This window comes from Sphingobacterium griseoflavum, from assembly GCF_014653155.1.
GTDB classification, from domain to species: Bacteria; Bacteroidota; Bacteroidia; order Sphingobacteriales; family Sphingobacteriaceae; genus Sphingobacterium; species Sphingobacterium griseoflavum.
The window spans coordinates 1-57,671 of the sequence record NZ_BNAF01000014.1 but is presented as its reverse complement, the minus strand read 5'-3'; the positions used below and the strand labels follow the sequence as shown (position 1 = coordinate 57,671).

Annotated in this window: 52 protein-coding genes (1 of these 52 running past the window's edge); 28 read left to right on the top strand and 24 right to left on the bottom strand. The window is 44.3% G+C overall.

Annotated elements, in window-relative coordinates; all coding sequences use genetic code 11:
* From IE165_RS16465 to IE165_RS16445, 5 genes are all read right to left on the bottom strand, one after another.
* Window positions 1-681, bottom strand: partial view of a glycoside hydrolase family 3 protein gene (locus tag IE165_RS16465; RefSeq protein ID WP_189627747.1) — the 5' portion only. Its footprint begins 1,023 nt before the window's first position; the window shows 681 of its 1,704 coding nt (coding positions 1-681); it begins with the start codon at window positions 679-681; its stop codon lies off the left edge, out of view.
* A gap of 89 nt (window positions 682-770) precedes the next feature.
* Complete coding sequence (locus IE165_RS16460; RefSeq protein ID WP_189627746.1) at window positions 771-1,313, bottom strand: TetR/AcrR family transcriptional regulator; 543 nt, start codon at window positions 1,311-1,313, stop codon at window positions 771-773.
* 230 nt (window positions 1,314-1,543) lie between these two features.
* Window positions 1,544-2,137, bottom strand: coding sequence for a bifunctional nicotinamidase/pyrazinamidase (gene pncA / locus IE165_RS16455; protein WP_189627745.1), 594 nt, complete (start codon window positions 2,135-2,137; stop codon window positions 1,544-1,546).
* A gap of 9 nt (window positions 2,138-2,146) precedes the next feature.
* A complete protein-coding gene (locus IE165_RS16450; RefSeq protein ID WP_189627744.1) occupies window positions 2,147-2,821 on the bottom strand; it encodes a response regulator transcription factor in 675 nt (224 codons plus the stop codon).
* 4 nt (window positions 2,822-2,825) lie between these two features.
* On the bottom strand, window positions 2,826-4,250 hold the full coding sequence (locus IE165_RS16445; protein WP_189627743.1) for a sensor histidine kinase: 1,425 nt from the start codon (window positions 4,248-4,250) through the stop codon (window positions 2,826-2,828).
* A gap of 223 nt (window positions 4,251-4,473) precedes the next feature.
* Here IE165_RS16445 and IE165_RS16440 point away from each other — a divergent pair, with 223 nt between their 5' ends.
* Together IE165_RS16440 and IE165_RS16435 are read left to right on the top strand one after the other, a co-directional pair.
* On the top strand, window positions 4,474-5,865 hold the full coding sequence (locus IE165_RS16440) for a DUF4270 family protein (RefSeq protein WP_189627742.1): 1,392 nt from the start codon (window positions 4,474-4,476) through the stop codon (window positions 5,863-5,865).
* 3 nt (window positions 5,866-5,868) lie between these two features.
* Window positions 5,869-6,870, top strand: a complete 1,002-nt coding sequence (locus tag IE165_RS16435) for a Kelch repeat-containing protein (RefSeq protein WP_189627741.1) — start codon at window positions 5,869-5,871, stop codon at window positions 6,868-6,870.
* A 303-nt stretch (window positions 6,871-7,173) separates the two neighbouring features.
* Here the strand turns inward: IE165_RS16435 and IE165_RS16430 are convergent, their stop codons facing one another.
* Window positions 7,174-8,163: an aspartate-semialdehyde dehydrogenase gene (locus tag IE165_RS16430; RefSeq protein ID WP_189627740.1), complete on the bottom strand. Its 990-nt coding sequence runs from the start codon at window positions 8,161-8,163 to the stop codon at window positions 7,174-7,176.
* Window positions 8,164-8,375: 212 nt separating this feature from the next.
* Here IE165_RS16430 and IE165_RS16425 point away from each other — a divergent pair, with 212 nt between their 5' ends.
* The 5 genes from IE165_RS16425 to IE165_RS16405 all read left to right on the top strand — a co-directional run bounded on the left by IE165_RS16425 (window position 8,376) and on the right by IE165_RS16405 (window position 13,569).
* Complete coding sequence (locus IE165_RS16425; protein WP_189627739.1) at window positions 8,376-9,977, top strand: lamin tail domain-containing protein; 1,602 nt, start codon at window positions 8,376-8,378, stop codon at window positions 9,975-9,977.
* 39 nt (window positions 9,978-10,016) lie between these two features.
* Window positions 10,017-10,964 carry an NAD-dependent epimerase/dehydratase family protein gene (locus tag IE165_RS16420; RefSeq protein ID WP_189627738.1) on the top strand — a complete coding sequence of 316 codons (948 nt, stop codon included), beginning with the start codon at window positions 10,017-10,019 and terminating at the stop codon, window positions 10,962-10,964.
* Between the two features lie 3 nt (window positions 10,965-10,967).
* On the top strand, window positions 10,968-11,693 hold the full coding sequence (locus IE165_RS16415; RefSeq protein ID WP_189627737.1) for a YebC/PmpR family DNA-binding transcriptional regulator: 726 nt from the start codon (window positions 10,968-10,970) through the stop codon (window positions 11,691-11,693).
* Window positions 11,694-11,925: 232 nt separating this feature from the next.
* Window positions 11,926-12,789: a hypothetical protein gene (locus IE165_RS16410; RefSeq protein WP_189627736.1), complete on the top strand. Its 864-nt coding sequence runs from the start codon at window positions 11,926-11,928 to the stop codon at window positions 12,787-12,789.
* Window positions 12,790-12,825: 36 nt separating this feature from the next.
* Window positions 12,826-13,569 (top strand): DeoR/GlpR family DNA-binding transcription regulator, encoded by a 744-nt coding sequence (locus tag IE165_RS16405; RefSeq protein ID WP_189627735.1) that lies wholly within the window; start codon window positions 12,826-12,828, stop codon window positions 13,567-13,569.
* Here IE165_RS16405 and IE165_RS16400 read toward each other — a convergent pair whose 3' ends face one another.
* The 3 genes from IE165_RS16400 to IE165_RS16390 are packed head-to-tail and all read right to left on the bottom strand — an operon-like array spanning window position 13,570 to window position 17,474.
* On the bottom strand, window positions 13,570-14,670 hold the full coding sequence (locus IE165_RS16400; protein ID WP_189627734.1) for a CapA family protein: 1,101 nt from the start codon (window positions 14,668-14,670) through the stop codon (window positions 13,570-13,572).
* Window positions 14,660-16,021 (bottom strand): hypothetical protein, encoded by a 1,362-nt coding sequence (locus IE165_RS16395; RefSeq protein ID WP_189627733.1) that lies wholly within the window; start codon window positions 16,019-16,021, stop codon window positions 14,660-14,662. Before IE165_RS16395 ends, IE165_RS16400 begins: the two co-directional genes overlap by 11 nt.
* Window position 16,022: 1 nt before the next feature.
* The gene (locus tag IE165_RS16390) at window positions 16,023-17,474 is read right to left on the bottom strand and encodes a lipopolysaccharide biosynthesis protein (RefSeq protein WP_189627732.1); all 1,452 of its coding nucleotides are present in this window, start codon (window positions 17,472-17,474) and stop codon (window positions 16,023-16,025) included.
* Between the two features lie 121 nt (window positions 17,475-17,595).
* Between IE165_RS16390 and IE165_RS16385 the strand changes: the two genes are divergently transcribed.
* Window positions 17,596-18,510 (top strand): glycosyltransferase family protein, encoded by a 915-nt coding sequence (locus IE165_RS16385; RefSeq protein ID WP_189627731.1) that lies wholly within the window; start codon window positions 17,596-17,598, stop codon window positions 18,508-18,510.
* On the opposite strand, the gene IE165_RS16380 is transcribed toward IE165_RS16385, so the two are convergent.
* A complete protein-coding gene (locus tag IE165_RS16380; RefSeq protein WP_229826603.1) occupies window positions 18,507-19,202 on the bottom strand; it encodes an FkbM family methyltransferase in 696 nt (231 codons plus the stop codon). The two genes, IE165_RS16385 and IE165_RS16380, sit on opposite strands and share 4 nt — an antisense overlap.
* 160 nt (window positions 19,203-19,362) lie before the next feature.
* Here IE165_RS16380 and IE165_RS16375 point away from each other — a divergent pair, with 160 nt between their 5' ends.
* The 3 genes from IE165_RS16375 (at window position 19,363) to trhO (ending at window position 21,411) form a co-directional block, all read left to right on the top strand.
* Window positions 19,363-20,121, top strand: coding sequence for a glycosyltransferase family 2 protein (locus IE165_RS16375; protein WP_189627730.1), 759 nt, complete (start codon window positions 19,363-19,365; stop codon window positions 20,119-20,121).
* Window positions 20,102-20,338: a DUF3820 family protein gene (locus tag IE165_RS16370; protein WP_229826602.1), complete on the top strand. Its 237-nt coding sequence runs from the start codon at window positions 20,102-20,104 to the stop codon at window positions 20,336-20,338. The genes IE165_RS16375 and IE165_RS16370 overlap by 20 nt, the downstream gene beginning before the upstream one ends.
* A 92-nt stretch (window positions 20,339-20,430) precedes the next feature.
* The gene (trhO, locus tag IE165_RS16365) at window positions 20,431-21,411 is read left to right on the top strand and encodes an oxygen-dependent tRNA uridine(34) hydroxylase TrhO (protein WP_189627729.1); all 981 of its coding nucleotides are present in this window, start codon (window positions 20,431-20,433) and stop codon (window positions 21,409-21,411) included.
* A 52-nt stretch (window positions 21,412-21,463) separates the two neighbouring features.
* Here the strand turns inward: trhO and IE165_RS16360 are convergent, their stop codons facing one another.
* The 5 genes from IE165_RS16360 to IE165_RS16340 form a co-directional block, all read right to left on the bottom strand.
* On the bottom strand, window positions 21,464-22,885 hold the full coding sequence (locus tag IE165_RS16360; RefSeq protein ID WP_189627728.1) for a M20/M25/M40 family metallo-hydrolase: 1,422 nt from the start codon (window positions 22,883-22,885) through the stop codon (window positions 21,464-21,466).
* 50 nt (window positions 22,886-22,935) lie between these two features.
* Window positions 22,936-23,823: an ACP S-malonyltransferase gene (fabD, locus tag IE165_RS16355; protein ID WP_189627727.1), complete on the bottom strand. Its 888-nt coding sequence runs from the start codon at window positions 23,821-23,823 to the stop codon at window positions 22,936-22,938.
* Between the two features lie 90 nt (window positions 23,824-23,913).
* Complete coding sequence (locus IE165_RS16350) at window positions 23,914-25,152, bottom strand: M16 family metallopeptidase (protein ID WP_189627726.1); 1,239 nt, start codon at window positions 25,150-25,152, stop codon at window positions 23,914-23,916.
* Window positions 25,153-25,329: 177 nt separating this feature from the next.
* Window positions 25,330-28,122, bottom strand: coding sequence for an outer membrane beta-barrel protein (locus IE165_RS16345; protein ID WP_189627725.1), 2,793 nt, complete (start codon window positions 28,120-28,122; stop codon window positions 25,330-25,332).
* A gap of 21 nt (window positions 28,123-28,143) precedes the next feature.
* Window positions 28,144-28,860 carry a hypothetical protein gene (locus IE165_RS16340; RefSeq protein WP_189627724.1) on the bottom strand — a complete coding sequence of 239 codons (717 nt, stop codon included), beginning with the start codon at window positions 28,858-28,860 and terminating at the stop codon, window positions 28,144-28,146.
* A gap of 211 nt (window positions 28,861-29,071) precedes the next feature.
* Between IE165_RS16340 and rnhB the strand changes: the two genes are divergently transcribed.
* Complete coding sequence (gene rnhB / locus IE165_RS16335; RefSeq protein ID WP_189627723.1) at window positions 29,072-29,668, top strand: ribonuclease HII; 597 nt, start codon at window positions 29,072-29,074, stop codon at window positions 29,666-29,668.
* Between the two features lie 103 nt (window positions 29,669-29,771).
* On the opposite strand, the gene IE165_RS16330 is transcribed toward rnhB, so the two are convergent.
* The 5 genes from IE165_RS16330 to rsgA form a co-directional block, all read right to left on the bottom strand.
* Window positions 29,772-32,237: a YfhO family protein gene (locus IE165_RS16330; RefSeq protein ID WP_189627722.1), complete on the bottom strand. Its 2,466-nt coding sequence runs from the start codon at window positions 32,235-32,237 to the stop codon at window positions 29,772-29,774.
* 191 nt (window positions 32,238-32,428) lie between these two features.
* Entirely contained in the window at window positions 32,429-33,115 is a 687-nt protein-coding gene (locus IE165_RS16325) for a potassium channel family protein (protein ID WP_189627721.1), read from the bottom strand.
* A gap of 2 nt (window positions 33,116-33,117) precedes the next feature.
* Window positions 33,118-34,896: a TrkH family potassium uptake protein gene (locus IE165_RS16320; protein ID WP_189627720.1), complete on the bottom strand. Its 1,779-nt coding sequence runs from the start codon at window positions 34,894-34,896 to the stop codon at window positions 33,118-33,120.
* 50 nt (window positions 34,897-34,946) lie between these two features.
* Window positions 34,947-36,734, bottom strand: a complete 1,788-nt coding sequence (locus IE165_RS16315) for an AsmA family protein (protein ID WP_189627719.1) — start codon at window positions 36,732-36,734, stop codon at window positions 34,947-34,949.
* 168 nt (window positions 36,735-36,902) lie between these two features.
* Window positions 36,903-37,823: a ribosome small subunit-dependent GTPase A gene (gene rsgA / locus IE165_RS16310; protein ID WP_189627718.1), complete on the bottom strand. Its 921-nt coding sequence runs from the start codon at window positions 37,821-37,823 to the stop codon at window positions 36,903-36,905.
* 184 nt (window positions 37,824-38,007) lie between these two features.
* Here rsgA and polA point away from each other — a divergent pair, with 184 nt between their 5' ends.
* From polA to IE165_RS16250, 12 genes are all read left to right on the top strand, one after another.
* Window positions 38,008-40,803 (top strand): DNA polymerase I, encoded by a 2,796-nt coding sequence (gene polA, locus IE165_RS16305; protein ID WP_189627717.1) that lies wholly within the window; start codon window positions 38,008-38,010, stop codon window positions 40,801-40,803.
* Between the two features lie 6 nt (window positions 40,804-40,809).
* Window positions 40,810-41,925 carry a toxin-antitoxin system YwqK family antitoxin gene (locus tag IE165_RS16300; RefSeq protein ID WP_189627716.1) on the top strand — a complete coding sequence of 372 codons (1,116 nt, stop codon included), beginning with the start codon at window positions 40,810-40,812 and terminating at the stop codon, window positions 41,923-41,925.
* 42 nt (window positions 41,926-41,967) lie between these two features.
* Window positions 41,968-42,621, top strand: a complete 654-nt coding sequence (locus IE165_RS16295) for a phosphatidylserine decarboxylase family protein (RefSeq protein WP_189627715.1) — start codon at window positions 41,968-41,970, stop codon at window positions 42,619-42,621.
* Window positions 42,622-42,676: 55 nt separating this feature from the next.
* Window positions 42,677-43,711: a sensor histidine kinase gene (locus IE165_RS16290; protein WP_189627714.1), complete on the top strand. Its 1,035-nt coding sequence runs from the start codon at window positions 42,677-42,679 to the stop codon at window positions 43,709-43,711.
* Window positions 43,712-43,793: 82 nt separating this feature from the next.
* Entirely contained in the window at window positions 43,794-44,441 is a 648-nt protein-coding gene (locus IE165_RS16285; RefSeq protein ID WP_189627713.1) for a DUF47 domain-containing protein, read from the top strand.
* 27 nt (window positions 44,442-44,468) lie between these two features.
* Window positions 44,469-45,479: an inorganic phosphate transporter gene (locus tag IE165_RS16280; protein ID WP_189627712.1), complete on the top strand. Its 1,011-nt coding sequence runs from the start codon at window positions 44,469-44,471 to the stop codon at window positions 45,477-45,479.
* 244 nt (window positions 45,480-45,723) lie between these two features.
* Window positions 45,724-47,118 (top strand): OmpA family protein, encoded by a 1,395-nt coding sequence (locus IE165_RS16275; protein WP_189627774.1) that lies wholly within the window; start codon window positions 45,724-45,726, stop codon window positions 47,116-47,118.
* Between the two features lie 202 nt (window positions 47,119-47,320).
* On the top strand, window positions 47,321-48,730 hold the full coding sequence (locus IE165_RS16270) for a tetratricopeptide repeat protein (protein WP_189627711.1): 1,410 nt from the start codon (window positions 47,321-47,323) through the stop codon (window positions 48,728-48,730).
* Window positions 48,727-49,473 carry a shikimate dehydrogenase family protein gene (locus IE165_RS16265; RefSeq protein ID WP_189627710.1) on the top strand — a complete coding sequence of 249 codons (747 nt, stop codon included), beginning with the start codon at window positions 48,727-48,729 and terminating at the stop codon, window positions 49,471-49,473. The genes IE165_RS16270 and IE165_RS16265 overlap by 4 nt, the downstream gene beginning before the upstream one ends.
* Entirely contained in the window at window positions 49,463-50,038 is a 576-nt protein-coding gene (gene gldD, locus IE165_RS16260; RefSeq protein ID WP_189627709.1) for a gliding motility lipoprotein GldD, read from the top strand. The genes IE165_RS16265 and gldD overlap by 11 nt, the downstream gene beginning before the upstream one ends.
* A gap of 16 nt (window positions 50,039-50,054) precedes the next feature.
* Window positions 50,055-50,696 carry an MBL fold metallo-hydrolase gene (locus IE165_RS16255; protein WP_189627708.1) on the top strand — a complete coding sequence of 214 codons (642 nt, stop codon included), beginning with the start codon at window positions 50,055-50,057 and terminating at the stop codon, window positions 50,694-50,696.
* 2 nt (window positions 50,697-50,698) lie between these two features.
* Window positions 50,699-51,937, top strand: coding sequence for an FtsX-like permease family protein (locus IE165_RS16250; RefSeq protein WP_189627707.1), 1,239 nt, complete (start codon window positions 50,699-50,701; stop codon window positions 51,935-51,937).
* A gap of 4 nt (window positions 51,938-51,941) precedes the next feature.
* Here IE165_RS16250 and IE165_RS16245 read toward each other — a convergent pair whose 3' ends face one another.
* Entirely contained in the window at window positions 51,942-52,589 is a 648-nt protein-coding gene (locus IE165_RS16245; protein WP_189627706.1) for a hypothetical protein, read from the bottom strand.
* Between the two features lie 58 nt (window positions 52,590-52,647).
* On the bottom strand, window positions 52,648-52,917 hold the full coding sequence (locus tag IE165_RS16240; protein WP_189627705.1) for a NifU family protein: 270 nt from the start codon (window positions 52,915-52,917) through the stop codon (window positions 52,648-52,650).
* Between the two features lie 209 nt (window positions 52,918-53,126).
* Between IE165_RS16240 and IE165_RS16235 the strand changes: the two genes are divergently transcribed.
* From IE165_RS16235 to coaBC, 3 genes are read left to right on the top strand one after another with little or no spacing between them, the layout of a single operon-like run.
* Window positions 53,127-54,074 (top strand): outer membrane protein assembly factor BamD, encoded by a 948-nt coding sequence (locus IE165_RS16235; protein WP_308434310.1) that lies wholly within the window; start codon window positions 53,127-53,129, stop codon window positions 54,072-54,074.
* A 26-nt stretch (window positions 54,075-54,100) separates the two neighbouring features.
* On the top strand, window positions 54,101-54,430 hold the full coding sequence (locus IE165_RS16230) for a DNA-directed RNA polymerase subunit omega (protein ID WP_189627703.1): 330 nt from the start codon (window positions 54,101-54,103) through the stop codon (window positions 54,428-54,430).
* A 5-nt stretch (window positions 54,431-54,435) separates the two neighbouring features.
* Entirely contained in the window at window positions 54,436-55,677 is a 1,242-nt protein-coding gene (gene coaBC / locus IE165_RS16225; RefSeq protein WP_189627702.1) for a bifunctional phosphopantothenoylcysteine decarboxylase/phosphopantothenate--cysteine ligase CoaBC, read from the top strand.
* On the opposite strand, the gene IE165_RS16220 is transcribed toward coaBC, so the two are convergent.
* Window positions 55,634-57,001, bottom strand: coding sequence for a methyltransferase RsmF C-terminal domain-like protein (locus IE165_RS16220; RefSeq protein WP_189627701.1), 1,368 nt, complete (start codon window positions 56,999-57,001; stop codon window positions 55,634-55,636). The two genes, coaBC and IE165_RS16220, sit on opposite strands and share 44 nt — an antisense overlap.
* A gap of 64 nt (window positions 57,002-57,065) precedes the next feature.
* Here IE165_RS16220 and IE165_RS16215 point away from each other — a divergent pair, with 64 nt between their 5' ends.
* Window positions 57,066-57,449 carry an SRPBCC domain-containing protein gene (locus IE165_RS16215; RefSeq protein WP_189627700.1) on the top strand — a complete coding sequence of 128 codons (384 nt, stop codon included), beginning with the start codon at window positions 57,066-57,068 and terminating at the stop codon, window positions 57,447-57,449.
* A gap of 34 nt (window positions 57,450-57,483) precedes the next feature.
* On the opposite strand, the gene IE165_RS18540 is transcribed toward IE165_RS16215, so the two are convergent.
* The coding region (locus IE165_RS18540; RefSeq protein WP_229826601.1) for a hypothetical protein at window positions 57,484-57,671 on the bottom strand (188 nt) is incomplete at its 5' end.

The window sequence follows — 57,671 nt, the reverse complement described above, 5'->3', positions numbered from 1 at the left end:
AAGGTCGTGGTGCGAATCGACATCGGTATCTCCATGCCCTGGAAAGTGTTTCAACGAAGCAATAATTCCTCCGTCGACCATGCCATCCATATATGCCTTTGCCTTCCGTGTAACGTTATGTTTGTTATCGCCAAACGAACGAAAATTGATAACCGGATTTTTGGGATTATTGTTAATATCCACGACGGGCGCAAAATTAAAATGCATGCCAAGACGCTGGAAATCACGCGCTACTTGGCGTCCCATTTCATAGATTAGGTGTTCATTCTGTATCGCACCAAGAGTCATTTGGTAGGGATAAGACAACGTAGAGTCCGGCATGCGCATGCCAAGTCCCCACTCTCCATCATACGTAATTAATAATGGAACCTTGCTTAATTTTTGATATTGATTAAACATTTGCGCATGACGCACCGGACCGCCCTGAAAGACAACTAAGCCGCCCAACTGTTCTTTCCGGATAACTTGTGCCACAGAGTCGATATACTTCTTGCCCAAATTCGTATGTGCGCGTACAAGAAATAATTGCGCAATACGCTCTTTTGCGCTCAACTTACTGAACACAGAATCTACCCAAGCATTTTTGCTGTTTATTGCCTGCACGAAATCAGGCCTCTTCTGCGCTTGTGCAGTAACAACAAGGAAAGCACCCACCAAAAAAAGCAAAAGTTTTTTAATCATAGCTAGTCTTTTATCGCTTCGAATATACGCCAAATAATAAAGAAGTCAAATTTTTGCATGTTTAAAATGAAATCGCGCAAAAATACGCACTACAGAAGTTCGTATTTTTTCTCTAGGAGTTGGGACAAAACGACACCGTTGTTAATATCTCCGCTAGCCTCCCGCTTCCATAACATATCGATCAGCAGCAACAGCAACTGTGTTTCCAACTCGGGGTCTCGATACCCAAGTTCCGTAAAAGCTTTAACCAAAACAGGTTGCACAGGCTTCATAAACTGTTCATGCTGTTGTTTTGAAAACGTATTGTGCGAAAGCCGCTCCTGAAGCTTCCAAAAAAGAGGTTCCTCCGCCACCAATTTACTAGGCAGGAAAATCATATTCTGCAGGAACTCCTTCGGGTTCCTGTAAGTCATCATACCCCGATGATGGGAAAGCACGCGACGATAACCTGCTTTAATAATATGGGCAAGGAGTGAATCTTTATTGCCAAAATGTTTGAAGATCAGCGCCTCAGAAACGCCGGCTTCTACAGAGATTTCTTTCGTTGACGTATCCACGTAGCCTTTCGTAGCAAAAAGCGAAAGCGCCACTTTCATTATTTTCTCCTTACGGCTTAACGTCGTATCTTTCATGCATTATATTTTTACAAAGATATTAATTTTACTATGCGCTAGATGCTTTTTAGCAAGCCCCTAGATACCGTACATCGCCCGAAACATTTCTTTAAAGCTGCTATCCTAACACGAAGCGGCGACTATCATTTGCTCCGTTCTTTCGGGCAGGATGAGATTCCTATTCCGTAAGTAAAGCATTCGACCTGCGAAAATCATCAAACAATGAGGTTGGGTAAGACAAAAGAGCGTTATCCACAAACTGTACCTCCTTCGGCGCGAAATAGATCCAGTTTGGTCGCGAACAGGTGAGGATCAATCGCGCGGGTAGCCTCCAGGACAATAGCAGTCTTAAACCCTTTTCTTAAACTATCCATCGCCGTAAAAAACACACAATAATCGGCAGCAACGCCACAAACATGCACTTCATCAACTCCCTTCGCCTGCAAATAACCCGCCAGGCCCGTATCCTTCCGATATCCATTATCAAAAAACCCAGAATAACTATCTATTTCCCGATCCATGCCCTTCCGGAAAATAGCCGCTACGAGGTACGTATCCAGATCGGCTGCGATCCCCGCACCAACCGATCCTTGTACGCAATGGTCCGGCCAAATCACTTGTTCGAGACCTTGCACAGTAATTTTATCGTAAAGGTTGGATTCCGGATGCTGAGAAACAAAACTTTGGTGGTCGGGGGGATGCCAGTCTTGGGTGGCAACGACCACATCATAATTCCCCTGGATTCGATTGATTGGCGCAATGACTTGATCGCCTTCAGGAACTGGTAAGCGGCCATTCGGCAAAAAATCATACTGAACATCGACTATGATGAGTGCTTTCATCCGTCCAATTTAATCAATCGTCAACATATATCCAATGCTGCGAATATTGGTAATCTTAATGCGTTGGTCTTTTGACAGGTATTTGCGTATCCGACTGATGAAAACATCCAGACTACGTCCCGTAAAATAAGTATCGTCATTCCAGTATGCACGGATAATCTCCTCTCGCGGTACCACTTCATCCTTATGCTCATAAAGCCGACGCAACAGCTCCACCTCTCGGAAGGATAGCTTCTCTTGTGTATCGCCCATCGCCAGCGTAGATTTGACGGTGTCCAAGGTAAAGTAACCGATATGGTATTGCCTTTGTGCCTGTCCTATAATTACCTTTTTTGTGAGGGCTTCGATCCTTACAATGAGCTCTTCGATTTTGAAAGGCTTACGTACATAATCGTTTGCCCCGAGGTGAAACCCTTTGACCACATCTTCGGTTTGTGTCATGGCCGTCAAGAATAAAATAGGCGTATGCATGTCTATTTTGCGAATTTCCTGCGCAACAGAAAATCCGTCCATCATAGGCATCATGATATCCAACACCACAATATCCGGCTTTTTATGTTTAAATGCAATAACGGCATCACGACCGTTCTGCTTGTGGACTATGCGAAAACCGTGGGCTTCCAAACTGTCCGCCACAATCAATGCCAAGCTTGTTTCGTCTTCTACATACAATACCTCAACCATTTTTTTACGTTTTGGGGATGCTGATTGTAAATATACTACCTTTTCCCATTTCACTATTGACACGGATGCGACCGCCATGCTGCTCGACAACATGTTTCACGTATGCAAGGCCCAATCCAAATCCTTTCACCTCGTGCACAGTGCCTTCCGGCACTCGGAAAAACACGTCAAAAATTCGGGGAATATGTTCTGCAGGAATTCCTTTCCCTTTATCCGCGATGCGCAAAACGATGTAACCAGCCTGCTCTTTCACATCGACGCTTATCTGAACAGGATCACCCGAATATTTCACCGCATTGTCCAGCAAATTGCCCAGTACATTTTTTAGATGGGCTTCGTCGGCAGACATAACCAAATGCTCCACTGCGGGGTCGAACAAGATCTGCACATTTTTCTGCGTAGCGATCCGCGTTACCTCGAGGCAACTTCGCACAAAAGGGATCATATCGAATGTACTTTTTACCAATCTTATGCGGTGTGTCTCATCCACGTCGAGCTCTAGTACGCGCTCGATCATGTCGTTCAAATGCTCTAGCTCGGTTTTAGAGATCTCCAAATAGTTGTGCATACGCTCTTTGTCATCTTTCGCCACGAAGCGCTGCAGCGCCTCTACAGCGGCCATCACCGTAGACACAGGAGTCTTCAACTCATGTGTCATATTATTTACGAAGGCCTTGCGCAGTACGGCTGCCTGATTTTGCTTTTTTATGGTCTTCAAAAGGTATATAAATGTGCCAATCAATGCGGTAAGCAAAAGCAACGAGAAAAAGAATTGTGCGCCTAGCTGCATACCTAAGTAGGGCCATGGGTTCTCAAATTTGGCAAGTAGGAACTGCTCGTTTTCTGGATTGATCAGAATAGGTCGAGTAAATAAGAAAGCTTGCTTCTTTCGATCTTGAATATAACTATCGAAATGCTCGCGAGGAATAACAGCGGTGGAAAGCTGGAACTTGACTTGAATACCGTTTCTAGCCAATGTATTCGCCAATCGCGCTTCTAAGGTATCCAGCAACTGTTCGTTAAAATCCATTTTCTCCAACAGATACAACGGCAACAACTCATTAGGGGCCTCTTTGCTACGCTCGCCTTCGTTCCCACGCCGGCCTCTGCCACGACGGAAGTCTGCTGTATCGAGAAATGTCCGCATCGGCGCCAAATCCAAATCCGGGTAGACCGAACCCAGCAAATTCAGTAGGCCTTTGTGCCTGCGCTGGCTTTCCAGACTATCAGTTCGCGCACGTTTGGGGGATTCGGCAAACTCGTTTTGATAATATTTTTGCAGCACATTGAACAGGGAACGTTCCGCGCTACCGAGAAATAATTCGCGCTCGCTCTTATAGCTACCAAAAAGCCAAAAAAGCAACACGAACGCTATGCCAGTAGCCGTTAAAACGATCAACGTCAGCAGGATTTTATACTTTTTTAACATTATTAATGCAAATTTAAATTAGTAGATTTGCAACGCACAAGTAATCGGGCAGTTTTAACAAAATATAACACTGATTAACAATTCGCTGGAACAACAGCGGGGATATTATGTTTAAAAAGCGTTGAAACGAGGTTTTGTCCGCCGTGGAAGCTACGGCATTTTAACAAAATATAACACTCGTTAACTATTCTATTTGATTACTTTTGCTAGTCAAACAATAAGTATGAATCAATTTTTAAAGAGAAGTATTACCTTTTTTGCACTGCCAGTTTTTATACTAATCATTGCGGGGGCATGCGATAAAGATATGAGTGTGATGTTGGATAATAGCGCCACGAATAATGTGGGCGTTTCTTTTATCGACTCATTTAGCATCCAAACTTCTACGGTTCAACTGAACAACATGCCCTCGGCAGGGAGGGGCAGTATACTCGTTGGTAAAGCTGCAGACAGCCGTTTTGGCGAAGTGAAAGCAACCTCCTATTTCCGGATTGGTTTTTCGAGTATTGCAAACGACATACCTGATGCCGCGGTATTTGACTCGTTAAATCTGGTATTGAGACCCAACACAAACCGTTACTATTTCGGGGACACCACGAAAACACAACGCTTAAGTGTTCACCGACTCGAACAAGTGCTAGAAACAAAGACCTTAACGGGAGGCGTTCAAAATACTGCGTTGCCGATTTACGTAACAGGTCCATCCATTTTTAACGATCAAACTTTCGATTACAGCCCGACCAGCATCGGCGCAATCAGTTTCGCACCTCGCGTACGGAGTTTGGATTCTTTGAATATTCGTTTAGATCCTTCGCTCGGGCAGGAATTTTTCGACCTCATCAAGACGAATGATCTGCGCGTGTCCTCTAATGAAAATTTTCGAGATTACTTCAAAGGGCTAGTCCTTGTTCCTGATGAAGACAACAGTGCCGTTGTAGCGTTTGGTTACGATTCTGTACAAGTGAAAATCAATTATACGTACGTCGGTACCGACGGTTTCAAAAGATCGGGCTATAAAATATTGAATCTTGTTGATGGAAACTTACAATTTAACCATCTCGACTATGACCGTACGGGAACTATATTTGAACCGTTGACAGCAACGAACCGCGAATTGACAAGCAGTGCCACGGCGGGACTCACTTACCTGCAATCTGGGACGGGCGTTGTAGCGAAAGTGGAGTTTCCTTCGTTAAAAGAGTTTTTACAGGATGAAAACATTTCGATCAATAAAGCTGAACTCGTTATCGAGACCAGCTCACCTGCGAATACGATGTACCCTATTCCGGGAACCTTGGTGCTACTAGTTGCAGATTTTAATGGCGTACCTGTTTCGATTGTACAACCATTAGTACCTACGCAGCAGCAACCTTTTCTACTTTCTTTTTACCAAGTAGGAGATCAAATGGGAAGAAATGGTAAGTATACATTTAACATGCTTTCCTATATGAAAAACTTGAAGTCAACATCGTTCTTTGATAATACGTCCTTGTATATAAGCTCCGTGATTCCAGCAGACTCAAGGACCTTCAGCAATTTCGATACGGCACTCATCGCCGTAGAGAATGCGAAACCAAAAATAAAATTGAATATATTGTACACTAAATTTAGATAATTTATGAATAAGAAGAATTGGCTATTGTTAATCTTAGCCTGCACTATTGCTTTTACATCGTTCAACTCGTGCAAGAAAGATAATGATGAGGATACGACCGATACGGGACCAACAGAATGGGTAAGATCGATTGTTTTTAAAAACGATCCTAGAAATGGGGCAGCTTCTTTCACTATTGGCAACGAAGCCTATGTGGTAGGTGGGTTTGTCAGAAATGAGGGAGTCGTTAACGATGGTTCTAGTTTCAATGGTTCTACGTGGACGGATATTACGGATTTCCCCGGCGAAGCACGCCAAATGGCCGTAGGCTTCTCTATTAATGGCAAAGGCTATGTAGGAACCGGATCTACGGGCACTGAAGATCTCGATGATTTCTATAGCTACGATCCAGCAACCAAGGTATGGACCGCTATCGCTCCTTTTCCCGGCAAAGCCCGTTATGGTGCTGTAGCCTTCACTTTAGGGAACTATGCTTATGTGGGACTTGGATCAACCCGCACAGATGCTAAATTCAGCGATTTCTATCGTTATGATCCTGCAACAAATAGCTGGTCGGAAATTCCTGTGCCATTCAAATATAAGAAAGCCTTCGCTTTCGCTTTCGTTATCGGAGACAGAGCTTACGTAGGTGGTGGATATGCAAATAGTTCTACCCTTCCTGAAGACTTTTATGCATTCGATGGTACTAATTGGACGCCTCTCGCTGATTTGAATCGCAACGACGACACCTATACCTACGATGCTAGAAAATATAACGCTAGTGCTTTCGTAATTGGTAATGCAGGCTATGTTGTGAGTGGACGTGGTACTGGATCCGGCATTACAGCAACGGTATGGAAATATGAGCCTGCCTCCGATTCATGGACAGACAAGCATCAATCGCTTCCTGCAGATGCGCGTGAAAAAGCTGTAGGATTCGCCTTAAATGGAAAAGGCTATATCACTACAGGATTAAATGGTGCTTTTATATTCGATAACACTTGGGAATTCACACAAGTACGCTAATCGTTAATAAATAAAAAAAGCGGACAATTACAAAGTTGTCCGCTTTTTTTGGCTTCAGAGAAATGTTCGACGCTCATCGTCTGTCTATTTCTCACATAGCTATCTTCATTCTCCCTTGGGAGCCTAAAGGAATAGCGCTTTAACTTATATCAGCTCATTCGGGACATTAAACCCATCCGCCATCAAGCTATGTCGCTATGCCAATGTCCCTGCAAAATTTGGTGCGCCCTGGGTAGCCAAAAAGATTGGGTACTAAAAAGGCTACCCCTTCGAGTAGCCTCAAAATTTCAAGACGTACTCCGTCTAGATCATGCCTCTTTTATTTAATAACTCTGCAATCTGCACAGCATTTGTTGCAGCGCCCTTCCGCAAGTTATCCGCTACCACCCAAAGGTTCAACGTTTTGTCTTGCGATTCATCGCGACGGATACGGCCGACTAGCACTTCATCTTTGCCGTGTGCATCTTTCGGCATAGGATATTTTAGATTCGCAGGATCATCGACAACGATCACCCCCTCCTGCTCGGCCAATAGCCTACGTACATGTGCAACGTCAAAATCATGTTCGAATTCAATATTAACAGATTCGGAGTGTCCTCCCATAACTGGAATACGAACCGTTGTTGCTGTTACCCGAATACTGTCGTCGCCCATAATCTTGTTCGTTTCCTTGATCATTTTCATTTCTTCTTTCGTATACCCGTTCTCTTGGAATACATCGATATGCGGAATAACATTCAAATCGATCGGATAAGGATAAGCCTTCTCGCCTTCCTTTCCTGCCCGTTCATCCATTAACTGGGTAACCGCCTTGACGCCTGTTCCCGTTACAGACTGATATGTCGAAACGACAACACGCTTGATCTTATACTGTTGGTGTAACGGTTTTAGCACCACAACCATTTGGATTGTCGAACAGTTCGGATTCGCGATAATCTTATCTTCAATAGTTAACACATCGCCGTTCACTTCAGGAACGACCAGCTTTTTGGTTGGATCCATACGCCAAGCGGATGAATTATCCACTACGGTTATTCCAGCTTCTGCATAAAGCGGCGCAAACTCGGTTGAGGTGTCACCACCAGCGGAAAACAAGGCGACTTGCGGTTTCATTGCAATAGCTTCGGCTGGTGTCACGACCTTATACTTCTTCCCCTTAAACTCGATCTCCTTACCCTTACTCTTCTCGGAAGCGACTGGAATCAACTCTGTTACTGGGAAATTACGTTCTGCTAAAACGGTCAAAATCTCTGACCCAACAAGGCCCGTTGCGCCTACTACTGCAACTTTCATAGTTAAATTTGTTTTGTTTGTATGTGAATGATTAAATTTTTTGTAAATTTATTTCAAGGAACCAAACATACGAAATAAGCCGCTCCTTTTATAATTTATTATGTAAAATTTATCAAAAGTTTCGCCCGAAATTTTTTAAATTATGTAAAATCATGCTCTATCTAATAAAAATTAGACAAATTTGCGCGTTGTTTTTTTCAATATTATCAATATTGACTACCCAGGCACAATCCGGTTTGGTCATCACAGAATTGATGCCGCACCCGCTACCTACAGCTTTTCTTGACAGCGAGTATATCGAGATCTATAACAATAGCTCGCAAGTTATCACACTCCAACACTATACCTTGCAGGTAGGTAATTTTAGGGTTCCTTTAGCCGATTATTATTTAGCACCGGGACAGTATATGCTGCTTGTTGACGCCGCTGTGGCTCCCAAATTTGCTCGATTCGGAAATGTCATGCCTTTGAGATCCTGGCGTGCACTTCAAAACGTCGCCGGGTCGGTCTCGCTGTTGGATAAAGGTCACAATGTCGTCGATCATGTACTATACAGCAACGCGTGGTACGAACTGCGCGAGAAAAAGAATGGTGGCTGGAGCTTAGAGCGGATCAACCCAAACCTCGCCTGCAACAACAGCAACACGTGGCGGGCCTCGGAAGCCCGGAATGGGGGAACACCCGGACAAAGAAATTCGGTATGGAATGCACAGTACAACCCCACCATCACCTTCCCTTCCCTGCAGATTACCGACAGTCGTATCGTCTTGCATTTTGCGTCCCCTACAGACGGCATTACTTTCGGTAACGATACGCGCATAGTTTTTGAACCGGCGGAAAACTCAATTGTACGATATGAGCTTAGTACGGATAGTCTTGTTTTATACACAGATAGGCCCATAAAATGGGATGAACCGACCGAAATACGGCTACAGGATATACTTTATTGTGGACAACTGACGACGACAGCTGTCTCGATTTTCCGAGCCTCCCCGACGCGATACAATGATTTGGTCGTAAACGAAGTGCTCTTCGACCCGAAAGCCGGTGGGGACGACTTTGTCGAGTTGTACAACCGATCCGGCAGGATCATCAACCTCCGCGGATGGCAGATCGGCCAGCATACCATCAGTTCGGAAGACCATTTTATCGAAGTTGGCGGCTACCGGGCACTCACCACATCGCCAGACCGTCTCCAGCAGGATTATCCCCATTCGGTTCGGGAAAACATGATTGCAATGCAAGCCCTACCGGCCTATCCAAACACACGGGGCACCGTGTTGCTGTCCAAAAATAGTACCTTGGTAGACAGTCTTTTCTATCAAAGCACGATGCACCAGCCATTTTTGGCCAACGTGAGAGGAATCTCCTTGGAAAGACAATCCAGTGAGGAAGACACCAACAGCAAAGGAAATTTCAGTTCAGCATCCACGTTGGTGGGTGGTGCAACCCCCGGATACCGAAACTCGACCGATGTGGAAAAAAAAGTGAAAAAAAATTCCTGGTGGCTCGATCGAAAAACCTTTTCGCCAAGTGGCAATGGATCGGAAAGCAGACTTGTTTTTAATTATGCGTTTTCGGAACGTAACCCGATGCTAAACCTGACAATTTACGATAGCAACGGAAGAGTAGTCAACCGATTGATTCGTAACAAAAGTGCAGGTTTGGCTGGTGAAGTCATCTGGGATGGGCGGAATGAACAGGGTACGCTATGTCCTGCTGGCATCTATATTTACCAATCCGAAATACACACATCAGAAGGTCATTATCAACAGTTTAAAGGCAGTTTTGTGTTAATCCACGCGGGGAAATAGTATGTGCAGTTGCGCAAAAAATGACCTATCTTTGCAGCAATGAAAGAGCGTATTATTATGATTGGGGCAAATGGTCAAATCGGATCAGAATTGGCCGCTGCCCTCCGCCAAAAATTTGGCAACGAAAATGTCATCACTTCCGATATTAGGGAGCCTAACAATCAGAAAGAAGGTGAGATCTTCGAAACGATTAATGTATTGGATAAGGAGGCGCTAAAATCCTTATTTCAAAAATATAAACCCACGCAGATTTATCTGTTGGCGGCTATGCTGTCTGCCACGGGCGAGCAGTATCCGCAGAAAGCTTGGGATTTAAATATGAATGGGCTGCTTCATGTGCTGGACCTAGCCCTCGAGCTCGGTATCAAAAAAATATTTTGGCCAAGCTCTATCGCCGTCTTTGGGCCGCACTCCCCAAAGATCGATACAGCACAATATTGCATTATGGACCCAACCAGCATCTATGGTATCAGCAAACTTGCTGGAGAACGTCTCTGCGAATATTACCATCTTCGCTATGGCCTTGACATCCGCAGCATCCGCTATCCAGGCATTATCTCATGGAAGACTGCACCGGGAGGAGGCACTACGGATTATGCGGTACATATCTTTTTTGAGGCTTTAAAGCACGGAAAATATGCATCCTTTCTCTCTGCCGACACAGCGTTGCCGATGCTTTACATGGAAGATGCCGTTCGCGGAACCATCGCTTTGATGGATGCGCCTAGTGAACAGATCCGTATTCGATCCAGTTACAATCTGGCGGGACTATCTTTTACCCCAGCTGAAATAGCCGAAGAAATTAAAAAAATTCTTCCTAATTTTGAAATGTCCTATGTCGACCATGACCCCCGACAAGCCATAGCGGATTCTTGGCCTGCAAGTATCGATGATTCTTCTGCGCGCAAGGATTGGGGGTGGAAGCCAAGATTTGATTTGGAAAGCATGACAAAGGACATGATTGAAAACCTCAAAAGAGACTTATAGAAAATGGGTAGAGCCTTTGAATTCAGAAAAGAAAGAAAATTTAAACGCTGGGCCAAAATGGCCGTACAGTTTACACGTTTAGGGAAAGAAATCGCAATGGCCGTGAAAGAGGGTGGCCCTCACCCGGAGAACAACTCGCGCTTGCGCACGGCTATACAGAATGCGAAGGCGGTAAACATGCCAAAAGACCGTGTAGAAGCTGCTATCAAACGTGCTTCAGAAAAAGATGCCAAGGGTTACGAAGAATATGTTTATGAAGGATATGGCCCGCATGGTGTCCCGGTTTTGATTGAAACCGCTACGGACAACACCAACCGAACGGTCGGTAATATCAGAAGTTATTTTACAAAAGCAGGTGGCTCTTTAGGGAAAACAGGGTCGCTGGATTTTATTTTCCAACGCAAGTCCATCTTCCGCTTTAACGCCTCGGAAGAAACAGACGTTGAAGAGCTGGAGTTGGAACTGATCGACGGCGGATTGGAAGAGCTCTACGTAGAAGCAGATGAAGAAGGAAATGACATCGTTGTCGTACAGACATCCTTCGAAGATTTCGGAAATATGCAAAGTTTGCTTGAAGAAAAAGGCATTGACGTGCAGTCTGCGAAATTGGAACGTATTGCTTTATCCCATACAAACATTAGTGAGGAGCAAGCGGCCGAGGTACTAAAGATGATTGATAAAATTGAAGAAGATGATGATGTGCAGGCCGTTTACCATAATATGGAGTAAGAACGGACATAAAAAATAAAAAGAGAGGGCTAGGGTCAGCCCTCTTTTTTTGTGGAGGATAAAATCTCTACATCCTTCCCTATTTCTCCCGGCGCGCGGTTGGGCCCCTCCTAGATAGCCTATCTAAGCGTTATTTTGCCGTGATGAGGTCTTTAACTCTCCACTTGAACATATTACTATGCAAAATACATCGGTTTTTTTTAGTAAAATTTATTAAATTTAGCACTTGGAGATGACGACATTTGAGGATTTTTTCGCGAAAAAGAAAATTGATATTTTGCTTTTAAGGAGTGAGGAGCTAGCTTTGTACGAAGAGTTTAGGCTGCACTATGCCCAAATGGGTGAGAAAAGTTTCGATCATACCAAGAAATTTTGGTTTAACAAACTACGTAAAAAGTATTTGTTAATCGAACCTGAAGTTGAAAAATCGGCTCCAACGGTTATTGCTAAAGCGGATGCACCAGCGCCAGTATTAGAAAGTGTGACAAAAAAACCGACCGGGTTTAAACCACGGTTTAGAAACGCCAGCATGAACCCGACGGATGTACCCCAAGAGGAAATCAATTCGAAGGAAAACAGCCTGACGCAGAAGGAAAAGGAAACGCCAGAAACGGAAGCGATAACGGAGTCGCAACCAAACAAACCGGCAGGATTCAAGCCGCGCTTTAAAGCTGGCGTAACCAAACCGGCAACGCCAGAACCTGCGCAAAAACCGGATGCACCGACGGAACTGTCTGAAACCGACGCAAAACCCGAGCAGCCCAACAAACCGGCAGGATTCAAGCCCCGCTTTAAAGCTGCCGTAACCAAACCGGCAACGCCAGAACCTGCGCAAAAACCGGATGCACCGACGGAACTGTCTGAAACCGACGCAAAACCCGAGCAGCCCAACAAACCGGCAGGATTCAAGCCCCGCTTTAAAGCTGGCGTAACCAAACCGGCAACGCCAGAACCTGCGCAAAAACCGGATGCACCGACGGAACTGTCTGAAACCGACGCAAAACCCGAGCAGCCCAACAAACCGGCAGGATTCAAGCCCCGCTTTAAAGCTGGCGTAACCAAAAGTAAACCCACCGACGAAAATCGGTCAGAATAATCATGCAATAGCTATCAACAAATAATCGTTAGAATTATGTTAAAGGAAGAAAGACAAGCCTATATCATTCACCAGATAAACTTACATAACAAGGTGTTATCGTCGGACTTGAGCGTGCAGCTCAACGTTTCGGAAGATACCATTAGGCGGGACCTCAACGAATTGGCAGAAAACGGGCAAGTATTGAAAGTTTACGGGGGAGCTTTATCAAAGTCTTTCCAGTTTCCATTCCAAGAAGGAAATGTTTATGCTAAAGAATCCAAAAAGGATATTGCCAAGAAGGCCCTTTCGCTGATCAAAAACGGGATGACGGTTTTGGTCGGCGGCGGCACAACTATGATCGAATTAGCGCGGTTGGTTCCCAATGAAATACAATGCACATTCTTTACGATTAGTCCTTTGGTGGCGTTGGAGTTAGCAGAAAAGGAAAACATTGATGTGATACTGGTTGGTGGTAAGCTATCCAGAAATACCAACATCGTTACCGGATCCCAAGTGATCAATGAGCTGTCAGATTTACGTGTAGATCTTTGTCTATTGGGAACGAATAGTCTTTCTTTGGACGAAGGTATCACGGATTCCGATTGGGAAGTTGTGCAGATAAAGAGAGCGATGATTAAATGTTCGAAGAACTTAGCCATCTTGAGCATTACAGAGAAGTTGAACTCCAACCAAAAGATGCGTGTTGCGCCGTTACGGGACGTATCTTATCTCGTTACCGATCTTGATCCAGCGCATCCGAAATTAAAGGAATTTGCAAAGCTGATAACAGTCATATAGTCACTGTTTTTTACGCAACTTTTGGATTGCCCGACGAACGATCCAAAAGTTGCTTTCTATCTCCATGTTGTGCCATAAGAGGTCGTAGTCGATATTTCTATGGAAAAGCAATCGCTTTATATGCTTCGCCAAAGCCTTAAGCGAATATTGGACAAGCCCGTTAAAAGGCTTCGCGTAATAGTTTCGGTGATGCTGCAGCCATTGTTCAACAGCGATCTGATCCACATAGTTTTCATAAGCCGCCGTATGCTGAAGCTTCTCATTCAGCCGCGCCAATTGTTGTTCCGTTTCCATCCTAGGCATCAACGACAGCCTATTCCCCTGCTTTGAAACAAGAAACAGATCGGCTTGCACAATCTGTTTGCGATCGACAACCAACTGGAGCGCGCCACCAGTATTCCAGGCCGTGGTTTTAGAGATGCCGTCAAAATAGAAGTTACCAAGGCTATAAAAAATACGCTTACCCCTATAGGTTTCATGCCCCTGGACAACATGCGGATGATGCGCGATAACCATATCTGCACCACGATCGATAAGCTCTCGATATCGCTGTCTCCACTCTGGAATAGGCACATCTACCATTTCTACGCCAGCATGGACTTGCACAATTAAGATGTCTACCTGATCCTTGTAGGCGATAAGATCCTCGTCCACGCGGGTGCTATTGACCCAAGCGTGGCCATAATCCCTATCGCCGTTGAGAGCCCCAAAACCATTTTCGCCATAGGCAACAAAACCATAGCGTACCCCTTCGACCTCTTTAACCAATAACGCATATGCCTCCTCTTCGCTGCCCGCGCCAATAACGTTTGCTCCAAAAGCCTGTCGGGTATGCGCTAACCCCTCGGCGCCATAATCTAAAATATGATTATTGGCCATAGCAAACATGTTGAACCCAAAATCTTGAAGCCATTCGGCCGACTGAGCCAATTGATTGATCAGGGGGCCTGTCTTCTTTACAGCAGCACCGAATCCTGAAAGCGGCGCTTCGACGTTGCAGCAACAGATATCCTGTTCTCGTATTAAAGCCTGTAGGTCTTGCGATAAGACGGGTGATGATTGCAACACCACATCGCCTACGAAAAGTAATTTATGAGGCATTTCGTTTTTTTAACATAATTTCTATGGGCTTTAACGTAATGTATGCGAAATAAGCCCTTAAAAGCCCGTTTTTAAAACCCAACATTTTTAATCCTTCTTTGATTTTCGGCGTATGCATCAACCGTTGGAATATCTTCTCCTTCGGTCCAATGTTTACAATCCTACTGTTGATCCATGCTAGATAAGCTGGCTGTATGATCTCCCGCAAGATGCCGCTATCAAGAGGTTCTAATGGATGATGGAGCAGGGCATAATAGTTTAGCGAATTTTGATAGGTATAATGATGCTTTTCCTCTTCGAATAAAACATTGTTTGCGCTAAAAAAATCACGCTGCCACTGCCGGTTGCTCTTTCTTTCAGCTGGAAGGTTTAGCATGGCTAGCGCAATGTCTTCGTCCAAAAAGGGCGAGTAGCCAGGAAAGCCATACGCCTCGGGAACCTTAATAAGGTATTGCAAGAGCATCATCTTTGTTCGCATAGCGGTAATTATCCGGTATTGCGGCTGCTGGAGTTCATACTTTTGGGCGTCAAATATAGGCTCCACCAAGGATCGATAATCGATCCCGGTGGCGAGAGCCGCATCAGCACTCATGCCGTGCGTATAACCCAGCTTCAAGTAGGAGTATGGGTCCGTTATGGGTGGCACATGAACCGCGCCAGCCCAAGCGTCGCCGATTATACCACTCAACAGCTGTAGTTTTTTAGGCCTTTCCTGTGCCGCAATCCGCTCATAAAATTCCATGTGATAGGTGCCCGAAGCTCCCACGGACGGGCCAAAGAGCGTATACCACTCGTTCATGTAGCGGTTGAATCCACCAAGGTCAACGCGATTCCACGATGTTCCCAATCTGGTAGATAAGGTCTGCGCATAAACCGCTTCGCGTGACATCTGCTGATTGAAAGACGTGCCATAAGTATATGAACGGATTCTCTTCTTGTCATGTATGACCAGATTCATCAGCCGCGAATCAAATCCACCACTCGTGGGAATGAGTATATCCCCCGAAAAACTGTCTGCCCATTGATTCACCGCAGTCGATATCATCCCGAGCACATCATCCTCCCGACTTTTAACACCTATTCTTTGCAAGGCGCTGTCCTCTCCTTTTTGAACAAACAGCTGGCCGTCCACGCAACGAATAACTTCATGAGGAAGCAAGTAATGCACATTTTTGACCGGCGTCCGCCCGAAAACACAGTAGCCATAATCAAGATAAGCAGACAGCCCTTCTACATCAATTTCCAAATTAGCGTAGTCGATCACTTCGTCGATCTCTTTACTATACTTCTTGTTTTTTAGGTTGTAAAAAACAGTATCATAACCTATCCAATTTCCTTTTGCAACTTCCATGCTATCGTTTCGCTAATTTGCTCTTTAAAAGTTGTAACAACTCCATCCATATTTCGTTTTTACCTATATGGCTACATAAGACATATATCGTGACGAATGTAATGCTTTGCAGAAGTAGAAGTAGCACCGTCGAAACGTACCCGAAGTAGTTGAAAACAGCCACGGCTCCGCCAAAAGCCACGAGACTGCTCGAAAAAGTTCCCGCTAAGTCATGAATCTGACGAGCAAAGGAATAACCGTAGATTTTACCGCTTAAGCATGTGCTTGCAACAAAGAAAACCAACCGTATCACAATTTGTCCATATATGATAGCCAAGATACCATGTTTATAGGTTCCTAGCAAAAGCCCAATGGCCAAAACAACCTTAAGCAGCTCCATCCATAAGGTGTAGGTAGATTTGCCTTTAATATTCAGAAAATTAACGTTTAGATCCGTAAGTGATATAAAAATGCCAGCGAAACAGAGCAGTTGAAAATACAATATAGAGTTTACCCAGTTATCCGTTAGGAAAAATACGATTGCTGGCCGGCCAACAGCGATGGCAAGTAGGCTTACGGGAAACAAGACAAAACCCAATGTCTTCATGGATTTCCGACAAGCATTCAAAAAGCGGGGGTAATCATCTTGGATGGGCGCCAGCGTAGATAGCGTCGTGCCTTGGATGATCGAGGAGATCGTCAAGTTAGGCATTTCCCCCCATTTATTACCTTGCTGATAGAAGCCGGTCTGGGCTAGCGTAAAATTTTTCCCGATAAACGAATAATAAATATCAGAGAATATTTTTCTAAGCATGCTTCCTGCCATAAAAGTCAAAGAAAACTGCAAATGCCTTTTCAGCACTTTTGCAGAAAAAAACAAATTGGGCTGCCAGTCTCCCCAAATCCATAACATGGCAGTACGGAAGGAAGAATATAATACGGGTTGCAGTAAGATTGCCCACACCCCGAAACCAAGCAGTGCCAGCGTGATAACAAGCGAACCTGAAAATACGATGGCGAAGACATTTATCCGCGCTGTCTCTTTAAAGGCAAACTTTTTCAGTAGCTTGACATATTGAACGATACCGAGGGAATGTATAATGAGCTGCAGAAAGAGAACACGCGCATAAACCGCCAACCCGTCGATACCGTTAAAACTTTCGATATAGGGCGAGACACAGAAAAGTATGGCATAGAGCAATACACTAACGAATAGATTGAAGACAAACATGCTGGAATAGTCCTGCTCATCTACTTTAGGAGATCGCACCAATGAAGTGGCCAAGCCACTGTCAACAAAAGTGGTGCTTATGGTCATAAAGATCAGCAGCACCGCCAACACACCAAAGTCATCAGGGTTGAGTATACGCGCCGTGATGACGCCCACCACCGCCGTAACCAATTGGTTACCAAATCGATCTACAGCATTCCAAAATAATCCCTTTAGCGTATTTTGTTTGGCATTCTCGTTCATGAATGGTCTTAAAACGACAAAGTTAGCAAACATCTCCATGTGACGTAGATAAAAAGCAGCAAAAAGAAACCAAAACTGGAATTACTTTATATCTTTGATTTTTAGGAATGATTGTAACGCGATGCTAGCACCTATTGTCTTATTTGTCTACAACCGGCCCAAACACACCAGAAAAACGCTGGTCGCGTTGGAGAAGAACCTCTTGGCGTCGCAATCCCTTCTTTACATTATTGCGGATGCTCCTAAGAATGCTGATGCTGTAGAAGCGGTGAATCAGGTTCGCTCGATTATTCGCGAGCCATGGCACTTTAAACACATCACCATTATCGAGCGCAGCCGCAACTGGGGGCTAGCAGAAAATGTGATTGATGGCGTGACGAAAATCATCAACGAACATGGGCAGGCAATTGTACTGGAAGATGATCTTGAAACATCGCCTTATGCTTTGACCTATTTCAACGATGCCCTGACACGATACGCAGCGGAGGAACGAGTCATGGAAATAAGCGGCTATATGTATCCGGTGCAATACCCGAAAAGACTCCCCAAAACATTTTTTTTTCGTGTCGCCAACAGTTGGGGATGGGCAACGTGGAAGCGTGCTTGGGATAAATTCAATCCAGACATCGATCAGCTAACCAAGGACTTTAGCCGATCGGACATCAAGCGATTCAGCATAGATGGTAGCGAAAACTTCTGGAAGCAGGTCAAAGCTTATCAGGCGGGGAAAATCAATTCTTGGGCCATCAGGTGGTACCTATCTATTTTCCGGGCAGGCGGACTGGCGCTATATCCGCGCGAATCTATGGTGCAAAACATTGGCACCGACGGTTCGGGCACACATTCTGACCTAGACAACGTCTATCAGGTAGAGCTTGCCCAAAGCAAAATCAAGTATTTCCCCGCAGAAATAGAAGAAAACAAGAAGGCTTACGAGGCCATAAAGCAGTTTTATGCAACCCGAAAAGGATCCTTACCCGAAAGATTGCTCCGATACGTCTACAAGCATTGGCAGAAGCGATTTGGCAAGAGCTAAATGCGTTGCCCATCTTCGAACACCATCGTGCGTATCGTTTTGGCGATCAACCGATAACCGGCATCAACCATGAATCGGTATATCTCGGAATCATCAAGCTGTAACAAATCAACGGCATCTTCCACCAATACAAATTTCGGCCGATATCGCTTCCAGTCGTTAGACTGCAGCACAATGAGATCGAAACCTTCTGCATCAATTGTCAAGAAATCTATCTTTTGCCCCTTCGGAAGATGGATATCCAACACCTCGGAAAGCGGCAGCGTCTTCACCGAGATGGTCTTAAGCAAATGATACCGCGCATGCGTGTGGTCACGCGCTTCCGACAGTTCTTTTGAGAAACCATTCAAGGCTGGCTCGTTAAAGCAATAATAGGTGAGTTCCTGCGGACTATCACTGATGCCGATATTTAAATTGATATCCCTACGACGAAAGAAACGGAATAGACCCAAAACCTGCGGCGAGGGTTCGATGTTTATACCGCGCCAACCTTGGCTATAAAAATACTTGGTATTAGAAAAACGATAAGGATGATGCGCACCAACGTCTACATAGTAACCCTTATAGCGCTTCACATTTTCATAGAAACTACGAATGATCATGTCCTCACCATCTTGCGAATATGAGCGCGAATGAAAAAATTTATCGATTGGAATATATTTTAGTATCGTCTTCTTCAGCGAGACCATCATAAGGGCTATCTAGTTAAACTGCCCGTCAAATTAGTACTATTTTTCGAAATAAGCTAACCCCGTGCACTGCTTTTTCGAATTTTCCTTCTTGACACCAAAAACAACACCGCATTGCGCTGCTAGTTTACTAATTCGTATGTTTGTATAGAATCGTATTTTGATGACAGCAGCAATACCAACCATATCCATCATCACCATCGTTTACAATAATGTCCGCGAGTTGGAATACACCCTCCAATCCGTCATTTCGCAGACATACAAACAGGTGGAATATATTGTGATCGATGGCGCTTCCACAGACGGGACGTTGGACTTGATCGATCGCTATCGTGACCATATCGATGTGCTGGTATCTGAAAAAGATGAAGGCATCTATGATGCAATGAACAAAGGTTTGTCTAAAGCAACAGGGGATTATGTGCTTTTTATGAATGCTGGCGACGAGCTGTATAATACCCATACTTTGGAAAGTATTTTCTCTTTGGGTATCCGTGCCGATATCTTCTACGGCGAAACAAAATTGATCGACGAGAGCCGACAAGTTATTGGCGATCGCCGGCATCAGGCACCAACAACATTCAACTGGAAATCCTTTCGATATGGTATGAATATTTGTCACCAAGCAATCTATATTAAGCGTAGCTTGACGACTCCATACGATACACGATACCAACTTAGTGCGGATGTAGACTGGGTTATTAAAGCGGCAAAAAGGGCCAAGCAAATTGTCAATGTCCATGGCTACGTCGCCAGATACCTTGTAGGAGGGATGTCCCAAAAACGGCATAGGCAAAGCTTGCTGGAACGGTATGCCATATTAAGGAAGCACTATGGCGTTATCCCGAATCTGCTAAACCACGGCGTAATCGCCCTCCGCTTACTCATACACCGTTTAACATATGGAAAGACAAGAGATTAATCCCATGGACCCACAGCTGTTGGTGGATTTAGCAAACACAAAAATGCCTTCCGGAAAATACGAAGGCTGGTTATTGTGCCGCTTGCCGGAGCCCTATCTTGTTTGGTACCGGCAGAAAGGCTTTCCAAAAGGGAAACTCGGGATGCAGCTGGCAGCACTACACGAGATAAAAATGAACGGATTGACCCATCTGCTGACACCATTGATCAAAAAGTGACGTACATCAAATTTGGACTACTTTTTTTCCGTACTTTTGCAGCAGTAGAATTTTAAACACATTAAACGCCGTTTGCAGCGGTATCAATGCATATGAATACATATCAAACCTTGCTGTACTACTGTTACAGCCCAATCGAAAATGCCGAAGATTTTGCGGCAAAACACTTAGCATTCTGTCAATCTTTAGGACTTGTGGGCCGCATAATTGTCGCGGAAGAAGGCTTGAATGGCACGGTCTCGGGAACAGCGGCAGCTTGCAGCACCTACATGGAAGCCGTACACGCTGATCCGCGTTTTGCAAAGACCGAATTCAAGATCGACGATGTTGAGGAGCCCTCTTTCATCAAGATGCATTGTCGTTATAAACCAGAAATCGTGCATTCGGGACTGCGGAATCCTGAAATAATCAACCCTAACCTACAAACGGGAAAACATCTAGAGCCCACCGAGTTCATGGAAATGAAAGATCAGGAAGATGTCGTCATCCTAGACGTCCGCTCCAACTATGAACATAGTGTAGGTCGTTTCAAGAACGCCGTAACGTTGGACATTGATAATTTCCGGGAATTTCCAGAGAAAGTAAAGGAGCTAGAACAATATAAAGGTAAAAAGATCCTCACGTATTGCACAGGTGGAATCAAATGTGAAAAAGCATCCGCATTACTGTTGAAGGAAGGATTTGCAGACGTTTACCAACTCCATGGAGGTATCATCAAATACGGAAAAGAGGCTGGCGGTAAAGATTTTGACGGGAAGTGCTACGTTTTCGATAATCGGGTTACCGTGGACGTAAATGCCGTGAATCCGACAGTAGTCTCTACCTGCAAAAACTGTGGCAAAGTAACCCCAAAAATGATCAACTGCGCTAACCCTGATTGCAACGAACACTTTACCCAGTGCGATGAATGTGGATGGGAGCTGTCTGGATGTTGTTCAACAACCTGTATGGAGCACCCTCGCAAAAGGGAGTATGACGGAACAGGCTATTATATCAAAGTACCGCAGCCTGTCAACTACGAGAAGATTAGCAAAAGGAAACACAAAAATTTCCCACCGAAGGAAACGGTATAGCAGCTAAAAAAAGGGGGTAATAGCGCTATACTATTGCCCTTTTTTTTAGCTGCTACCAGCGCCACTCGCCAGATACCGTAAGCGGCACCTTTAGTCCATATCGTTCTAAATAAGCAGGAACTTCTTGGTCTTTCAGCCGTAAAGCCGGGATATGAGCCGTTTGCGCCAAGCTATAGGCCAGTGCAGCACCAAGCTTCACCGTTTGCTCCAGACCCGCCTTATCCACTAAATTGAATACATCGTTGTCGGAATGGTAATAAGCACCTGCATTATTAGGAAGGATCCCGCCAGCACCGCCACCATATGGAATACCGGCTAGCATAAAAGGCTGGTGATCGCTATGTAGCCCTGCGCCGATATTATTCTTACCCTTAAATGTACTGTCGGCAGACTGCAATTGAACCAACCAGTCGCGATACAGATTTTGCATCTCTTCGCGAGAACTGTGAAATGCTGTCGGTGCATTAGTCATATCGAAGTTTAACATAAAGGCCACTTCGTCTATACTACCGGCTGCTTCTGCTGCTGCGACATAGGCCTTCGAGCCTAAGAGACCTTGCTCTTCGCCCATAAATAGGACAAACTCGACAGTCCGCTTAGGTTTTATACGAAGGCGTTTTAAAGTTCTCGCCATATCGATCACCGCAAAGGAACCTATACCGTTATCAATGGCTCCGGTAGCCAAATCCCATGAATCCAAATGCCCACCAACGACAATTTTTTCTTTACTCTTGCCTTTTAAGGTGGCAATCACATTACGGGCGCTAACGCGCGACGATTCATTTTCCATATCTATGGTCGCAATGGGGCGTTCGCCTTTTTCCAGCTGTTGTTTGATGGCCATCCCATCCTCGTAACCGATACATACTGCTGGAATTTTGATCAGATCTCCTGTAATGGAAGCCGTTCCGGTCAAGAGCACGCCTTGGGGCACCGAGTTAATAAAAATGATACCATCAGCACCATGCTGCATAGCGATTGCAGTCTTCTCGGAACGATGAAGGTTCTTTATTCCATCAGGCGATCCCGGTAAAATATGTAAATAAACCAACACCGTCTTGCCATTCACATCTTTACCAACATAATCTTCTTCTAGTCCGTTACCTAGATCGATCAAAGGCGATTTGCTGTGTGCAGCAATTGGAGAATGCGCTAGCGCGACAGACTTAATTGTTTGCCCGCCAATATTTAAGGCCAGCGACTTCCGACTCCATGAAACCATCTCGAAAGGTTGGAAGCGTACATCGTATCCATAGGATTTCAAGAGGTCAAAAGCAAACTGTTCAGCTCTTTTCCCATGTTCCGATCCGGTCAGGCGGTGTCCTAGCTCTTCCGTCGCCTGTTTTAAATTAGAATAGGCCTGCGAGTGTGCATTCACTTCGGTGATGATTTTGGGGTATATACTTCCAAACTGATCTTGTGCAAAGCCTTGCATACTGGATAAAAAAAGTAAAACAATCAATGAAGTTTTCATATGTACAAACTATAAAAAAGCCTCGATAAATCGAGGCCAAAAGATAATAACTAGGCGATTGTTGCGGCAGATGTTTGTGCAGAACGATCAACTTTCTTCACGAGTCCCTGCAACACGTTCCCTGGTCCTACTTCAACAAATGCTTCCGCACCGTCGGCAAGCATATGCTGAACGGTTTGCGTCCACCGAACAGCGCCAGTAAGTTGTGCAATAAGATTCGCTTTGATGGTCTCGGGATCCGTGTAGGGCTTTGCATCCACATTTTGGTAGATAGGACATACAGGAGTCTTGATCTCCGTTGCTTCGATAGCCGCTTGGAGTTCCAATTTTGCGGGTTCCATGAGCGGCGAATGAAAGGCTCCGCCTACATTTAATTTTAATGCACGTTTTGCTCCAGCTTCGGTCAACAAAGCACAGGCTTTATCAACACCCGCTATGCTTCCGGAGATAACCAATTGCCCGGGGCAGTTATAATTTGCCGCCACGACGACATCCTCTACTTGGACACAGATTTTTTCAACAGTCTCATCGTCCAAGCCTAAGATCGCAGCCATTGTTGAAGGTTGTGCTTCACAGGCTTTTTGCATCGCATTTGCACGTTGGGACACCAATTTTAGGCCGTCTTCAAAAGAAAGGGCTCCAGCAGAAACCAATGCCGAAAATTCACCCAAAGAGTGTCCGGCTACCATCGCTGGCTGAAAGCTATCGCCCAACGCGTTTGCCAAGATCACCGAATGTAGAAATATGGCAGGCTGGGTTACCTTAGTTTGTTTTAGATCTTCGTCCGTACCGGCAAACATAATATCCGTGATGCGAAAACCCAAGATTTCATTTGCCTGCTCAAATAAGGCTTTTGATGCTTCATTTAAGTTATACAATTCTTGTCCCATTCCGACGAATTGAGCACCTTGGCCTGGAAAAATATAAGCTGTTTTCATTTAAAATAATTAGCGTGTACGATGAGCCGCAGGCTCTATTAAAAAATCAAAATTAAACAATATAAATCATAAAAGAATGCCCTCCATACATCAGTCTTCCGGGATGAAAGCCAAAGAGGTCAATCCATTCGGATCAAAAATGTCCCGCGAAATCGTGAGCAGATCGGACGTAGAGACTTCGTCGATCTTTTCGAACACTTCCTGCAGCGATATTACGCGGTCATAATCCATCACATTTTTGGCTACAGCAATAATCATACTCATCCGATTTTCTTCGGCGAGGGCTATTTGTCCCTTAAATTTATGCTTTGCTTTCCGCAGCTGCCCGTCGGACACCCCTTTTTCCCGCATTTTATCCAATTCCCGAAAAACCAACTTCTTTGCACGCTTTACTTTTTCCTCATCGGTTCCGAAATAAATGGTAAACAGTCCCGAATCTGAAAAAACGGTATAATTTGACTCGACCGTGTATGCGATACCATGTTTTTCACGGATGGAAAGATTAAGGATCGAACTCATCCCAAATCCGCCAAGCATATTATTCAGCAACAACAGTCCTGTTTTCCGATCATCAAACATGCCGTATGCCGGCGCACCAACCATATAGTGCACTTGATTGATTGGCTTTGGTATTTCTAAATGCGTTGCCGCAACCAATTCCGTGCGGGGCCGCACACGTTCCGGCAGGTTGGCCGCTACAGGCCCAAAGTAGCGCCGGATCATTTTCTCTACCGTTTTCAAATCGTAGTCGCCCGTGATTCCGATAACGATATCCTTCGTATTGTAATTTCGTTTTAAAAAATCGATGACATCAACCGATGAGAAACCTTGTAGATCTTTCTCGAGTCCCAAGATATTGTGTCCTAAGCCGGACCCTTTGTAAATGATATCTTCATAATCGTCGATAATAGACTCTTCTGGACTATCTAAATAAGACGCCATCTCATCAGCAATTACCCCTTTCTCTTTCTCCATCTCATCTTCCGGAAAAGTCGAATGAAAGATAATATCTTCAAACAGATCCAACGCTTTGCTGAGGTGGGGTTTCAGTAGGGACGCATGGATACAGGTATATTCTTTCGTGGTGTAAGCATTTAAATCGCCGCCAACAGCTTCCAAGTGATTCAATATCTGCTGCATAGAACGGCGGGTCGTTTGTTTAAAGAGCAAGTGCTCGATAAAATGGGCCATACCGAATTTACCTTCGGATTCGTCTCTTGATCCTGCATTCACCACGAAGCAGGTATGGGTAATCGGTGACGATTGACGATGGTATACCGCTCGGATACCGTTATCTAATCGAATGATTTCGTACTCTATATTCTTCAAATTAACAAATCAAATTAAACGCTGCATACTTGCTTGTGGCATGCAAACAAACGAGCCCTAGACAGCACAGATCGTGACCAGAAGCCGAATGCGACTAAAAAACAAAGGTAAACAAATATAAACGAAACGGCTGCAGTTCTTATCAACTACAGCCGTCTATACCATGTAACATTTCGCCTATCTCCGTGGACGTCTCATCCCTTCAGGACCTTGATCCTCTTGGAAAGGATTCATTCCACCGGCAAATTTGGAGAGTTTATAGGTAAACATCAGCATGAAGTACCTTCCAAGGCGATTAACGCGTCTATCGGAGATCTGTATATCAGACACTGTTCTGGAAATATTGGTTTGCTCATTTAGCAAATCGAAAGCCTGCAATCGTAGCGCACCCCGATCTCCCTTCAGCATGCGTTTTTCAACATATGTATTGATTATGAATGGGTTTTCGCTGTATGCATTGCCTTGGTAGAAAGTTTTCGATAGATCGGCACCAAAAACGATCGTAGGCGTTATGTTGACCGACCCCACTAGCGTTGGCGCCCATGATTGCATCACGACAGCACGCTCGTTCAATGTATTGTAGGTATGATCCCAACTGTAACGGACCCCAGGGTTGATCTCCAAATTTTCCGATGGAAGATAACGGAACATCATCCCTTGCATCAACACCCAATTTTGTGCTTTGTTGAGGTTCCCTTCGGTATAAGATGGATTGTTATTGTAGTTCAAACTTCCCATAAAGTTCAGGCTATAAACCTTATTTTTAAACGATCGACCATAGTGATAAAATCCGCGCATATTAAAGGCCCCGTCTTCATTCAGGTAGCTCGTTTCTTGAATAATACCCAAAGACGGATCCGATTGACGCAGGTTGTTGGATACAATCTTATTGTCCGTCAAACTACCGTTCAATATCATAAAAAATGTTTTCCCTGTTTGGAAATTACTGCTATTGTAGCGTAGACGTAAATTATGCTGGAACTCTGCCGCCAAGTCCGGATTACCGGTAATAATATTGGTGGGATTCGAGTTGTCCGTAAATGGTTGAATCTGCGTAATGGAAGGTTCATTTGCACGCCCCGAATAGTTAAGTTGCAGATTTTTCTGTCTGCTGAATTTGTATTCAAACCGCGCAATCGGCACGACATTGAATCCATTCCTATTGATCGCGATCGCATTGCCATCTATGGAGGCATCACCGTCCAAAAGCGTGGGCTGTACAGCCAATCCAATGGCATACTTAACCTTATCGTTGTTAAAGTTATAATTCGCTCCAAACTGGTGCGTGGTGAATGAATAGTCATAAAGCCGGTCAAATACATACCTTGGATCGTCGAGCGTGCTACCATCTGCATTAAAGGCATCCTGCCTACGGTTGTTATCGTACGTATTCACATTATAGTCGTACGACAGTTCGATCTTACCATATTGGCTAACGGGTTCGAGATAGGATACGGTTGCCCCTCCATTCCAGCTTTTGTTGTCAAGCTCAGCCAAGGTGCGGCGATAAAGGCTATCCACATCCATATTGCTATTGTTTGGGTCACCCACCAAAGTTTGGATAATCCGATCTTGATCATCTTTGGTACCTGAGGACGAAATATTCATATTAAAAAAGATATTTCTTCCTTTATCATTTAAGCGACGGTTGTACAAGGCGCTGATCCCCATATTAGGTGATTTGGCAATGCCATTTAATGTATTGTCTTCCGTATTGAACAAGGCTCCATTTATTAAATTTTCATTAAAACTAAAGCTATTGGTTTTCGTCTGCCGATAGCTCAACTGCGGCGTAACTTTGATAAACTCTTTTTCGGAGGGCTTCCATTCCAAATTGGCTTCGAAACGATGAGCGTTTCCAATCGTATTGATGTCCGATTCGGTGTTTCTATCTTGCGTGGAGTCCGGGTAAATAAATTTGTTCAAGCTGGATGACAAAGCAACATTATCATCGTGGCCAAAGCTGTAACTACCGTACACGGTTACTTTGTCACTAAAATCCTGACGATAATTTAATCCGATAGATCCCGTATTGGTGATCCCGTTTGATCCACCAAAATTACCGCCACCACCTGGGCCGCCGCCGCCGCCCATACGACGTCTAGCGCCACCACCTTGCGTGTTAAAATCAAACAGAGGTGCATTGATATTATTCAGGTTTCCCAAAACGGAAAACTGCATCTTGTCTCGCATCAAGATCGCACTTGCTGTCGCCTGATATCGATTGTCCGTACCATACCCGGCACGCAGCGTCGTGGTATAGCCTTTATTTTTTTCCGGATCTATTTCGATGTTTAAGATCTTCTGTGCATCTCCAGTTTTGTTGCCCGTTAGGTTAGCCATATCGCCATAGTCATCAATAACCTGAATTTTATTGATGATGTCTGCTGGTAAATTTTGGGTTGCCGTTTTCACATCTCCGCCGAAAAAATCCTTCCCGTTGATCCGCACGCGTGTAATTTGCTCGCCTTGCGCCGTAACAGCGCCATCCTTGTCCACTTCAACGCCCTGTAGACGTTTTAACGCATCCTCGACCAGCGCGTTGTCCCGAAGTTTAAGATCTTTTGTCGTGTATTCTAGTGTGTCACCTTTTACCTGAACCGTCAAAACCCCGTCCACAACGACCTCTTCTAGCATATTGGCGATGCCCACCAATTCAAATGAAGGGATAACCATTTTCTCTTGCCCCGAAGGAAAGGTAAACGCTTTCTCGAAAGGTTCAAAGCCTAGACTCGCAACCCTAATTTTGAAAGATTCAGCCCTTACCTGTTGAAACGTAAAGATCCCAGCCTGTGATGAGCTTGTCCCTAGGGTATCGGCTCCGGCAATCAATTGTACCGACGCGCCTGCTACGACGCGAGACTCCTTGTCCCGCAACATCCCCTGCACTGTTTTGCCTGTTTGGGCTGCAGCCTCTTGCCACGCGCACCAAAAAAAGAAACTGTAAAGCAGTATACCTAATTTTTTCATATTATTCATTGATCTCTTTTTCTATTGGATTGTTGTTTCAAGCAGCACTGCCCGTGTTTGCTTTGCCTTTGGTTTTGCCTCGGCGGGCCGAATAGTGCCGTAGCTGTAGCGCGTGGCTGCAGACTGCCTTTTTGCCGCTGGCAACAATGAGAAGCCGTCGTTAATTTCAATCTTGAGCTTAGTCGGTGTTACCTGCAGATCCAACGACGCTATCGGTATACGGGCTTCGTAGACAAGTGCATCCGCAAGCAAAGTGGCCTTCGCCGCCAAACCGTAAGTATTTTCGAAGGATAGTAGTCCATCTGGAATCTCTAAAAATCCTTGCACATAATATCCTCTAGAACGCTCGATAAGTTTCTTCTTGTCGTCGTCTCGTTGCATATGCTCTTCATGCTGTATGGCGCGTTTCACTTCGGCGTCGGGGAAAGGAAATATAAACTGCGTTGGACGTTTATTTTTACCGTTTGAAATTACGCTGAAAACAATACCGTGGCGTGCGGCCATCTGCTGCAGTAGAGGATTTCTGACCACAATGGCTACGTGTATGTATCGATCATCTTTGGCGAGCTGATACAACCAATTGCCATCCTGCGCCACATCTATCAAAGCCGGCCATTCACCCAAATCTCCGTCCGTTTCCACGTTTGCCAAAGATTCCAAGTTGATCTTTGTTGTCTTTTGTGCAAAAGCCGAAACTCCCACAACAAATAAAATTATGCCTATTAAATATCGCTTCATGAAGTACACCCTATTAGGCGGGAACCCCGTTTCTTCCCGAGTTCGCTTACCACTTTACAAAGAAAAAGATAAGAAATGTAAAATAGTGTAAACGACGCTGCATCACAGAGAAGTTACATCCTGACAGCGTTCGAAGCCCTTCCGAGGGCAAGCCTGCAAGCCCACATCTGATCGCAGTTGTACTTCGCCTCGATTTTTGTAATTTCGTAACATGTTAATCTCCACATTTCAACAACAATTTATCGAAGCGGGGTGTGATGAGGCCGGCAGGGGATGTTTGGCAGGACCGGTTTTTGCGGCAGCAGTGATCTTCCCTACAGGTTATTGCAATCCCCTGCTCAATGACTCCAAACAGCTCTCGGAAAAGAAAAGAATGACGCTAAGACCGATTATTGAGCAAGAGGCATTAGCCTTTGCCGTGGCCAGCGTCTCGGCCGAAGAAATTGACAGCATAAATATCCTGAATGCATCCTACCTAGCGATGCATCGCGCGTTAGACCTGCTCGAAACACCTGCCGCTTATATCATCGTCGATGGGAATAGGTTCAAACCCTACAACAACATTCCCCATACATGTATTGTCAAAGGAGATGGGAAATACCTATCGATCGCGGCAGCCTCTATATTGGCCAAAACGTATCGTGATGAATATATGAATAAGCTGGCTTCTGACTTCCCGCATTACGACTGGCTTTCCAATAAAGGATATCCCACGATAAAACATCGAAATGCTGTTTTGCAACTTGGACCTACGCCGCATCATCGTAAAACATTCCGTGTCTCGAAACCCCAGTTGAAGTTATTTTGAGATGATCCGTGCAAACTCGGCTTGCGCAGCCCGGATCAACATAAAAAAGCCGCATGGAAAGATATGGTTCCGTGCGGCTTTTTTTTCTCAATCAGCAGCTCAATTATTTAGTGGCGCTTATTTTTTTACGAATACTAAACGCAACAGCCACAGCAAGCCCCAACACCAAAACGATTGATGCAATAAGCGAGATCAAGTTGCTGATCCGAATAGAATCCGGTGCAAAGATAAACTCAATGGTATGGTTGCCTCCTGGCACCTGCAACGCTCTCAGTAAATAGTCGGCACGGATGATTGGCACTTCATTGCCATCAATATACGCTTTCCAGCCTTTGTCGTAGAATACCTCCGAGAAAACGGCAAACGCATCATTAGGCGATGTGGATTCATACTTCAACGTATCGGGATGATACGAAACCAACCGAATTTCCGCATTGGACGGAAGCCCCAATTTTGACGTATTTAATTGATTTTTAAACGATTCATGGACGAACGCCTCTTTCCGAGGGTCGAAACTGCCGATCGCCTGCATTTCCTGTGCATTATCTTTCACAAAGGTCACTTTATTCACAAACCAAGCGTTGCCCGCAGCTGTACTGCGACGTTGAATTTGCTCAGCACCGTTCTGAGGATTCTGCGTGATCAGGTACCGAACGTTGAACATGTCTAAAACGTCTTCGTTGATCGCGCCGTTAAACTGATGCTCTAACACCTCCTGAAAACGCATCAATTTCGCGGCATGGTAACCGCCGATGTTTTTGTGGAAGTAGGAGGCTCTTGCGTCCGAAAAAGGATTCGTAGTCAAATCCATTACCCGATAGCTCAGATCTTTATCCAAACGAATCAATTGATCTACTTCCCGTTCGACGATATGTGTTTTTGCTTTCTCTTCTATGAAAGAGTCGTTATTGAGGTAACGTTTGTCCACCGCCCAAAGATCAGCAAGCGTCACGATACCCAGAACAATAACGAAAACAGGCATCGTAAGCTTCTTCTTGATATAAAACCAAATTAATCCGAAGGTGATCGCAACGATAAAAAAGGAGCGGTATGCGTCTTTGCTGGCTAGCGACGACCGGTCTTTAATCAGGGCATTCGAAAATTCCGCACCAGCAGCCTGTCCGCCGAGTTGCTGTCCGATGGAGTTGATATAGTCCTGATGGCCAGAGTTCTTGAAGTCTAAAAACAGACTTGGCATCAGACCTACCAATAGACAGAATCCGCCTACTGCAATAAACGTGTATAACACCGTTTTGTCCAACTTCGGAATTTCCGAGGCTCGGTTGAATAGCTCGTTCACCGTTAAAATCGCCAACAAGGGGATCAATATCGCCGGAATAACCAGTATCGATTCTACTGCCCGAAATTTGTTGTACATCGGAAAATAGTCGAAGAACAAGTCGGATATGAACGGGAAATGTCGACCGAAAGACAAGAATAGGCAAAGGGCTGTTGCAATCAAAATCCACCATTTTATCCGTCCTTTAACGATCATTAATCCTAAAATAAACAGGAAGAATATTCCAGCACCAAAATACCAAGGCCCCGATGTGAATATCTTTTCCCCCCAATAGGTTGGAATGCGCTCCGCATATTGCAATGCCTGGTTTTCCGGCGCGCCTATTTTCATAAAGAATTTCACAACTTCCGCGTCCTTATCTAACGTCCCGCCCGTACGGCCTCCATAGGCATTCGGAATTAGAAAAGTGATATTTTCCCCTACGCCTTGACTCCATTGATAGGCATACTCACGGTCTAATCCACTATCGCTAGCTCCCTCCTCCACCTTTTGGATATTAGCTTTTCCCCGCGTGGTAAGTTTGCTATATTCATAAGTCGGGAACAGAACGGAAGCATTCACCAATATCGCCACGGCCGCAGCCGCAACCTGCAAGGCGGAGGCTTGAACAAACCCTTTCAATTTCTTATCGCGAATCGCGTAAAACAACTCGATAATGACATAAATTAGCAATGCAATAAATAGATAATACGTGATTTGTACGTGATTTGTACGAACCTCCATCGTGAGAAACAAACAGAGTAAAACAGGCCCCCATAAACGGCTACCTCGAAAACAGAGTAACACAGAGCCAATAATCGGTGCTAGATAGGCGATAGCATAAGCCTTGTTAACATGCCCCGCTTCAATGTATATAAAATTATAGGAGGTAAATGCCAAGGCGACGGCTCCCACCGCGGCTAGCCAAGGCTTCAACCGCAGCACGGAAAACAAGAAATAACCACCTAGCAGATACAACAACACAATGTCTGCAGGAACTGGCAACAGCGCACGAATACCTTTGTTGATGTAACTAGCTACGTTGCTGGCATGCTCGTACCAAATCTGGTAAGTTGGCATACCGCCAAACATCGAATTTGTCCATAAGGGTGCGTGCCCGTCTTTCGCACGGTAATCAAAAAGCTCTTTTTGGCTTCCTTCGGCTTGTATCACATCGCTTTGGACAAGCGTCTTACCGGCGAAAATCGGTGAAAAATAAAAAAACACCAATACAATAAAGATGGCAATTATTGCAAGGTGTGTAGAGTTGTCCTTAAACCACTGTTTCATATACGTTTTATCTCGTTTGCTATTTTCTTTGGCTCATGTGTAATCGTTCACGTGCTTCAGGAGCACTGAATACCCCTACCCACACACCGGATTAACCAAATGATTAGTTTTTGCTACCTGCCAAAAATATAGAAATGAATTGAAATTACCAGTATAAATATCGTAATCCACGAGATACCGTTGCTGGAAGATCAATCACTTTTCTGAATCAAACGCTGTATATTGGAAAGCTCGCCGAAAAGCACGAGCAGATCGTTCTCGGACAAAACAGTATCCGAACTCGCAATTCCAGACGCTTCTTTATACGTCACCGTTTTGCCCTTTACCTGTTTTTCGTATGCTTTTACGGTTGTTAGCACAATCACCTTGTAGGTGTTTGTCAAGTTAGCATCTTTCAAGGTCATCCCTACATATTGACCGGGAACGCGGGTCTCGACGATACTGTAACGATCAGATACCTTGAAGGAATCTATAATATCCGCGTTGTCTAGGCGCATGGCCAAGCGCTCCGCCGCTTCTTCCTCAGGCATGATGTATTCATCAATTTGCATGGCTTGAAGCACGGTTTTTTGAAGCTCCGAGACCACACGGCCTATTATCCTGCGTACCGTAAGTTGTTTCAGAAGTGCAGTTGTAAGCAGCGATGCTCCCTCATCTTCACCAATAGCAACAATAACGGCATCGCAATCTTTTAGGGGCAAGGAGGTCATGGCTTCCCGATCGGTGGTATCCATGCATACGGTATGGGTGATTCGATCCTTTAGTTGCTCAACAATGGTAATGCTTTTATCAACAGCAATGACCTCGTGGCCTTGTTCTGTAAGATGTATGGCAAGCGATCGCCCAAAATGTCCAAGTCCTAGTATGATATACTTCATGGTTAAAATAAAATCTTTTCGGTAGGATAAATATAACTTTTGTTCTTTGTATTTTTAATGAATGCGACCAATAGCGTGAGGGTTCCCACGCGGCCAACAAACATGGTAAAAACTATAATCATCTTACTCGATGCCGATAAGGATGGCGTCACCCCTAAACTTAACCCACAGGTCGAATAAGCGGATATGGTTTCAAAAAGCAGTGCCTTGAAAGACTTATCAGGATCGGAAAAATTTAATAGCAAAAAGCTGAAGGTGATCGTCACCGCCGACAACAAGATGATAGCGAAGGCTTTGTTGACCGATTCGGCCGCTATTCGACGTTTGTAAATCTCGATGGACTCCTTGCCACGTGCCAAGGCAAGAATATTCAGCAGCGCCAAGGCCACCGTGGTAACCTTCACCCCACCACCGGTAGATCCCGGCGAGGCTCCCACCCACATCAAAACCACAACCATCACCACGGTAGGGTTTGCCAGAAAACTCATGTGCACACTATTGAATCCAGCGGAACGTGCCGAATTTGCCATGAAAAACGAAGTTATCCATTCGCCAAAGATCGAGGAGTGCTCCGTCAGCGTATGCCGCTGCTCCAGCAAAAAATAAAAAATCGTCCCTGTTACGATAACGATCGCGTTGCATCGTAGGATAAAGCGTGTATTAAACGAAAAAGCACGTGGCTTGTGGACAAATTGTTGCCTTAAAAACAGCCTGTGAATAAGCTTTAGGCCTTGTTGTTTTACGAACGTATAGAAATTGTATACCGTGCCGAATCCCAACCCTCCCAAAATAAAAATGCCTGCCAAGCAAGCTTGGAAGCTATAGTTGAAGCGATATGCCTCGTGATGTATCCCCCCCTTCAGAATTGAAAAACCAGAGTTACAAAAAGAGGAGATCGCGTGAAATGTTGCGAAAAAGATGCGGTGACCCGTCGAGTCGAACTGGCTAGGATCAAGAGAAAGGTAGATCAAAATACCACCTGCCAATTCAAAAAACAGCGTAATAAAAATAATCGTAAGCAAGGTTGAGATCACCGCATTCAACTTTTTCTCGCCAAGAATCTCCCCGAACATCAATTGGTTCTTGTATGAGAATCCGCCCGAGAAAAAATAGCCGAAGAAACCAGTGAAGGTCATAATTCCAAGTCCGCCTACTTGTATCAATAACATAATCACAGTTTGGCCGAAGACCGAAAAATTGGTTGATATATCGGTTACCGTCAATCCTGTAATACACACAGCGCTGGTCGCCATAAAAAGGGCATCCACAAAGCTTAACGGAGCCACAAGCGTGGTTCGCGGCAATAGCAGCAAGACCGTTCCCAATAAGATCAGCGCAATAAAGCTGATGATAAACAAAATGGTAGGGTTGAAGTAAAAATTATCGAAAAATAGGCTGTTCCTCGATAGTTCGGACAAGAATGTGATCGCGATAGCGAGATAGATCCATTCCAGCTTGGAGAAATAAGCTATGTTGTTCAGTCGCGCAAATGCAATAAATAGGCAATAGGTCGATAAAACAAGTCCGGCTACATGAGAGCCGTTTATCTTCTTTTGGGCGAGGATCGCTGCGGCTGTCCGCAGCGCCCCTAAAAAAAACAGAAAATAGAATAGTCCGATGACTGTTTGCTCAGAAACACCAGCAAGGTCCCTATTGGTTATGTATCCCAGATGCGTGATCGCAACCAGCGCGCAGACCATGCTTACGTAAAACATGATCTGGTCGACCAGCCTCGATCTATAGGTAATCAGAAATTTAATAAATCGGATAACACTTCCCATCTTCTACAAACTTAAGAATAATCAAGAAGGGTATGCAACGTTACAAGACTTTATTCCTGCTTATCCTTCTCGCCCTTCTTAAACAATCGGTTGAAGAACCCTTTCGTTTTTTTGACCGATCCTTTTGTTTCCTCGAGTGCTTTTTTCGCAGATTGTGCCGATCCAACCAGCCGCGCTTCCCGCTCGGGACTTATGCCCGCCGTCTGCTTAATGCCATCCAATAAACTTTGCCAGAGATTTTTAAAAAATGTATGCTCGGGCACCCGTTTATGATTTACTTTTCCGACATGATACACCTCGTTTGCATCTGGGTTACTATCATTGATAATGAGCTGGTTAACAAGAAAAGAAAGCATTTTTTTCTTTTTCCGGTCACCCTCATCATTGAGCAGGTTGATTTTCAGATTGTCGTATTCAAACCGAAAATCACCCCAGCTTCGGTAGTCGTTTCCTTCCATTGTAAACCGTACGCTACGGATATTACCCGAGCCAATCTCCACATTAAGCAGCGGTGTCAAGATCCTATTAAATGAGGGTGCCTGCATAGGCTTCAGATTCCCGGTATAGCTGTATGCACCGTTTTTACTTAACATATCAAAGGAAAAAGTCGCATGCAGATTCCCGCTGTTCATCACTTTTGCGCGAAGATCGGCCTTTAGATATTTGTCTTTCGCAAGCCTCATGGAGTCATTGGTGACGTGGGTTAAAACACCACTGGCCTTATTGAATGAGATTTCCCCTTCACGATAGTATTTTCCACTCATCTCGCCATAAACCACATCGATGTTCTCGACAAATACGCTGTCCAAATCGATCAGCTGTTCGACGCGCAGCAGCTTTTGGTGCGGTGCCTGTCCGATCTGGTTTTTAGGGCTTTTCGGGTATCTTTTGTCATTATACAACTTCGCGTGTCCGTTTTTCAGCTGCACTTTCTTAGCAATTGTCTGCTGGTTATCTAGAAGTGCACGGAAATCCAACTGCTCCATCCTAAGCGTGTCAAAATGCAGATCTGCCATCGTCACATTTTTACCCTTCTTCTTAAAATAGGCCGCTTTATTCATGACGGGTTTATAATCCACATTGGTAAGTAAGATGTTTTGGTCGCGGGTATTGATCTTTAGTTCATCGAACTTGGCCTGGTAGATGCCATTGGCAAAATTGTACGTAAAACCCGGGACAATGATCTCGACCATTTTGGTGTACATCAAACGGGATGTATCCGCAAGCGAGGTTTCATCGATTAAGACATCGTGCACGGATATCTGAATGTCCTTAACGGCAAAATCAGCGCTCTTGCCATCCGTTATTTTGGCGTATTTGAAGGAGACATTCTCCATGTCTATATCGCGAACATTTACCGATTGGAGCACGTCCTTAACGCTTTCATACAGTGTCTTCTTGGGTTTCGATGCTACCGTATCATTATAAGCATGGTACTTATTGGTCAATTGTATTGCGGGGTCTTGTAAGCTTATTGATTTGATGGTTAGCTTTTTGTTGGTTAACATATCGATGATACCGAAGCGTTTTATCTTCAAAGACTTTAATCGGATATGGTATACATTGTCTGGAGCCTGTTGTGTTGCCTCCAATCGTGCATAAACAGCAGTGTCGGGAACGAGCGCGGCATTTTCCAATGTCACGTTGCCAACAGCCAGGTTAAGATCCAGCTTATCATAGCTTAATGTATACAAACTATCGGTTGATTTTTTGATAACCTCCTGTAGTTTCTCTTCCACAATGGGCTTCCAATTTTTGGAGAAATACCATACGGTTACTGATAGCGCCAGCACGATGAAGACAAAAACGCCAATGACCCATTTCCAAATTGGTTTCATACGATTACATTAATTTATAGTTGGTAAAGATTCCAAAACGGTAAAAAATAACGAATAAAACATGTCGAAAGATAGGTTAAAAAGGCCGCATATTGTGAAGCATCTACCCCATTTCTTCCTTCTTACAACAAACTTCTTAATTTAAAGTTTTCAGCTCTTCGGAATAAGTTAGTTGCGCGTCTCTTGGTTATGGTATATGCTCAAATAGCTTTCGTATCGGGAGCTTTCAATTTCAGCATGATCGACGGCTTCTAGAATTACACAGCCCGGTTCGTTGATATGCCTACAGTTGTGGAAACGACATTCGTTCAGCCGTTCGCGCATCTCCGGAAAAAAATGCGATAGTTCATTCTTTTCGATATCCACAATGCCTAGCTCCCGTATTCCCGGTGTGTCGATAAGCTTACCCCCAAAAGAAAGATCAATCATCTCTGCAAACGTTGTGGTATGTTTGCCTTTATCGGACCAATCGGAAATTTTGCCGGTTCGCAAGGCGGCGGCCGGTTCTATAGAGTTGATAAGCGTAGATTTACCGACGCCCGAGTGTCCAGAAACTAAGGTAATTTTATCTTTCAGCATGCTGCGAATAGCATCCACATGCGTACCGTCCTGCGCCGATACCGCAAGGCAGGGATAACCGATTTGTTCATAGATGGCCATGTAATCCGCTAAAACATCCAACCCTTCCTCCGAGAAAAGATCCAACTTGTTAAAAACCAATATAGCAGGAATACTGTACGCCTCTGCTGTTACCAAAAAACGGTCGATGAAACCCAAAGAAGTGGGTGGCGAAGCAAGCGTAACCACCAACATAGCCTGGTCAAGATTCGCTCCGATGATCTGGGTTTGTTTAGAAAGGTTCACCGACCGACGGATAATATAATTTTTGCGGGGTTCAAGTTCCGTTATCACAGCACTATCCTGATCGGGTTCCTGCTCATAGTTCACCCAGTCGCCTACTGCAATCGGGTTCGTCGTTTTGATACCCTTCGTGCGAAACTTCCCTTTGATCCTACATTCTACCCGTGTACCGTCTTCACCCAACACCAAGTACCAACTTCCGGTCGATTTAGTAACTAATCCGCGCATCCACTGTCCGTATTTTGATTACCGCCATTCATTTGGCAAAAATCGGAAATTAAATGTTAGGAAGGTGGTCTTAATCAATTATTTTTAACCCTCCATAAAATATCGCCACATATTTTAAGGCTCATCCACAGGTTCGCTTTTTATATTTTCCTACATTTGTGATGGACGATTAAATTTTATTGCGGTGAAAAAACTATTTCTTTTAGACGGCATGGCTCTCATTTATCGGGCATACTTTGCATTAAACAAAGTTCCTCGATTGACATCATATGGGCTAAATACGGGAGCAATCATGGGATTTACCAATACGCTTTTAGAGCTATTGAAGAATCAACAACCTACCCACCTTGCTGTTGTATTCGACACCGATGCCCCAACCAGCCGCCATATAGAGTTTGAAGCTTATAAAGCACATCGGGAGAAAATGCCGGAAGATCTAGCTACCGCCATTCCATACATCTTTCGTCTTATCGAAGGTTTCAATATCCCTATCATCACCCAAGATGGATTTGAGGCAGATGATATTATCGGAACACTCGCCAAAAAAGCCGAAAAAAAGGGATTCACGGTATATTGCATGACACCGGACAAAGATTTTGGACAATTGGTTTCCGAAAATATTTTTATCTACAAGCCCGCCCGTATGGGCAATGGCGCAGAGACCTTAGGCATCCCAGAGATCTTAGCAAAATGGGAGATCAGTGACGTATCACAGGTTATCGATATTTTAGGCCTGTGGGGCGATGCGGTCGATAATATCCCGGGAATCCCCGGCATCGGTGAAAAAACCGCTAAAAAATTAGTGCAGGAGTTTGGGTCGGTAGAAAGCATCATCGAAAACAGCGACAAGCTAAAAGGCAAGCTGAAAGAGAATGTCGAAAATTTTGCCGAACAGGGCCTGATTTCTAAAAAACTAGCGACCATTCTATTGGATGTACCGATCGAGCTGGACGAAAAAAGTCTTGAACGGGAGGACGCCAACCGCGACTTATTGGAACCGCTCTTTTCGGAGTTGGAATTTCGGACACTCGGCAAGCGCGTCTTTGGCGACGATTTTAGCATAACCGACGCAAATGGCAAAACAGGCGCAGGCCAAATGGATCTATTTGCCCCAGCAACGATCGCCACCGCGCCTGCAGACGCACTACCAGAACCCGCGATCCCGACTCGGCATATCCATAATACACCCCACACCTATATCCTGCTTGACACGATGGATGCACAGCAGGATTTGGCCAAAGAGTTATCTCATAAAAAAAGCTTCTGCTTCGATACGGAAACGACATCGTTGGATGCACTCACAGCAGAAATTGTCGGCATATCGTTTGCCTTTGAAAAAGGAAAAGCTTATTATATCCCGACTACAGCAGACTGGGAATCGGCGAAAGCGACCGCCAATATCTTTAAAGAGGTACTAGAGAATCCGCTAATCGAGAAAGTAGGCCAAAATCTGAAATACGACATCCTCTTGCTATCGCGCTATGGCATCAAGGTACAAGGTCCGCTGTTTGATACGATGATTGCCCATTACTTGATCGATCCGGATACCCGCCACAATATGGACATACTGTCCCAAAATTACTTAGGTTATTCTCCTGTTTCCATTAAAGAGCTTATCGGCCCTAAAGGAAAAAACCAATTAAACATGCGTGATGTGGAGATCGAAAAGGTAAAAGAGTATGCGGCCGAAGATGCCGATATTACGTGGCAACTGCATGAAGTTCTAAAACCGCTGCTCGCTGACACAAAAACCTTGGAACTCGCACAAACCGTAGAATTTCCTTTGATCTACGTCCTCGCCGAAGTGGAAAAAAACGGTGTGAAGGTAGATGTGGAAACCCTCCGCTCCTTTTCCAATCTTTTACAAGCAGACATTCAGCGGCTAGAACAGACTATTTATGATAAAGCGGGTGCACAATTTAATATCGCCTCGCCGAAGCAATTAGGCGAAATCCTCTTCGATAAGCTGCAGCTGGATCCCAAAGCAAAAAAGACAAAGACCGGGCAATATAAAACCGGAGAAGACGTGCTACTGACCCTTGCCCACAAATCGGATATCGTACAGGATATCTTGGACTTTAGGCAGCTGCAGAAGTTGAAGTCTACGTATGTCGATGCGCTACCGGGACTTATCAATCCAGAAACAGGTTTCATACACACCTCATATAACCAAGCCGTAGCTGCAACAGGCCGTTTGAGTTCTACGAATCCAAACCTGCAAAACATCCCTATCCGCACGGAGAAAGGGCGCGAAGTACGGAAGGCATTTATCGCGCGCGACGCATCCCACGTCCTGCTGTCTGCAGATTATTCACAAATTGAACTTCGCCTGATTGCCGCCTTAAGTGAAGACCAAAACATGCTGGAAGCGTTTCGTGCCGGCCATGACATACACCGCGCCACGGCTGCCCGCGTATATGGCATCGGCCTTGACGAGGTAAATGCTGATCAACGGCGAAATGCCAAAGCCGTCAACTTTGGCATCATCTATGGCCAATCAGCCTTTGGCCTATCGCAGAGCCTTGGCATACCAAGAAAAGAAGCAGGCGCGATGATCGATCAATATTTCACGCAATATGCAGGCATAAGAAGGTACATGAGCAGAGCCGTAGAATTTGCCAAGGAAAATGGCTATGTCGAAACTTTACTCAAACGCAGACGTTATCTAAGAGACATCAACTCCGCCAATATGACTGTGCGCGGTTTTGCCGAGCGGAATGCCATAAATGCGCCCATACAGGGATCCGCTGCCGATCTGATCAAAGTCGCCATGATCAATATCCAACAGGATATCGAACGACTAGGTCTACAGGGCAAGATGATTATGCAGGTGCATGACGAACTTGTATTTGATGTTCCGCGTAGCGAAGCGGAACAGCTTTCAGGCATCATCCGCGATCGGATGCAAGGGGCCATAGCACTGGAAGTTCCGATAGAAGTGGAAGTTGGAAAAGGGGATAATTGGTTGGAAGCACATTAACAGAATATGAAAGAAATCAGTTCATTTTTATTGGTATGGTTAACCGCACTGCTGTCTTTCGGACAAACAGATGCAGCAAAGAAGGATACCTTGTTCGAGAAATCCGTGAACGGTCTGGTAAGGTTCTACTACGATGATCATTACTATTTGGTCGATAAGGACTGTGCGTTTAAATCTATTGAACGGTTGTCCCAATTTATCGTGGCAAAAAATGCATTCCATGGAGAATTTAAAGATTTTGACAGAAATGGAACGCTCGTTCTAACCGGATATTATAACGAAGGGGTGAAAGAGGGTGATTTCAAAGCTTACCATCCCAACGGTACCCTGAAATGGGAAACCACTTTTAAAGAAAATAGACCCTCCGGCGATTGGAAATATTACTACCCTGATGGGAAACCCTTGTTGACGGTCAATTTTGACAGCACCGCGGGTACCATCTCTTCTTTTTGGGATCGTTTAGGGAGGCAGCGTGTTGTTAACGGGGAAGGAAATTATGAATTTAAAATGCCTTTCGAATTCTATAACGAATACGGATTTCCTTTTTTCGAACGAAAGGGAAAAATAAAAAATGGTTTACCTTCCGGCTATTGGACAACAAATATGGTCGACGAGAAAAACAAAAAAGTATTGTTTACGGAAGAGGTTTACGATAAAAATGGCGTATTAACCGAAGGGTTCAACCTTTTTCAGGACAGATCCTATCGCGTTCCGCTGACCATCGTTCCATCGCAGTCTTTCGTCATCGGCGAACGGATGCTTTTCAAAGCGTGCAGCTTTGACGACTATAGCGGCTTCAATGCCTATCTTTCCGACAAGCTAAATGGTGCGTTCGCCGCAAATCCAAGCTTTCAAAATACGGAAGAGGATTTTGCATACCGCGTTTCGCTAAGCAAAGAAGGCGAACCCGAGCTTATTACACTTAGTCAACCCTTGAAGACGACGGCCCTCAACAAGTATCTGGAAATGGTTGTCAAAGACATTCCTTATTATTTTCCATCGCTGGATGAGCAGGGAGAACCCATCGAAGACACGCTAACCGTATCGGGTAAACTTCGTGTCAGCGAAGCGGGTGTGTTTAATTTTCACAGTTTAAAAGTGGAAAGAGAAAAACAACCCTAACCGAATAGCGACGAATGTTTATATTTGCAAAAAAATGAAGACATGAAATTCCACAAAGAAGGATATACAAGCTTAGCCCTCGTTATTTTATTTGCATTTGTTAGCAATGCACTAGCAAATTATTATGACGCGTCACCCTATGTGCAATGGTTCTTGTATATACTTTCCGCATTTCTGATTATCGTTATCCTTCAATTCTTCAGAAGCCCAAATAAAAAAATTGCCATGGACGACGGCACAGTGCTGTGTCCTGCAGATGGAAAAGTGGTCGTCATTGAAGAAACGATAGAAAATGAATACTTTCAGGATAGCCGTATCCAAGTTTCAATATTTATGTCGCCAATCAACGTGCATGTCAACAGAAACCCGATCAGTGGCATCGTTTCCTATTTCAAATATCACCCGGGAAAGTTTCTAGTGGCTTGGCATCCCAAATCCTCGACAGATAACGAACGTACGACAGTCGTCGTGAAAAACCAGTCGAACGTCGAAGTGTTGTTTCGGCAAATTGCTGGAGCGATGGCGAGAAGGATTGTGTGTTATATCGCTGAGCAAGATGTCGTAAAACAAGGCGAAGAGTTTGGATTCATCAAATTCGGCTCGCGGGTCGATCTATTCTTGCCCCTTGGAACCAAGGTTAACGTGAACATTGGCGATAAGGTGATAGGTGGGAAAACTGTAATTGCTACATTTTAACGCTATTTTTAATTCAATATTCGTAATTTAGGCTTCGTTTCACGAAGCTTTTTTTATGAATTTTAGACTTTTTGTACTGCTCATTTCTTGCAGTTTTGGCCTACTGGTTGCTGCGACAGACTACCTGCACCGAGGAAATGCATCTGTTGCAGGCCTTGTCTTTTTTGCTGTAGGCATCCTAAGCTTTGTGGTTTTGCTCAATCTTTTCGAACGCTTTGTTTACAAACGCATTCGAAATGTGTACAAATTAATCCACAACCTCAAGTTGGGCAAAGACCTTAAAGATGCCCTTGGCGAGCAAATAGCCGACGACCCGATCGCCGATGCCGAGAAGGAGGTTCGCGACTGGGCGAAACAAAAGGCGCTGGAAATCAACAAACTGCAAGAACAGGCTCAGTTTCGTAAAGAATTTCTCTCCAACATATCCCATGAATTTAAAACGCCGCTATTCGCCACACAAGGATACATTGAAACCTTGCAGGATGGACTCATTGATGATGATCCCGATATTGCAAAGAATTTCTTGGAAAAAGCAGCCCGAAATCTCGATCGATTGAGTTACCTGATCCATGATCTGGATGAAATTTCTAAACTGGAAACAGGAATCATTTCATTGACCATCGAGAAGTTTGATGTTGCTAGCCTGATAAAAGAGTGTATTGAAGATCTGGAAGCCAAGGCCAGCTACAGTAACATTCAATTACGGTACAAAGGGAAGGCAAACCAACCGGTGTTTGTAAAAGCCGACAGAAAACGTATCCAGCAGGTTCTTATCAATCTGATCGACAACTCCATCAAATATGGCAAAAAAAATGGGCGAACCTCGATTTCCATCTACCCGCTATTTGATCAAATCTTAGTCGAGGTAACGGATGACGGACTCGGCATCGAGGAGAAAAATCTACCACGGGTATTCGAGCGCTTCTATCGAACAGACAAAAGCCGATCGCGCGAAATCGGGGGGTCGGGCCTTGGACTGGCTATTGTAAAACACATTGTGGAGGCCCACGAGCAAAACGTAAATGTCAGAAGCACAGAAGGTATAGGCACGACATTCGGCTTCACGCTGGCTCCTGCTAAAAATAGTTAATATGAGATTGAGGTTACACGCATTCCCAAAACTTAACATTAACTTAACATATCATTCATAATTTTGCAGAAATTCAATCAATATGTCTTTAAATAGCATTTTTCAGTATTTCGTTCCAAAGGACAAGAAGTTTTTCCCTTTGTTTGAACAAGCAGGCGCTAACCTAATCGAGATGGCTAAACTGCTGCAAGAAACGGTTTACTCCACAGATCTGGCAAAACGCGCTGACCTGAACAAGAAATTAGAAGACCTTGAACATCGTGGAGACAATATCACTCACCAAATCCACTTAGAACTAGGAAAAAATTTCATTACGCCTTTCGATCGCGAAGATATCCATGCGCTGGCGAGTTCCCTAGATGATGTAGCAGACTTCATTCATGGAGCCTCAAACCGCATGGAACTCTATAAGGTGCATAACCCGAGTCAAGCGATGAAAGAAATAACAGACCTTATCGTCGAAGCGACCGAGCATGTAGCAACAGCACTGAATGAGCTTAAAGACCTGAAAAATATCCGGAATATCACGGATTCTTGCGTCCGCATCAATAGCGTAGAAAATAAAGCTGATTATATCTTCGATAAGGCCGTTGGCGAACTCTTCGAATATGAAAAGGATGCTATCACGTTGATCAAGAACAAAGAAGTCCTTTCAGCAATGGAAGATGCGACAGATAAATGTGAAGACGTTGCGAACGTATTAGAAAGTATTTTGGTGAAAAATGCTTAATTCCAGCAGCAAGAAAACAAATTTATTATGATTTCAACATTATTGATTGTCGTTGTCATCCTGGCAATCGCCTTTGACTACATCAATGGTTTCCATGATGCGGCCAACTCGATTGCCACGGTTGTTTCAACCAAAGTATTGACTCCCTTTATGGCAGTGTTGTGGGCAGCGCTTTTCAATTTCGCGGCATATTTTTACTTCACCGATCACAAAGTGGCCAATACCATTGCAAAAACGGTATTAGAAGAATACATCACCTTGGAGGTGATCTTCGCCGGGCTCGTTGCCGCAATTTCCTGGAACCTGTTTACTTGGTACTATGGAATTCCCTCAAGTTCTTCCCATACCTTGATCGGAAGCTTCGCCGGATCCGGCATGGCTTACGCGTGGATAAGCGGTGCGAATCCCTTTTTAGCAGTAAATCAAAACGCGATTCTGAAAACGGTCTCCTTTATCGTGCTTGCACCCATACTGGGGATGTTCATCTCCGTAATCATCACCTTGATTATTATGAATCTCGCTAAGCGCGCGCGCCCTGCGGTGGCCGAAAAATGGTTCAAAATATGTCAATTGATATCTTCCGCAGCGTTGAGCTTTGCACATGGTGGAAATGACGCGCAAAAAGTTATGGGTATTATTGCCACCGCCCTTATCGCACAAAATGTCATTCAGGATTTTGAGCAAATGCCAAATTGGGTGCCGCTATCCTGTTATATTGCAATCGCTGCCGGAACCATGAGTGGGGGTTGGAAAATCGTCAAGACAATGGGAACAAAAATCACGAAAGTAACACCGCTAGAAGGTGTTGCCGCCGAAACTGCTGGCGCAGTGACATTGGGTGTCACCGAACATTTTGGTATCCCAGCTTCCACAACACACACCATCACCGGTTCGATCATCGGGGTTGGCGTCGTCAAGCGTGTGTCTGCGGTTCGTTGGGGCGTGACCATAAGCCTGCTTTGGGCTTGGATCCTTACTATACCGGTGAGCGCTGTACTGGGTGGACTTTCACTTGCTGTTATCCACTATATCCTCTAACGTAGCACGTTAACCACATAACTTGATGTTTTTATTGACTTTCGAGCAAAAAAACTCAAAAAATTTTGCGTTTCTAAATTATATACATACTTTTACGCGAACATTTTTGCTGATTGTCGGTAAATTTGGTTTTTTAACAAAATTTTTGCGAGGCTAATATTTTTTGGCATCGTTATTGTTAAGTTATGTTAAAATTGAAAAAGTGAAAACAATTAAAAATTTTAATAACCTTAAAAACAAGAGTATGAACTATTCTACAATTAAAAAAACAGCTGTTGCAGCTTCTTTAGTCGCCGCTTTAGGTTTTGCTGAGAACGCTCAAGCACAAACTCCAACTGTATTCGGTGGAAGATCACAATACAGAACTTGGTCGATCGGTGTTCAAGGTGGTATCACTACACCTAACGTAATCGTTGGTGGATCCAACAACTTCGGTCAAAAAGTTGGTTTATTCCAAAATAAAGTTGGTGAGTACTATGGTTTAACTGTACGCAAACAATTCTCTCACCTATTCGGTTTGGAATTGGAAGGTAACCGTGGTCGCATCAAAACTTTCAACCACGCGATCTCTAACCAACCAAACGGTGCTATTGAGTCAACTGCATGGGGTATTGATGCTCGTTCTGCAGAAACAGAAGTAAACTGGGCAGCTAGCTTAAATGGTGTTTTCCAATTAGGTACAATCGACTTCCTAAGAAGAGAAAATGCTGTGAACTTCTACGCTAAAGTAGGTTTGGGAGTATTGGCGAACAACCCTGTTCAGTACACAAACAACGATTTCACAGGTGCTTCTGTTGACAAAAAAGGTCAATGGGGTGAAGAGATCTTTGGTGACAGAGAACTAGTAGGTGACCGTGATTTCAAAATGGCTGCTTTCGTACCAGTAGGTGTTGGTGTGAAATTTAAATTATCTGAAGTTGTTGCCTTGAACCTAGGTTACACTATGAACTTCACAGATGATAACTTATTATATGGTCCAGGCCGTTCTGATGTTAAAGGTAAATTCTCCAACGTTTACGGTGGTCTAGAGTTCACTTTAGGCTCACGTGATAAAGAAAGCTTAACGTTCACAAACCCTGTTGCTACGTTATATGATGAGTTGAAAGATCCTTCATTGCGTAACGAAGTGGAAGCATTGAAACAACGCGTATCTACTTTAGAAGGTACTGTTGATCAATTGAGCAAAGACTCTGATGGTGATGGTGTATCTGATAAATTCGACAAATGTCCAGGAACACCTGCAGGTACTGCAGTAGATGGTTCAGGATGTCCGATCAAATTCCCAGAGCCAGTTGTTACTAATGCAACTACTGGAGCTTACTATGCGCCTATCCAATTCGAGTTTGATAGCTCTGTCTTGAAAACTGAATCTTACGCGACATTAGATAAATTAGCACAAGAATTGCGTAGCGCTAACTCTTCTGTAAAATTAGATGGTTATGCTTCTGCAGAAGGTTCTGAAGATTACAACATGAACTTATCTAAAGACCGTGCAAATGCAGTTAAACAATATCTAGTTAACGCTGGTGTTTCTGCGTCAAGCATCTCTGCTAATGGTTACGGTGAAGCTAATCCTGTTGCATCAAACGCTACAGAAGAAGGCCGCGTTCAAAACCGTCGTGTAGAAATCAAAAAATAATTCTTTTCAAGAATTATAAAACGATAAGAAAGCCGATCCATCAGGATCGGCTTTTCTGCTTAAAATCAATATTTTAAGCTATCTTTGTAAAGCCGTATGTGAAAATGTGGAAAACAAAAGCAACTGGAAGTCACATTTTCTTTATAAATTTCTTCTAGCGTGAGGATTCAAGCGATTTTTAAATTAAAATGAAAGGAGTGATATGGAAGAAGATTTCGAATTTGGCTCGCCCGAGGAACAAAAACTGTCTGTCGATCGATACGAGGAAATGCTGCGAAACCAAGATCAATACTTTTTTGATGCGAAGGCTTTCGAAAGTATAATCGAATACTATATCGATAAAAACGATCCTGTCAAGGCACTGCAGGTTGCAGAGTATGCCACTGGCCAGCATCCCTACGAGACTTTATTCCTGTTGAAAAAGGCGCAGATTTACGGTCGGATCAATCAGCTTGAGAAAGCATTGTTCCAGTTAGATAAAGCTACCGCATTGGAGCCAAACAGCGGGGAGGTGCATCTTCTCAAAGGAAACATTTGCCTGCTTCAAGGCGACATCGAACAGGCAGAGCTCCTTTTTCTAAAAGCGATAGAACTCGGTGAAGATACCGCCGAAGCTTACCTCCAAACAGCAGAATTATTTCAATTGAAGGGAGACTACGAGCAAGCTATTGCATACTTGAAGAAATCATTGGAAATCAATATGGAAAATGATGATGCGCTGAATGCATTGGCTTTTTGCTACGAGATTATGGAAAAGCCCGATGAAAGCATCGAGTTTTATAAGCAATACATTGACAAAGATCCCTACTCCTATGCTGCTTGGTTCAACCTCGGTATGGTATACGATAAGCTCGAACGATTTGAAGAAGCCATCGACTCCTACGATTACGCGATACTGATCAACGAATCTTTCGTGCCCGCTTATTTCAATAAGGGCAATGTGCTCATCAGTACACAGAAGTATACCGAAGCAATTGATGTTTATAAACAGAGTTTCGAATATGAAACACCTACTGCGGACGTATATTGTGCTATCGGGGAGTGTTATGAGAAGTTAGAATTGATGGAAGAAGCGAGAGCGAATTATAAAAAAGCAGTAAAATTGGATCCGCAATTAGCCGATGGCTGGTTCGGAATCGGTGTTACCTTAGATTTTGATGATCGCCCTTTTGAATCGTTGCACTTTTATAAAAAAGCGTTGGAGCTGGATGATAGCAATCCGGACTATTGGTTTGCCATCGCCGATGCTCGTTACAAGCTTAATCAGTTCGAGGAGTCAGAATTTGCGTACACGAAGGTTGTTGAGCTTAATCCTACGGATATAGATGCTTGGCTTGATTTTTCTTCGATCTATTTTGAGCAAGGAAAATATATCGAAGCGATCGACGTGATGGCCGATGCCATTAAGCAAAATCCTGAGTCGTCAGAACTATATTACCGCGTTGTGGCCTATCTTTTCGCCAACGGGCAATACAACGAAGCGTTGAACTTCTTGGAATTAGGATTGGCAACCAATCCTGAAAAATTCTACATTTTGTTCGATTACCTGCCCCAGCTTCAGGGGAACAAAATCATTGTGGACATTATCCGGAAATATACAAACCACCCATGAAAAAACTAGGACTCATAGGCTATCCATTGGGACACTCTTTTTCCAAAAAGTTTTATCTTGAAAAGTTTGAAAGGGAAAACATCAGCGATATAAACTATGATCTATATCCGCTGGAAACGCTGGACGGGTTTCAAACGCTATATGATACCGATCCAAATTTTTGCGGTTTCAATGTAACGATTCCCCATAAACGAAACGTCATGGCATTTCTAGACGAGCTTTCGCCGGAGGCTGAAGAGATAAATGCCGTAAATTGTGTCCGCATTGAACGGAAAAATGGGAAGGCTTTTTTAAAAGGCTTCAATACAGATGCCTTTGGTTTTGAACAGTCTTTGCGCCCCTTGTTGACAGCCAAACACCAGACAGCATTGGTCTTTGGCAACGGAGGAGCCGCGCAAGCGGTTTACTACGCATTAAAAAAGTTGGGCATATCCTACCGCATTGTCAGTCGTCAGCGAGATAACGGCGACCTGACTTACACCGATCTAACAGAAGCCGTTATCCGGGATCACAAACTTTTGGTAAATTGTTCGCCCGTAGGAACATTTCCAAATATTCAAGAATGTCCCCATATTCCGTATGAAGGCATTGGAGAAAGCCACTTGCTATACGACTTGATTTATAACCCCGAGGAGACGCTTTTCCTGAAGAAGGGCAAAGAACGCGGCGCTACCACGAAAAATGGCTATGAAATGTTGGTGTTGCAGGCAGAACGCAACTGGAAGATCTGGAATGAGGTATAGCATCGCGGGATGGTTCATAATTTCGTTACTATTCGCCTGTCAAGCTCCTGATCATTCCCCAAAACCCAGAGGCTTTTTTCGGATAGACCTGCCTGAAAAATCCTATACCGTAGCCGCAACCGGATGCCCTTTTTTATTTGAGCAACCTACCTATGCGAAGCTAAGTCCCGATCAGACCGATGGCGCTCATCCCTGTTGGAAAAATTTGGACTTCCCGCAATTTAATGCGCGCCTGCACCTCAGCTATTTCGGGATAAATGCGGAAGCACCACTAAAACAATTGACCGAAGATGCACGCACATTTGCATTTAAGCATACGACAAAAGCAACGTCCATTGACCAAGTAAAAATACATAAGCCCGAAAAAAAGCTGTACGGGGTAACTTATTTGATACACGGAAATACCGCCTCCAACCTGCAATTCTTTGTATCAGATAGCAGCAAACACTATCTACGGGGTGCACTATACTTTCACGAAAAGCCCCACCTGGATTCGATACAACCGGTGTTAGACTTTATTCAACAGGATATTGAACATCTTCTCCACACCTTTACTTGGAAATAATTCCTATTTTTGAGCTATGTTATATATTAAATCATTCATATTTAACCCATTTCAGGAAAACACGTATTTGGTTTATGATGAAGATGGCAATTGTGCAATCTTCGATCCTGGCATGTCCAATGTCGCTGAGGAGAAGACGCTGCTGGCCTTTATCGAAGATAATAAACTTAAGCCTATCGCTTTGTACAATACGCATTGCCATATCGACCATGTGCTTGGAAACCGAATGATTTATGATACCTATAACCTTTTCCCGCAGCTGCATGAAGGAGAAATTCCGGTATTGGTTGATGTCGAACACCGCGCACCTATGTTTGGCATACGTTACGACCTATCGCCCATACCAGAAACCTTTTTACAAGAAGGAGAAGCTATCGAAATTGGCAAACATAGGCTACAGGTGCTTCTTGTTCCGGGCCATTCCCCTGCACACCTTTGCTTTTATCAAGCAGATCAAAAGTTTTTAATCGGCGGCGATGTGCTTTTCCGAAACAGTATTGGCCGTACGGATCTTCCTGGAGGTAACCATCAACAACTTTTAGACAACATCAAAGAAAAGATATATAGTCTCCCAGATGAAACAGTGGTTTATCCAGGCCATGGGCCGGAGACAACTGTAGGCTTTGAGAAAACTACCAACCCGTATATCAAGGGATAACTATGAAACTACCGTTTTTTTTTGCAAAACGTTATCTGTTCTCCAAAAAGTCGCTCCATGCGATTAACATTATCTCGACAATCAGTGTCGTTGGCGTCTTGGTGAGCAGCGCGGCCTTGGTGATCGTGTTATCGTTTTATAATGGAATGGAAAACCTTATCCTATCGCTATACAGCACCTTTGCGCCAGAATTGCGTATTGAGCCGACAAAAGGAAAAGTATTCGATGCGAAAACCGAGTCCTTCCAAACCTTGCGTAAAAATCCGGATTTGAAAAGCTATTCGGAGGTATTGGAAGACAAGGTATTGATACAGTATAACAATCAGCAGTTTATTGCGCAAATAAAGGGCGTAGAACCTAAAAGCTTAATGGAGGCAGACCATCAAGACATGTTATACGCAGGAAACCTTCATATTCTGCAGGATAGCGCAAATTTCGCGCTTGTAGGTGCGCAGGTGCAGGCCAATTTGCGCATTCCACTACAGGGAATAGATAATTACATGCAGCTATTTTCGCCCCGGAAGGGGAGCCCCGGGAATAGTGTTAATCCAATGGATGATATCAATATCCGCATGATTGCACCTTGCGGACTTTTGCAATATCAACAAGGTTTCGACAATTTAGTCATCACGCCCATTGACTTCGCTCGAGATCTTTTGAATGAATACGACGAAGTGTCGGCAATTGAGCTGTATGCAAAAGATCCTTTGCAGGCCGAGAAACTGCAGCGCGAAACGCAAGACCTGCTAGGCAAGGACTATATTGTCAAAAGTAGAGAGCAACAAAATCCGCTCCTTTATAAGACCGTACGATCAGAGAAGTGGATTGTGTTTTTCATCCTTACGGTCATCGGTATCATCGCCATATTTAATATCATTGGATCATTAACGATGTTAGTCATCGATAAGAAGCAAGATATGTCCGTATTAAAAAGTCTGGGAGCCAACAATTGGCTTGTACAACGTATCTTTTTCTACGAAGGTGTCATGATTGCGTTTATAGGCGGAATTATCGGTATAGCCGTCGGATTGGCTTTCTGCATCTTGCAGGAAAAATATGGTATCATACGGACGGGTGATGGTGCAAATGCGATCATGGATATCTATCCTGTCGACGTCCGTCCGACAGACTTCCTATTGGTGTTTACCACGGTGATGCTTGTGGCTATCCTGATTTCCTATCTAGCCTCATCTTTAAGTGTACGCGAGATCCGGAGCGACGCCATCCGTACCGCCGAATGATGTGTTAGTATTGCAATCGTTTGCGGCTGTAATCCCCTTTCACAATCGAGTTGATAAGGGATCCCCAAGCTAACGGACTGAACAGCGGATTCGCAAAACGCTGGTTGATGGCCTTATTGTTCATATTGATATGCCGTTGCATGGAATTAAAAGTTTGGATTTCTTCTGCGCTTCGGGGAGTTACTTGAGATAAAGCAGCTAAAGCCTCTGGCGAAAGACTCCTTCTAATACGGGAGGCGTCGTCATTGTTCACATCGAGCGCGAGAAAGGCCATGTTAAATTCTTCAATGCTTGCCCAAGGAAAGGGCATGACAGCGGGCAACTCTATCACCAAGCTTTTCATACTGATTCTTGCCGTAAACTTATCAGTAGGCGTATTCGGAATCACATACGTGACCGGATCGAAGCCTACAGACGTAAAGGCAATAGTATCTCCAACATGGGCAACGAACGAGAAGAAGCCCTCATTATCTGCCGCAAAGGCCTGATTGGCGTAACTTTTATTCGTTACGGTAACGAAAGGCACAGGCAGTTCTCCACCCACCGAACTGATAAGCCCGCTGAATTGAATAATCTTCTTCTCTTGCGCATCGGCTGAAACCGTCGCGAGAACATAAAATAATACGAGAACATACAGATTCCTTGCTGTCATGTGTCAAATCTATACAATCTTCCTTGAAGACGCCTGTTAAAATGTGTTAACCTTAATACTAGTTTGGCGTAATGGCGTTCGGATCATTGACATCCGTCAAATTAATGGCCTCTACGCCTGTAATTTCGGGAACAGACTTTCGAATCGCTTGCTCCAAACCAGCTTTAAATGTCATAATACTCATGGAACAACTTGCGCACGTTCCTAACAATTTCAATTTAACCACATTATCAGGCGTGATCTCTTCGATGCTCACGTCGCCACCGTCCGTTTCCAAATACGGACGAATCGTGTCTAATGCTTGTTCTACTCGCTCTAGTAATGTCATTGCTCTAATCCAATTTTATGAGGTAAAGATAATCAAATTATTAAACATAATTGGCAGAACAGTGCAACAGCAAGGTGAATTCAACATTAGGTTGACATCCTGCAAAGAAACAGGTTAAAGAATGTTAAACCTCTTAAAACAAGTGAGGTTACGAAACAATTAGCGCTATATTGCACCGCTAAAATTTAATTGAATCTTATTTGATTTTGATGTATCTTTGTAAAATGTTTTTAAATAGACGTATAGTATCCATAATAGCTTGCGCGGTGTTCGTACTACTAGCGACAGGATGTAAAAGCAGGTTTGAAAAATTAAGGGCCAGCAATAACATCGCTATGAAATACGAAGAAGCGGTGAAGTACTATGAGAAAAAGAAATTTTCGAAAGCTTTGGTGCTATTTGATGACTTGATGGGCAAATACCGAGGACAGGCGGAAGCAGAAGACCTGTACTACTACACGGCCTACACCAACTACCGCTTGCGAGATTACACGTCTGCAAGGTTTCATTTTAAAAACTTTGCAACCACCTATCCGAATAGTGCACGTGCAGAGGAGTGTCGTTTTATGTCGGCCTACTGCTTTTATCAAGATTCGCCTCGCTACTCGCTGGATCAGGAAAATACACGGAAAGCAATTGATGAATTACAACTCTTTATCAACCTTTATCCCGAGGGGGAAAAGGCTAAGGAAGCCGGCGAGTTGATACAAAATCTTCGGGACAAACTAGAGCAAAAAGCATACGCCAATGCAAAATTGTATTTCGATATGGGCCAACCTGATGATTACCGTGCTGCGGTGATTGCCTTCGAAAGTATGCTACGCGAGTATCCCGACACGAGATATGCCGAAGAGATAGAGTTCTTGATTGTCAAGTCGCAATACCTTTTTGCACAGAACAGTATGCCATATCGGCAAGAAGCGCGTTACAATGAAGCCATAGATTACTACCAGGCCTTTGTGGAGCATTATCCGCAAAGTAAGTTCAAGCATGACGCCGATCAACTGCGCGCCAGTGCTGAAAAGGAGATCGCTTTTGTGGTGAAACGTATGGACCAAATCAACAAAATGCGCGAACAACAACAAAAGGAATTAGGAATAACGAAAGAGGAAGCCGAAGCCAAAGAGGCTAGCGAAGTAAACTCCTCGTCAAATTAAATTGGAAATTCATAACACATTACACAATGAGTCAAAATAAAAACACTTCTACCCCAAGTTCAACAGTTACACGTGATTTAAGACAGTTGGACAAAGGAACGGAAAACATCTATGAATCTATCGTCGTTATTGCCAAACGTGCCAACCAGATTGCCGTAGACGTAAAAGAAGAGTTAAATGGTAAATTATCTGAGTTTGCCAGCAACAACGACAACTTGGAAGAAGTTTTCGAAAACCGTGAACAAATAGAGATTTCTAAACACTACGAGCGCATGCCAAAAGCTTCGCTTGTCGCGGTTGATGAATTTTTAAATGACAGGGTTTACTTTAGAAATCCCGCTAAAGAGCAAGAATAGGCTGCATGCCTTTGAAAGACAAAAATATCGTCATTGGTATATGCGGCGGTATCGCCGCATATAAAATTACCTATCTCGTCAGGTCGCTTGTCAAAGCTGGCGCCCAAATACAGGTCATCATGTCCCCCGATGCGAAAAGCTTTGTTACCCCGCTGACCTTCGCTACCTTATCTAAAAACCCTGTTTATACCGATTATTTCGATTCCGATACCGGAGTTTGGCACAATCATGTAGACATCGCGCGAAAAGCGGATTTAATAGTCATCGCTCCGGCAACAGCCAACACCTTGAGTAAAATGGCAAATGGCGCCTGTGACAACCTCCTCTTGGCAACCTATCTTTCCGCCAAATGTCCCGTAATGTTTGCTCCCGCGATGGATTTGGACATGTGGCAGCACCCAAGTACGCAAGAAAATGTGGATCGGCTCCGCCGTTTCGGAAACATTTTATTGCCTCCCGGAAAAGGGGAGCTCGCGAGCGGCCTAGTGGGTGAGGGGCGATTGGCAGAGCCCGAAGAGATATATGCCTCCATACACCATTTCTTTGATCACAATTTACCCTTGAAGGGAAAAAAAGCGTTGGTAACTGCCGGCCCGACCTATGAGGCGATCGATCCTGTTCGTTTCATCGGAAATCACTCTAGTGGAAAAATGGGATTTGCTATCGCCGCATCGCTAGTCGCACAGGGAGCTTCGGTACAGCTTATTAGCGGTCCCACCCATCTCGACACCCCTCAAGGTGTCGAACGATTATCGGTGATTTCTGCTCAACAGATGTTCCAGTTTGCGCAGGACTATTTCAACAAAGCGGATATCATCGTGATGAGTGCTGCGGTAGCAGACTATACTCCGGTATCTGTGGCTGAACAAAAGATCAAAAAACACGACGACACCTTTCAGATTTTATTGCAGAAAACCACTGACATTCTGGGTACACTGGGAAAGCAAAAAACTGACCGACAAACATTGGTCGGCTTTGCCCTAGAGACAAACGATGAACTACAAAATGCAAAGGAAAAACTCGCCCGTAAAAACTTGGACTTTATCGTTTTGAACTCCATGCGGGATCAAGGAGCAGGCTTTGCAGGCGATAACAATAAAGTTACCATTTTGGGTAAGGACGGTATGGAGGAAGCTTTCCCTTTAAAAAGTAAACGAGAAGTTGCAGATGACATCGTTCAATTGATCGTTCAGCACCAATCCGCTATAAATGGACAATTCGAGATTCCTTCGGATAATAGTTATTGATTCTATTGGACAAAATCTTCACCCATCCCAAATTCACACCTTGGTGACGAACCAAACACCATCCGCTACCGGCGTTTTCAAAAACCTCACGATCTAGATTTTCCTTTCGTAGAAACTGTTGTGCAACAGCTAATGTGAGTTCCTGCGCGTTGATCTCTGCGTTTACGAAGATACTCAATGCCAGCTCATGTGAGGGAACAAGTTCTTTCCCGAGCCATTTTCCAATATTGGTTCCTGCAGTGCGAATATATAAAACCTGCTGGATCCACCTTAAGTCATCTTCGTACTGCTTTGGAAAGATATGCACATCATCTCTGTGCATAAACGCATAAAGGCGCTCATCCCCCACCAACCAAGTGCGTAGCGCATCTTTTTTTATCGGGCTCTTCTCGGGTTTGGCACGCTTTCGACCAAAGGTTTCCTGTTCCTGTGTCTTTTTTAAAACACCCACAAAAAATCCTTCTCCCTGGACTTGATGTGGATAGAATCGGTAACCATGTGCGGCATGCACAGGAGAAAGTGTTGGTTGGATTTTCCACGCTTCGGCAACATCCAATGCTACCGTGGAAAATCCATATTCGCTGATTATCCAATCCAAGATATCCTCATTCTCTTCGCTCGAATAAGAACAGGTGGAATAAACTAAATATCCCCCCGTTGCCAATGTCGCTATCGACTCTGCTAAAATACGCTTCTGCCTGTCACTACACAGCTTCACGTTTGCCAAAGACCACTCATCGATCGCTCCCGAATCCTTTCTGAACATGCCCGAACCCGAACAAGGTGCATCCACCACCATTAAATCGAAATATCCCGGAAGACGGGAGAACGCGGATGGGTCATTATTGCTAACGAGCACATTATGCATCCCCCATCGGTTTATATTGTCCTGTAAGATGCCGACGCGGGACTTGATAACCTCATTGCTTACCACGAGGCTACCTGTACCGAGATAGGCATTCAATAATGTCGATTTACCGCCCGGCGCGGCGCATAGATCAAGCGCTCGGACAGAAGCACCCTCCAGACCCAGCGAACGCAAAATATGCCCCAAAAACATAGACGATGCCTCTTGCACATAGTAACAACCTGCGTGATACAGGGGATCTAGCGTAAAAATCGGGCGTTCATCCAAGTAGAACGCATCCCTGCACCACGGTACTGGAGCGTTCAAAGGCATGGTTAATGCTGCTTTCTTTCGTGGGTTTAGACGGATAGAAGTAATACGATCCCCTTTAGCGTGCGTATTCAAGAAAGCTTCATGGTCGAAATTACTTTCGTCGCGCAATCTCGCAATAAGTTCATTTGGGAGGAAGTTACTCATCGATTTATCGTTTTATTCTGCGTAAATTTACCACAATAAGGAAGGAATAACAACATACCTCGCTATGAAAGATTTTAAAAAATATTACATCGTTGCCGCAACACCAGAAGATATCTACAAAGCATTAACTACTGAGATTACCATTCGTCTTTGGACAGGTGATATAGCCGAAATCGATCCCAAAGAAGACGGCGAATTTTCGATGTGGGATGGAGCTATTACCGGAAAATTTATCGCACTAGAACCTTATGGGAAGATTGTACAGCAATGGTATTTCGGAGAGCAGGAGGAACCATCCGTGGTAACCATTAAATTACATGATCATAAGAAGGGAACCTCTGTTGAAGTACAGCATAGCAACATTCCTGACGAGGCATTTGTAGACATAGTTGAAGGATGGAACGATACCTACATGGCTTCCTTGATCGAGTTCTATGAAGAAGAGTAACTATTTTTATGAATCTGTAAATGAGCGAAATCCTTTATTTTTTGACAAGGGCTTCGCTTAAAACGCTGTTTCCGGAACTGTCTTCCATCAACTTGTTTACAGATCCTCCTTTCATCGGCACGGCTAGACCATAGGTCAAAGACCACCATACGGATAAAAAAGAAAAGCCCCTCCAGTTTCCTGAAGGGGCTTCGTTTAAAATTAGGCACCGACCTACTCTCC

Excerpts from the sequence above, each read along its gene's own strand:
- IE165_RS16460 (WP_189627746.1), bottom strand. The coding sequence starts at position 1,313 with ATGAAAGATACGACGTTAAGCCGTAAGGAGAAAATAATGAAAGTGGCG.
- pncA (WP_189627745.1), bottom strand. The coding sequence starts at position 2,137 with ATGAAAGCACTCATCATAGTCGATGTTCAGTATGATTTTTTGCCGAAT.
- IE165_RS16450 (WP_189627744.1), bottom strand. The coding sequence starts at position 2,821 with ATGGTTGAGGTATTGTATGTAGAAGACGAAACAAGCTTGGCATTGATT.
- IE165_RS16445 (WP_189627743.1), bottom strand. The coding sequence starts at position 4,250 with ATGTTAAAAAAGTATAAAATCCTGCTGACGTTGATCGTTTTAACGGCT.
- IE165_RS16440 (WP_189627742.1), top strand. The coding sequence starts at position 4,474 with ATGAATCAATTTTTAAAGAGAAGTATTACCTTTTTTGCACTGCCAGTT.
- IE165_RS16435 (WP_189627741.1), top strand. The coding sequence starts at position 5,869 with ATGAATAAGAAGAATTGGCTATTGTTAATCTTAGCCTGCACTATTGCT.
- IE165_RS16430 (WP_189627740.1), bottom strand. The coding sequence starts at position 8,163 with ATGAAAGTTGCAGTAGTAGGCGCAACGGGCCTTGTTGGGTCAGAGATT.
- IE165_RS16420 (WP_189627738.1), top strand. The coding sequence starts at position 10,017 with ATGAAAGAGCGTATTATTATGATTGGGGCAAATGGTCAAATCGGATCA.
- IE165_RS16415 (WP_189627737.1), top strand. The coding sequence starts at position 10,968 with ATGGGTAGAGCCTTTGAATTCAGAAAAGAAAGAAAATTTAAACGCTGG.
- IE165_RS16410 (WP_189627736.1), top strand. The coding sequence starts at position 11,926 with ATGACGACATTTGAGGATTTTTTCGCGAAAAAGAAAATTGATATTTTG.
- IE165_RS16405 (WP_189627735.1), top strand. The coding sequence starts at position 12,826 with ATGTTAAAGGAAGAAAGACAAGCCTATATCATTCACCAGATAAACTTA.
- IE165_RS16400 (WP_189627734.1), bottom strand. The coding sequence starts at position 14,670 with ATGCCTCATAAATTACTTTTCGTAGGCGATGTGGTGTTGCAATCATCA.
- IE165_RS16395 (WP_189627733.1), bottom strand. The coding sequence starts at position 16,021 with ATGGAAGTTGCAAAAGGAAATTGGATAGGTTATGATACTGTTTTTTAC.
- IE165_RS16390 (WP_189627732.1), bottom strand. The coding sequence starts at position 17,474 with ATGAACGAGAATGCCAAACAAAATACGCTAAAGGGATTATTTTGGAAT.
- IE165_RS16385 (WP_189627731.1), top strand. The coding sequence starts at position 17,596 with ATGCTAGCACCTATTGTCTTATTTGTCTACAACCGGCCCAAACACACC.
- IE165_RS16380 (WP_229826603.1), bottom strand. The coding sequence starts at position 19,202 with ATGATGGTCTCGCTGAAGAAGACGATACTAAAATATATTCCAATCGAT.
- IE165_RS16375 (WP_189627730.1), top strand. The coding sequence starts at position 19,363 with ATGACAGCAGCAATACCAACCATATCCATCATCACCATCGTTTACAAT.
- IE165_RS16370 (WP_229826602.1), top strand. The coding sequence starts at position 20,102 with ATGGAAAGACAAGAGATTAATCCCATGGACCCACAGCTGTTGGTGGAT.
- trhO (WP_189627729.1), top strand. The coding sequence starts at position 20,431 with ATGAATACATATCAAACCTTGCTGTACTACTGTTACAGCCCAATCGAA.
- IE165_RS16360 (WP_189627728.1), bottom strand. The coding sequence starts at position 22,885 with ATGAAAACTTCATTGATTGTTTTACTTTTTTTATCCAGTATGCAAGGC.
- fabD (WP_189627727.1), bottom strand. The coding sequence starts at position 23,823 with ATGAAAACAGCTTATATTTTTCCAGGCCAAGGTGCTCAATTCGTCGGA.
- IE165_RS16345 (WP_189627725.1), bottom strand. The coding sequence starts at position 28,122 with ATGAAAAAATTAGGTATACTGCTTTACAGTTTCTTTTTTTGGTGCGCG.
- IE165_RS16340 (WP_189627724.1), bottom strand. The coding sequence starts at position 28,860 with ATGAAGCGATATTTAATAGGCATAATTTTATTTGTTGTGGGAGTTTCG.
- rnhB (WP_189627723.1), top strand. The coding sequence starts at position 29,072 with ATGTTAATCTCCACATTTCAACAACAATTTATCGAAGCGGGGTGTGAT.
- IE165_RS16330 (WP_189627722.1), bottom strand. The coding sequence starts at position 32,237 with ATGAAACAGTGGTTTAAGGACAACTCTACACACCTTGCAATAATTGCC.
- IE165_RS16325 (WP_189627721.1), bottom strand. The coding sequence starts at position 33,115 with ATGAAGTATATCATACTAGGACTTGGACATTTTGGGCGATCGCTTGCC.
- IE165_RS16320 (WP_189627720.1), bottom strand. The coding sequence starts at position 34,896 with ATGGGAAGTGTTATCCGATTTATTAAATTTCTGATTACCTATAGATCG.
- IE165_RS16315 (WP_189627719.1), bottom strand. The coding sequence starts at position 36,734 with ATGAAACCAATTTGGAAATGGGTCATTGGCGTTTTTGTCTTCATCGTG.
- rsgA (WP_189627718.1), bottom strand. The coding sequence starts at position 37,823 with ATGCGCGGATTAGTTACTAAATCGACCGGAAGTTGGTACTTGGTGTTG.
- IE165_RS16300 (WP_189627716.1), top strand. The coding sequence starts at position 40,810 with ATGAAAGAAATCAGTTCATTTTTATTGGTATGGTTAACCGCACTGCTG.
- IE165_RS16295 (WP_189627715.1), top strand. The coding sequence starts at position 41,968 with ATGAAATTCCACAAAGAAGGATATACAAGCTTAGCCCTCGTTATTTTA.
- IE165_RS16290 (WP_189627714.1), top strand. The coding sequence starts at position 42,677 with ATGAATTTTAGACTTTTTGTACTGCTCATTTCTTGCAGTTTTGGCCTA.
- IE165_RS16285 (WP_189627713.1), top strand. The coding sequence starts at position 43,794 with ATGTCTTTAAATAGCATTTTTCAGTATTTCGTTCCAAAGGACAAGAAG.
- IE165_RS16280 (WP_189627712.1), top strand. The coding sequence starts at position 44,469 with ATGATTTCAACATTATTGATTGTCGTTGTCATCCTGGCAATCGCCTTT.
- IE165_RS16275 (WP_189627774.1), top strand. The coding sequence starts at position 45,724 with ATGAACTATTCTACAATTAAAAAAACAGCTGTTGCAGCTTCTTTAGTC.
- IE165_RS16270 (WP_189627711.1), top strand. The coding sequence starts at position 47,321 with ATGGAAGAAGATTTCGAATTTGGCTCGCCCGAGGAACAAAAACTGTCT.
- IE165_RS16265 (WP_189627710.1), top strand. The coding sequence starts at position 48,727 with ATGAAAAAACTAGGACTCATAGGCTATCCATTGGGACACTCTTTTTCC.
- gldD (WP_189627709.1), top strand. The coding sequence starts at position 49,463 with ATGAGGTATAGCATCGCGGGATGGTTCATAATTTCGTTACTATTCGCC.
- IE165_RS16255 (WP_189627708.1), top strand. The coding sequence starts at position 50,055 with ATGTTATATATTAAATCATTCATATTTAACCCATTTCAGGAAAACACG.
- IE165_RS16250 (WP_189627707.1), top strand. The coding sequence starts at position 50,699 with ATGAAACTACCGTTTTTTTTTGCAAAACGTTATCTGTTCTCCAAAAAG.
- IE165_RS16245 (WP_189627706.1), bottom strand. The coding sequence starts at position 52,589 with ATGACAGCAAGGAATCTGTATGTTCTCGTATTATTTTATGTTCTCGCG.
- IE165_RS16240 (WP_189627705.1), bottom strand. The coding sequence starts at position 52,917 with ATGACATTACTAGAGCGAGTAGAACAAGCATTAGACACGATTCGTCCG.
- IE165_RS16235 (WP_308434310.1), top strand. The coding sequence starts at position 53,127 with ATGTATCTTTGTAAAATGTTTTTAAATAGACGTATAGTATCCATAATA.
- IE165_RS16230 (WP_189627703.1), top strand. The coding sequence starts at position 54,101 with ATGAGTCAAAATAAAAACACTTCTACCCCAAGTTCAACAGTTACACGT.
- coaBC (WP_189627702.1), top strand. The coding sequence starts at position 54,436 with ATGCCTTTGAAAGACAAAAATATCGTCATTGGTATATGCGGCGGTATC.
- IE165_RS16220 (WP_189627701.1), bottom strand. The coding sequence starts at position 57,001 with ATGAGTAACTTCCTCCCAAATGAACTTATTGCGAGATTGCGCGACGAA.
- IE165_RS16215 (WP_189627700.1), top strand. The coding sequence starts at position 57,066 with ATGAAAGATTTTAAAAAATATTACATCGTTGCCGCAACACCAGAAGAT.